Annotated in this window: 51 protein-coding genes and 2 tRNA genes (1 of these 53 only partly in view); 18 read left to right on the forward strand and 35 right to left on the reverse strand. The window is 59.0% G+C overall.

The genetic code is table 11. The features are described from left to right. The 6 genes from C6366_RS02770 to C6366_RS02795 all read right to left on the reverse strand — a co-directional run. A protein-coding gene (locus tag C6366_RS02770; protein ID WP_107735818.1) for an ABC transporter permease crosses the window boundary here: on the reverse strand, nucleotides 1-921 show its 5' portion. Its footprint begins 270 nt before the window's first position; 921 of the gene's 1,191 nt are visible here — the first part of the coding sequence; it begins with the start codon at nucleotides 919-921; its stop codon lies off the left edge, out of view. Continuing rightward, nucleotides 918-1,613: an ABC transporter ATP-binding protein gene (locus C6366_RS02775; RefSeq protein ID WP_107735819.1), complete on the reverse strand. Its 696-nt coding sequence runs from the start codon at nucleotides 1,611-1,613 to the stop codon at nucleotides 918-920. Before C6366_RS02775 ends, C6366_RS02770 begins: the two co-directional genes overlap by 4 nt. Before the next feature lie 2 nt (nucleotides 1,614-1,615). Then, the gene (locus tag C6366_RS02780) at nucleotides 1,616-3,361 is read right to left on the reverse strand and encodes a PAS domain-containing protein (RefSeq protein WP_107735820.1); all 1,746 of its coding nucleotides are present in this window, start codon (nucleotides 3,359-3,361) and stop codon (nucleotides 1,616-1,618) included. Between the two features lie 17 nt (nucleotides 3,362-3,378). Then, nucleotides 3,379-5,100: a TolC family protein gene (locus C6366_RS02785; RefSeq protein ID WP_107735821.1), complete on the reverse strand. Its 1,722-nt coding sequence runs from the start codon at nucleotides 5,098-5,100 to the stop codon at nucleotides 3,379-3,381. A 63-nt stretch (nucleotides 5,101-5,163) separates the two neighbouring features. Next, nucleotides 5,164-5,847, reverse strand: a complete 684-nt coding sequence (locus C6366_RS02790; protein ID WP_158269613.1) for a pentapeptide repeat-containing protein — start codon at nucleotides 5,845-5,847, stop codon at nucleotides 5,164-5,166. 21 nt (nucleotides 5,848-5,868) lie between these two features. Continuing rightward, nucleotides 5,869-7,119, reverse strand: a complete 1,251-nt coding sequence (locus C6366_RS02795) for a NupC/NupG family nucleoside CNT transporter (protein ID WP_107735823.1) — start codon at nucleotides 7,117-7,119, stop codon at nucleotides 5,869-5,871. A 410-nt stretch (nucleotides 7,120-7,529) separates the two neighbouring features. Between C6366_RS02795 and C6366_RS02800 the strand changes: the two genes are divergently transcribed. Further along, the gene (locus tag C6366_RS02800) at nucleotides 7,530-7,835 is read left to right on the forward strand and encodes a hypothetical protein (RefSeq protein WP_233248367.1); all 306 of its coding nucleotides are present in this window, start codon (nucleotides 7,530-7,532) and stop codon (nucleotides 7,833-7,835) included. A 182-nt stretch (nucleotides 7,836-8,017) separates the two neighbouring features. Further along, nucleotides 8,018-8,233 carry a hypothetical protein gene (locus C6366_RS19180; protein ID WP_146164748.1) on the forward strand — a complete coding sequence of 72 codons (216 nt, stop codon included), beginning with the start codon at nucleotides 8,018-8,020 and terminating at the stop codon, nucleotides 8,231-8,233. 53 nt (nucleotides 8,234-8,286) lie between these two features. Here the strand turns inward: C6366_RS19180 and C6366_RS02810 are convergent, their stop codons facing one another. Next, nucleotides 8,287-9,048: an HAD family phosphatase gene (locus C6366_RS02810; RefSeq protein WP_107735825.1), complete on the reverse strand. Its 762-nt coding sequence runs from the start codon at nucleotides 9,046-9,048 to the stop codon at nucleotides 8,287-8,289. Between the two features lie 154 nt (nucleotides 9,049-9,202). Here C6366_RS02810 and C6366_RS02815 point away from each other — a divergent pair, with 154 nt between their 5' ends. Then, nucleotides 9,203-10,129, forward strand: coding sequence for a DMT family transporter (locus tag C6366_RS02815; protein WP_107735826.1), 927 nt, complete (start codon nucleotides 9,203-9,205; stop codon nucleotides 10,127-10,129). A 64-nt stretch (nucleotides 10,130-10,193) separates the two neighbouring features. On the opposite strand, the gene C6366_RS02820 is transcribed toward C6366_RS02815, so the two are convergent. From C6366_RS02820 to C6366_RS02900, 17 genes are all read right to left on the reverse strand, one after another. Beyond that, nucleotides 10,194-11,744, reverse strand: a complete 1,551-nt coding sequence (locus tag C6366_RS02820; RefSeq protein WP_107735827.1) for an AarF/ABC1/UbiB kinase family protein — start codon at nucleotides 11,742-11,744, stop codon at nucleotides 10,194-10,196. Next, the gene (locus C6366_RS02825) at nucleotides 11,737-12,015 is read right to left on the reverse strand and encodes a hypothetical protein (protein ID WP_107735828.1); all 279 of its coding nucleotides are present in this window, start codon (nucleotides 12,013-12,015) and stop codon (nucleotides 11,737-11,739) included. The genes C6366_RS02820 and C6366_RS02825 overlap by 8 nt, the downstream gene beginning before the upstream one ends. A 205-nt stretch (nucleotides 12,016-12,220) precedes the next feature. Then, nucleotides 12,221-12,296: transfer RNA gene (locus C6366_RS02830), tRNA-Glu, on the reverse strand. Between the two features lie 5 nt (nucleotides 12,297-12,301). After that, nucleotides 12,302-12,377 (reverse strand) — tRNA-Lys (locus tag C6366_RS02835). Between the two features lie 46 nt (nucleotides 12,378-12,423). Continuing rightward, complete coding sequence (locus tag C6366_RS02840; RefSeq protein ID WP_107735829.1) at nucleotides 12,424-13,125, reverse strand: hypothetical protein; 702 nt, start codon at nucleotides 13,123-13,125, stop codon at nucleotides 12,424-12,426. A gap of 62 nt (nucleotides 13,126-13,187) precedes the next feature. After that, nucleotides 13,188-13,790 (reverse strand): hypothetical protein, encoded by a 603-nt coding sequence (locus C6366_RS02845; protein ID WP_107735830.1) that lies wholly within the window; start codon nucleotides 13,788-13,790, stop codon nucleotides 13,188-13,190. Then, on the reverse strand, nucleotides 13,774-14,334 hold the full coding sequence (pyrE, locus tag C6366_RS02850; RefSeq protein ID WP_107735831.1) for an orotate phosphoribosyltransferase: 561 nt from the start codon (nucleotides 14,332-14,334) through the stop codon (nucleotides 13,774-13,776). The genes C6366_RS02845 and pyrE overlap by 17 nt, the downstream gene beginning before the upstream one ends. A 9-nt stretch (nucleotides 14,335-14,343) precedes the next feature. Beyond that, on the reverse strand, nucleotides 14,344-15,636 hold the full coding sequence (gene purB, locus C6366_RS02855; protein WP_107735832.1) for an adenylosuccinate lyase: 1,293 nt from the start codon (nucleotides 15,634-15,636) through the stop codon (nucleotides 14,344-14,346). Nucleotides 15,637-15,693: 57 nt separating this feature from the next. Continuing rightward, nucleotides 15,694-16,011, reverse strand: coding sequence for an FmdB family zinc ribbon protein (locus C6366_RS02860; protein ID WP_107735833.1), 318 nt, complete (start codon nucleotides 16,009-16,011; stop codon nucleotides 15,694-15,696). 470 nt (nucleotides 16,012-16,481) lie between these two features. Further along, complete coding sequence (locus C6366_RS02865) at nucleotides 16,482-17,618, reverse strand: DUF362 domain-containing protein (protein ID WP_107735834.1); 1,137 nt, start codon at nucleotides 17,616-17,618, stop codon at nucleotides 16,482-16,484. A 42-nt stretch (nucleotides 17,619-17,660) separates the two neighbouring features. Next, nucleotides 17,661-18,482, reverse strand: coding sequence for a hypothetical protein (locus C6366_RS02870; protein WP_107735835.1), 822 nt, complete (start codon nucleotides 18,480-18,482; stop codon nucleotides 17,661-17,663). After that, nucleotides 18,479-19,654, reverse strand: a complete 1,176-nt coding sequence (locus C6366_RS02875; RefSeq protein ID WP_107735836.1) for a homocysteine biosynthesis protein — start codon at nucleotides 19,652-19,654, stop codon at nucleotides 18,479-18,481. Before C6366_RS02875 ends, C6366_RS02870 begins: the two co-directional genes overlap by 4 nt. Before the next feature lie 63 nt (nucleotides 19,655-19,717). After that, nucleotides 19,718-20,488 (reverse strand): 5'/3'-nucleotidase SurE, encoded by a 771-nt coding sequence (surE, locus tag C6366_RS02880; protein ID WP_107735837.1) that lies wholly within the window; start codon nucleotides 20,486-20,488, stop codon nucleotides 19,718-19,720. Beyond that, entirely contained in the window at nucleotides 20,473-21,057 is a 585-nt protein-coding gene (locus C6366_RS02885) for a 2-oxoacid:acceptor oxidoreductase family protein (protein WP_107735838.1), read from the reverse strand. Before C6366_RS02885 ends, surE begins: the two co-directional genes overlap by 16 nt. After that, nucleotides 21,054-21,890 carry a 2-oxoacid:ferredoxin oxidoreductase subunit beta gene (locus tag C6366_RS02890; protein ID WP_107735839.1) on the reverse strand — a complete coding sequence of 279 codons (837 nt, stop codon included), beginning with the start codon at nucleotides 21,888-21,890 and terminating at the stop codon, nucleotides 21,054-21,056. Before C6366_RS02890 ends, C6366_RS02885 begins: the two co-directional genes overlap by 4 nt. Nucleotides 21,891-21,908: 18 nt before the next feature. Continuing rightward, nucleotides 21,909-23,072, reverse strand: a complete 1,164-nt coding sequence (locus C6366_RS02895) for a 2-oxoacid:acceptor oxidoreductase subunit alpha (RefSeq protein WP_107735840.1) — start codon at nucleotides 23,070-23,072, stop codon at nucleotides 21,909-21,911. Beyond that, on the reverse strand, nucleotides 23,056-23,385 hold the full coding sequence (locus tag C6366_RS02900) for a ferredoxin family protein (protein ID WP_306460418.1): 330 nt from the start codon (nucleotides 23,383-23,385) through the stop codon (nucleotides 23,056-23,058). The genes C6366_RS02895 and C6366_RS02900 overlap by 17 nt, the downstream gene beginning before the upstream one ends. A 68-nt stretch (nucleotides 23,386-23,453) precedes the next feature. Between C6366_RS02900 and C6366_RS02905 the strand changes: the two genes are divergently transcribed. Then, nucleotides 23,454-24,536 carry a 3'-5' exoribonuclease YhaM family protein gene (locus tag C6366_RS02905; RefSeq protein ID WP_107735841.1) on the forward strand — a complete coding sequence of 361 codons (1,083 nt, stop codon included), beginning with the start codon at nucleotides 23,454-23,456 and terminating at the stop codon, nucleotides 24,534-24,536. A 55-nt stretch (nucleotides 24,537-24,591) separates the two neighbouring features. Here the strand turns inward: C6366_RS02905 and C6366_RS02910 are convergent, their stop codons facing one another. From C6366_RS02910 to C6366_RS02945, 8 genes are all read right to left on the reverse strand, one after another. Continuing rightward, nucleotides 24,592-24,948, reverse strand: a complete 357-nt coding sequence (locus C6366_RS02910) for a M48 family metallopeptidase (RefSeq protein ID WP_199221406.1) — start codon at nucleotides 24,946-24,948, stop codon at nucleotides 24,592-24,594. Nucleotide 24,949: 1 nt separating this feature from the next. Further along, the gene (locus C6366_RS02915; protein WP_107735842.1) at nucleotides 24,950-27,889 is read right to left on the reverse strand and encodes a type I restriction endonuclease subunit R; all 2,940 of its coding nucleotides are present in this window, start codon (nucleotides 27,887-27,889) and stop codon (nucleotides 24,950-24,952) included. A gap of 8 nt (nucleotides 27,890-27,897) precedes the next feature. Beyond that, the gene (locus C6366_RS02920; protein ID WP_233248368.1) at nucleotides 27,898-28,962 is read right to left on the reverse strand and encodes a virulence RhuM family protein; all 1,065 of its coding nucleotides are present in this window, start codon (nucleotides 28,960-28,962) and stop codon (nucleotides 27,898-27,900) included. A 294-nt stretch (nucleotides 28,963-29,256) separates the two neighbouring features. Continuing rightward, the gene (locus C6366_RS02925; protein WP_107735844.1) at nucleotides 29,257-30,531 is read right to left on the reverse strand and encodes a restriction endonuclease subunit S; all 1,275 of its coding nucleotides are present in this window, start codon (nucleotides 30,529-30,531) and stop codon (nucleotides 29,257-29,259) included. Continuing rightward, complete coding sequence (locus C6366_RS02930; protein WP_107735845.1) at nucleotides 30,531-30,959, reverse strand: DUF1016 N-terminal domain-containing protein; 429 nt, start codon at nucleotides 30,957-30,959, stop codon at nucleotides 30,531-30,533. Before C6366_RS02930 ends, C6366_RS02925 begins: the two co-directional genes overlap by 1 nt. Next, entirely contained in the window at nucleotides 30,956-31,609 is a 654-nt protein-coding gene (locus C6366_RS20205) for a Fic family protein (RefSeq protein ID WP_107735846.1), read from the reverse strand. The genes C6366_RS02930 and C6366_RS20205 overlap by 4 nt, the downstream gene beginning before the upstream one ends. A gap of 36 nt (nucleotides 31,610-31,645) precedes the next feature. Continuing rightward, nucleotides 31,646-31,963, reverse strand: a complete 318-nt coding sequence (locus tag C6366_RS02940; RefSeq protein WP_107735847.1) for a hypothetical protein — start codon at nucleotides 31,961-31,963, stop codon at nucleotides 31,646-31,648. Continuing rightward, nucleotides 31,964-33,616 (reverse strand): class I SAM-dependent DNA methyltransferase, encoded by a 1,653-nt coding sequence (locus C6366_RS02945; protein ID WP_199221407.1) that lies wholly within the window; start codon nucleotides 33,614-33,616, stop codon nucleotides 31,964-31,966. A 144-nt stretch (nucleotides 33,617-33,760) separates the two neighbouring features. Between C6366_RS02945 and C6366_RS02950 the strand changes: the two genes are divergently transcribed. Then, nucleotides 33,761-34,666, forward strand: a complete 906-nt coding sequence (locus C6366_RS02950) for a 50S ribosomal protein L11 methyltransferase (RefSeq protein ID WP_158269614.1) — start codon at nucleotides 33,761-33,763, stop codon at nucleotides 34,664-34,666. 88 nt (nucleotides 34,667-34,754) lie between these two features. On the opposite strand, the gene C6366_RS02955 is transcribed toward C6366_RS02950, so the two are convergent. Beyond that, complete coding sequence (locus C6366_RS02955) at nucleotides 34,755-36,911, reverse strand: methyl-accepting chemotaxis protein (RefSeq protein WP_107735850.1); 2,157 nt, start codon at nucleotides 36,909-36,911, stop codon at nucleotides 34,755-34,757. A 439-nt stretch (nucleotides 36,912-37,350) separates the two neighbouring features. On the opposite strand from C6366_RS02955, the gene C6366_RS02960 reads away from it, so the two are divergent. The 7 genes from C6366_RS02960 to C6366_RS02990 all read left to right on the forward strand — a co-directional run bounded on the left by C6366_RS02960 (nucleotide 37,351) and on the right by C6366_RS02990 (nucleotide 43,802). Then, on the forward strand, nucleotides 37,351-38,508 hold the full coding sequence (locus C6366_RS02960) for an ABC transporter substrate-binding protein (RefSeq protein ID WP_107735874.1): 1,158 nt from the start codon (nucleotides 37,351-37,353) through the stop codon (nucleotides 38,506-38,508). Nucleotides 38,509-38,594: 86 nt separating this feature from the next. Beyond that, a complete protein-coding gene (locus C6366_RS02965) occupies nucleotides 38,595-39,518 on the forward strand; it encodes a branched-chain amino acid ABC transporter permease (protein ID WP_233248369.1) in 924 nt (307 codons plus the stop codon). Between the two features lie 137 nt (nucleotides 39,519-39,655). Then, nucleotides 39,656-40,669, forward strand: coding sequence for a branched-chain amino acid ABC transporter permease (locus C6366_RS02970; RefSeq protein ID WP_107735851.1), 1,014 nt, complete (start codon nucleotides 39,656-39,658; stop codon nucleotides 40,667-40,669). Nucleotides 40,670-40,688: 19 nt separating this feature from the next. Further along, complete coding sequence (locus C6366_RS02975) at nucleotides 40,689-41,456, forward strand: ABC transporter ATP-binding protein (protein WP_107735852.1); 768 nt, start codon at nucleotides 40,689-40,691, stop codon at nucleotides 41,454-41,456. After that, nucleotides 41,453-42,178 (forward strand): ABC transporter ATP-binding protein, encoded by a 726-nt coding sequence (locus C6366_RS02980; RefSeq protein WP_107735853.1) that lies wholly within the window; start codon nucleotides 41,453-41,455, stop codon nucleotides 42,176-42,178. The genes C6366_RS02975 and C6366_RS02980 overlap by 4 nt, the downstream gene beginning before the upstream one ends. Before the next feature lie 56 nt (nucleotides 42,179-42,234). Beyond that, entirely contained in the window at nucleotides 42,235-42,816 is a 582-nt protein-coding gene (gene thrB, locus C6366_RS02985; RefSeq protein WP_107735854.1) for a homoserine kinase, read from the forward strand. Beyond that, complete coding sequence (locus C6366_RS02990) at nucleotides 42,813-43,802, forward strand: hypothetical protein (RefSeq protein ID WP_146164749.1); 990 nt, start codon at nucleotides 42,813-42,815, stop codon at nucleotides 43,800-43,802. The genes thrB and C6366_RS02990 overlap by 4 nt, the downstream gene beginning before the upstream one ends. Nucleotides 43,803-44,108: 306 nt before the next feature. Here the strand turns inward: C6366_RS02990 and C6366_RS02995 are convergent, their stop codons facing one another. After that, complete coding sequence (locus C6366_RS02995) at nucleotides 44,109-44,540, reverse strand: DUF1566 domain-containing protein (protein ID WP_107735856.1); 432 nt, start codon at nucleotides 44,538-44,540, stop codon at nucleotides 44,109-44,111. Nucleotides 44,541-44,857: 317 nt separating this feature from the next. Between C6366_RS02995 and C6366_RS03000 the strand changes: the two genes are divergently transcribed. From C6366_RS03000 to C6366_RS20215, 6 genes are all read left to right on the forward strand, one after another. Continuing rightward, nucleotides 44,858-45,277, forward strand: coding sequence for a putative toxin-antitoxin system toxin component, PIN family (locus C6366_RS03000; protein WP_107735857.1), 420 nt, complete (start codon nucleotides 44,858-44,860; stop codon nucleotides 45,275-45,277). Then, entirely contained in the window at nucleotides 45,274-45,507 is a 234-nt protein-coding gene (locus C6366_RS03005; RefSeq protein ID WP_199221408.1) for a ribbon-helix-helix protein, CopG family, read from the forward strand. Before C6366_RS03000 ends, C6366_RS03005 begins: the two co-directional genes overlap by 4 nt. Before the next feature lie 137 nt (nucleotides 45,508-45,644). Further along, nucleotides 45,645-46,262 carry a type I restriction-modification system subunit M N-terminal domain-containing protein gene (locus C6366_RS03010; protein ID WP_233248370.1) on the forward strand — a complete coding sequence of 206 codons (618 nt, stop codon included), beginning with the start codon at nucleotides 45,645-45,647 and terminating at the stop codon, nucleotides 46,260-46,262. Continuing rightward, on the forward strand, nucleotides 46,259-47,731 hold the full coding sequence (locus tag C6366_RS03015; protein WP_107735859.1) for an ATP-binding protein: 1,473 nt from the start codon (nucleotides 46,259-46,261) through the stop codon (nucleotides 47,729-47,731). The genes C6366_RS03010 and C6366_RS03015 overlap by 4 nt, the downstream gene beginning before the upstream one ends. Nucleotides 47,732-47,845: 114 nt before the next feature. Beyond that, the gene (locus C6366_RS20210) at nucleotides 47,846-49,471 is read left to right on the forward strand and encodes a type I restriction endonuclease (RefSeq protein WP_233248371.1); all 1,626 of its coding nucleotides are present in this window, start codon (nucleotides 47,846-47,848) and stop codon (nucleotides 49,469-49,471) included. 34 nt (nucleotides 49,472-49,505) lie between these two features. Continuing rightward, on the forward strand, nucleotides 49,506-50,864 hold the full coding sequence (locus C6366_RS20215; RefSeq protein WP_233248372.1) for a hypothetical protein: 1,359 nt from the start codon (nucleotides 49,506-49,508) through the stop codon (nucleotides 50,862-50,864). 126 nt (nucleotides 50,865-50,990) lie between these two features. Here the strand turns inward: C6366_RS20215 and C6366_RS03025 are convergent. Next, nucleotides 50,991-51,677: sodium:calcium antiporter (locus tag C6366_RS03025; protein WP_146164750.1), on the reverse strand; the 687-nt coding region annotated here is incomplete at its 5' end.

The raw sequence follows: 51,677 nt of genomic DNA on the forward strand, positions 1-51,677 counted from the left end.
GCGGATGCCGATCTCCCGGCGGCGTTCGCTGACCGAGACGAGCATGACGTTCATCACGCCCACTCCGCCCACGACCAGGGAGATGCTGCCAATGGCCCCCAAAAGCAGGGTGAACATCCGGGACTGGCGCTCCATGTGCTCGATGATCTGTTCCGGGCTGGTCACCCGAATCTGTTTGGGCCGGGGCTGTTCGGCAAAGTGGGCACGGGCTTCGGCCGTGGCTTGGCTGGCGGTAACCCCCGGCTCCAGCCTGGCCATGATCGTACGGATGGTGTTTTGCGGCGAGACGCGCAGGACCGTTGTGATGGGCAGCATCAACCCTTCGCTGGCCTCGTAGGGTCGCATGGCGCCCATGGCCGCGGGACGCAGAATTCCGGCCACGGTCAGTTTGCGGTTGTCGAAATAGACGTGCTCCCCGATACCCAGGATCATGCCCTGCCCCTGCAACCGGTTGGCCAGATTGCCGCCGAGCACGGCATGGGACATGAGCACGTCCAGGTCCGAGATGAACCGGCCTTGATCCTTCTCCAGCTTGTTCATGTCGAAAAAGGATTCGGTCACGCCCAGAAGCGGGATGGAAACCCGCTGGCCCTCGCGACGCAGCTCGCCAAAGGCCGAGACGTACGGGGCCACGGAGCGGATCGTGTCCAACCGCTCCGGCAAGGCCAGGGCTTCCTCCAGGCTGAATCCGGTCGGGGCGCTGCTCCGATCTCCCCGGCCCTGCTCAATCTGGATGGAGATGATGTCCGTGCCCATTTCCATGAACTGGCGCAGGGTTTCGCGCTGGGCCAGGGCTCCGGTGGAGACCAGGGCGATCACCGAGCCGATGCCGATGACGATGCCCAGCAGGGCCAGGATGGAGCGCTGCTTGGCGGCGATCAGGGATCGGGAGGCTTCCCGGAGGTTGGCCTTGAGCATCATGGCGTGGTCCTCGCCTGAGCCCCGTCCGCGATCACCCCGTCCTTCATCCGGACCACCCGTCGGCACTGGGCCGCGATGAGCGGGTCGTGGGTGATCAGGATGGTGGTAATTCTCTGGGTGGCGTTGAGTTCCAGAAACAGGTTCATGATGTCCTGGCCCACCTGGGTGTCCAGGGCCCCGGTGGGTTCGTCGGCCAGGATGATGGACGGCGAACCGGCCAGGGCACGGGCAATGGCTACCCGTTGCTGCTGCCCCCCGGACAGCTCAGTGGGCTTGTGACCGGCCCGCTCGGCCATGCCCACTCGCTCCAGCATTTCCCGGGCAATCCGTCGCTGTTCCCGCTCAGCCATGCCCCGGTAGATCAAGGGCAGGCAGACATTTTCCAAGGCCGTGAGTCGGCCCAGCAGATTGAACTGCTGAAAGACGAAGCCGATCTTCTGGTTGCGGATGGTCGACAGCTCTCGGTCTGACAGGGAAGAGGTTTCCCGGCCCTCCATCAGATAGCGGCCCGAAGTCGGCTGATCCAGAAAGCCGATCACGTTCATCAGGGTGGACTTGCCGCAACCGGACGTGCCCATGATGGACACCAGTTCCCCGGCCCCCACCTCCAGATCCACCCCCTTGAGCACCTCAACTTGCACCGGCCCCAGGGTAAAGGACTTGCGAATGTTTTCCAGCTTGAACAGGGACATGGTTACCAATCCACCAATCGATCTTCCACTTGCAGCCCGGAGAGAATTTCCACCGCGCTCAACGTGGTCATTCCGGTTTGGACTTCGCGTTCCTCGATCTGGTCGTTGTCCAGGAGCACCCGGACCAGGGTCTGACCGCGCTGGGTGCGGACGAGGCGCAGAGGGAGGAGCAGAGCGGCGGGGTTGTCGTGGACCAGGACCTCCAGGTCCGCGCTCATGCCCACGCGGATCACCTCTTCAGCCTCCGGATTCAGTTCCGGGATGGTGATCTGGACGTCGAAGGTCGGGGCTTGGTGTCCGCTGCCCCCGGTGGCCTGGGCTGAGATATGGGCCACCAGGCCGGACAGGGTCAGGCCGGGAAAGGCGTCGCCCCTGGCCGTGACCTTCTGGCCTACGGCGAGCTTGCCGATGTCCACCTCGTCCACCTTGGTCAGCACCCGCAGCCCGCTCAGGTCGCCCAGGGCCAGCAGGGCGGTTCCGGTCGTGACCCGCGCGCCCCGGTCCAGGGAGGTTTTCTTGTCCTCCTCCACCGTGGGCCGGACCACCACGCCGGACGCCGGAGCCAGTACCCGGGCCTGGGCCATCTGATTTTCCAGCTCCGTAAGCCGCAGCTCGGCGTTGTCCAATTCCATGCGGGCGATCATCACGTTGTCCGGGTTGCCCTTGTCCCGGGTGGAGGCCAGGTCTTCCCGGCTGGCGATCAGATCCGTGGTCGAGGACTGGACCTGCTGTTTGGCGGTGTCCAACTCATTGGCCGGGATAAGCCCGCGGGAATAGAGCAGCTCACTTTCCTCCAGCTTGCGGCGGTCGGTCTCCAGCTTGTTCTCGGCCCGCTCCACGCTGCGCCGGGCCCGGGCCATTTCCTGGCCGTTGTCCCAGTCCCGCAGCTCGGCAAACTTTTGCGCGGCCTTGATCCGGCCCCCCCGGGCCTCGCGCAGCTTGACCTCCAACTCGGATACGTCCAGCACCAGCAACAGGTCGCCCTGGCGCACCCGTTGGCCGAAAATAAAATGGTTTTCCAGAATCCGGGCGTCAAAGGGCGCGGAGACCACGATCTCCTCCACGGGCTGGAGCCGACCGGACAGGGAAATCGTGGCCGTCAGAGGTTGGGTGCGCACCGTATGGATCTGGGGGGGCGGAGCATCGGAGACCGGCGCCGGGGCGGTCAGTCCGGATAGGGACTTGAGCGGGGTGAAACCCTGAAAGTAAACGACTCCCAGGCTGACGAAAAAAAGGATCACGCCCAGAGTAGCCAGAATGCGCACTACTTGGGCCCGCTTCAGTGTCTGGGTCAGGCGGGCGTTGGACTCTTCCAGGTCGGTGTAGGCCCTGGCGAGCTTGCGACTGTTTTCCCGCTCCTGCTCCTGCAGGGTCTTCAGGGCCGTGATGTCCGAAAAAACCAGAATTACGCCGCGGGCTTGGTCGTCCTCTTCGCCGCGCAGATAGGAGGAGGTCAAGGAGAGAGTCGCCCGTGCTCCTCCGGGGCGGATGAAGTCCACGGTTTCCTGGCGGCCCACGGCCTTTTCGAAAACCGCGTCCAGCACCACCTGGTTGAACTCGTCGTTGGCCTCGTCCATGCTCAGAAAGACCTCGGCAAAGGTCCTTCCGCGCACCCGGCTTCGATCCAGGTTCAGGATATCCGCGGCAGCCGGGTTGAACAGGGTTATCCGGCCTTGTAAATCCAGGGCCATCACCCCGTCGCGCATGTTTTCCAGAATATTTTGATGCAAATGGTCCGCGGGGTTCATGACGGATCCTTTTCAGTTTAGCGGTCCAGCAACCAGACGTTGCGTCCGAGGTACTGTTCTTCAAGATCGGCGCGCTCCGGGACAAAGGCGATGTCCCAGGTGTCCAGGGTCGTGGCCAGGAGGGCGTCCAGTTCGGTCAGGGAATTCTGGTAGTTGATGATGGAGTCGTTGAAGCTGTTGCGGGCGTTGCGCAGCCGGTCCTGCTCGGTGATGAAGTTGGTGTTGGACATCTGGCCCAATTGGTATTTCAGTTCGCTGAAGTGATAGGTCTGTTCGGACAGATCATAGGTGCGCCTGGCCAACTCGACCTGCTTCAGGCTGGATATCACGGCCAGCACCCGCTGGCGCACGGATTTTTCCAGGTTCTCACGGGCCGTGATCAGGGCCATTTCCGCCCGGCGCAGGGCGATGCGCGCCGAAAGCAAGGGCTGCTCCCGGTCGTACTTGGGATCGCCGAATATGGGCAAGGGGATTTTCAGGGACACGCCGACCCGCCATTCATCCTCGCGGGAGCTCGGATCCGGGTGTCGATGGCGCCAGCCGTCGGAGTAGGCCCCTTCCAGATCCAGATCCCAGCGCCGCTGATTCAGGACGTCGTCCAGGTTCATCCGAGCCAGTTCCAGGGCGTTTTTGGCGGCCAGGTAGCTCTGGTTGCGTTCCAGGGCCAGCTCAAGACATTCCTCGTAAACCGGGGTTATGGTTCGCAGCTCGATGGGCTCGGTCAGGGCGATGGCCGAGCCGCTGTCCAGTTCCAGGCGGCGGACCAGATTCAACTGGGCATTGTCCAGCTCCTGCCGCGCGTTTTCCAGGTCCAGTTCCTTCTGGGCCAGGTCTGCCTCGGCCTGCAAGCTCTCGCTGGCCGCTCGCCGACCAGCGGCAATGAGGACTCTGGTATCCTCCAGATGCTTGCGGGCCTTGCCCAGAGAATCCTCGGCAAGTTCCAAGCGCTGCTTGGCTCGCATCATGGCCCGGTAATCCGAGATCACCCCGTTGATGGTGCCGATGAGCGTGTCCCGCAGGGCGCGGACGTTGTCTTCTTCCTGCATCGCGGCCCGGACCAGGGATGCGGTGTTGTACCGGGTTCCGCCGCCCTTGAGCAGGGGCTGTCGAAACCCCACGGCCCAGCCGGTCAAGCCGCTCTCCCGACTGCTGCGCCCATCGCTGTGAGTTCGGATTCCGGTGATGGTGTTGTCCCAGGCAAAAGACAGTTCCGCCCCGGTGGGTACCTTCTGGGTCACGCTGGTGATGATCCCGGCGTTCACGGTCTCGGTCCGCGACCGTTCCGCTTCCGGGCCGTCCGCGACGAATTTGGTGGAGGAGCCGGCGACCGAGGCATCGGTCCTGGGTGATATTTCCAGATTTGGCCAGAACTTGGACATGTCTTTTCCTAAGGAAAATTTTTGAAGCACCCGGCCCAGGTAGGCGCTCTCAATCTCCCGGTTCTGGCGCAGGGCCAGATGGATGGCCTCGGTCAGATTCAGTTCCAGAACTTCGGGCAAGCCGAGCTGAGCAGGCGACGGCAGGACGTATTGCGTGGCCCCGGAGAGATTGCCCGTCTCGTCTTGAATCTCGCCTTGCGAACCAGTTGCGGCCTGAAGCTGGGACCGCAACAAGTGCAAACCCGGATTCCGTTCCGCATCCCGTGTCAAATCCCGGGCCTTGGCCGACGAGGGCCAGAGTGCAAGGAACAGCAAGAGTGGCAGAAGCGCCCAATTCGCTCGACGAGAAAAATCTGGCATGCACGAACCTGTTTCAGTCCAACTTCCTTAGCGGAGCCGTTGATATGGGGTGAAGCGGTCTGCTTACCTGCACGCGCCGATGGAGTCCAGAGCACACACCCTGCCATCCGTCCAGATGGCCTGGGACAGGTTCGCGCCGCGTAGATTGACATTGCCTAGGTCCGCGTCACGGAGATCCGCGCGGCGAAGGTCGGCGTCTTCCAGGTCAGCGCCGTAAAAGTTGGCTCGGCGCAATATGGCCAAGCCCAGCCTGGCCCGACGTAGATCAGCATTCTCGAGAACGGCCGAGATCAGCCAGGCTTCGCCCAGATTGGCCTCGCGCAGGTTGGCCCCGACCAGCATGGCTCTGTTCAGGCTTGCCGTGCGCAAGTCGGCTAGCCGCAAGCCGGCGTCGTTCAAAATCGCATCATTCAGACTCGCCCCGCGCAGATCGGCCTGGTTCAGTTTCGCGCCTTCCAGGTTGGCCTCCATCAACCTGGCCCCGCGCATATCGGCCCCGTCAATGTTGGCCCCGCGCAAATCCGCCCGGATCAGGTTAATCTGAAGCAGCGAGGCGGAAAGCAGGACAACGTCGGGCAGCTCGTAACCCTCCAGCTCGGCATGGTCCAGGTTGCACTGCTCGCATTGTCCGGTCTCCATCAGCCTCTCGAGATGTCGTACATCAAAAGCCCATCCAAGCCCGACCGAATACAGACCCAGCAACAGCCCCAGGCTGGCGGCCAGCAAAATTGCCCGTGCTCTTCCCATGACATTTCTCCTTCTCATGGATCAATTCAGAATCCCGACCACTGCTCCGGTCATCAGGGTGGCCAGCACTCCGGTGAGGATCGAACGCGGCCCAAGGGCAGTGATTTCGCGGCTGCGTTCCGGAGCGATGCTGATCAGCCCGCCGATCAGGATGCCCAGGCTGCCGATGTTCGCGAAGCCGCACAGGGCGTAGGTCATGATCAGGGTGCTTCGTGGGGAGAGCGTTCCTTCGGGCAGCGCGGCCATCTCCAGGTAGGCCAGCAGTTCGTTGAGAACCACCTTCACGCCCATCAGGCCGCCGGCGGCGTGGGCCTCGCTCCAAGGGATTCCGGCCAGCCAGACCAGAGGCATCATCACGTACCCCAGAAGCCCTTGAAGGGTTATTGGCTCTCCTCCCAAATCGGGCAGCAGCCCCAACGCGGCGTTGACCATGCTGACCAGGGCCACCAGAACCACCAGCAGGGCCACGACGTTCAGGTATATGTGCAGGCCGAACCCCGTGCCCTTGACCACGGCGTCCATGGAAGAAACGGTTTCCACCGGGGGAACGACTTCCCCCATGGTCGGCGATTCGGTTTCCGGAATCAGAATTCCGGCCACCAGGATCGCGGCCGGGGCGCTGATCAGGGACGCCGTCATGATGTGCCCCAACGCGCCCGGCACAGCGCCTCCGATGATTCCGGCATAGAGCACCAGCACGGTCCCGGCGACGGTGGCCATGCCGCAGGTCATCAGGGCGAAGAGTTCGCTGCGTGTCAGGGAGGCGACATAGGGCCGGATGAACAACGGAGATTCCACCATGCCCGCGAAGACGTTGGCCGCCGCCCCCACTCCTAGTGCCCCGCCAATGCCCAGGATTCGCCGTAGCACGGCGGAAAAACCCTGGACCAGAACCGGGATGATCTTCCAGTGGTAGAGTAGGGCGGTCAGAGCCCCGGTGACGATGATTACGGGCAGAGCCCGGAAGGCGAAGATGTACGCCGCCCCGCTGTAAGGTTCCTCAAAAGGCAAGAGGCCGCCACCGAGATAGCCGAAGACAAAGGTGGTTCCGGCCCGGGTGCCGCTTTCCAGAGCTTCGGCGGCCTTGTTCAGGAGCAGGAAGAAATCGGTAAAAATGGGTAATTTAAGGAGAACCAGGGCCAGACCCAGTTGCAGGCCGATCCCGGCAAGGATCAAACGAGGCCGAACGGCCCTCCGGTTTTCCGACAAGGCCCAGGCAAGCAGGACGAAAGCCCAAAGGCCGAATGCGCTTTGCACGGAGAGCAGGGACATCGTTGGCTCCTGGTTTATCAAATTTTCATCCGGAAACGGCCCATTTCCCTTTTGGCTGCGTCAGTCTTCACAATTATTTCGTCAACGTATTGATATACGCCTCCTCATATTCGTTTGACTTCCTTGCAAAAAGAAAAAATGCTCGTTTCCGAATTGAAAGTCGGCAGTTTCAGCATCCGGAAAACAAAATAGTTTCCGGATGGAAACTAACTAGGGGGAGAGAAGCTCCTCATCAAGCCCTTATCACCAAAACGTGAGTGGCTTCAATACGTGATTTCGACGGTTCCCGACGACCCACACTATTAAAGAGTTTAATCGCGCCACTCGATTATTTAGAAAAGCATTGCCATCTGCTTCTCATCCGGTTATTGTTTGGGCACTCTAAAAAAAATGAGCAAGGAGGGACCGACATGAGCATCACTGGTATTGAAACGGCATGGCAATCCCCAGGCATGCAAAGCAGATCGAATTTCGGCGCGGCGGTGGTGGAAAAAACCATGGACACCCTGAACAACGCCTCCGGCTCTTCTTTTGCTCCGGTCGATAAACAGACCTTCGGAGCCGCCGTGGTGAACAAGACCTTTGAATACATGAACACTAACCCAACAAGCTCCAAGGGCGGATTTGGCGACATGAGCCAAACGTACGACTTCGCCAAGAATGTCCTTGGCGCATATGCCACCGGCAAGGGCGCAATTACCAACATTATCACCTAAGTCGCCTCCCAACCCCCTCCTGATGCCATGCGGACGGCCCCTCCCGCACCATGCCGTTCGCATGGCTTCATGTTTTCCTTCTCCTGGCAATTCCGCCCTCTCTCATTCCCTTTTTTCCGTACCCAAGGCCCGTGTACGCCGCCCTTGAACCGACGTTAGCCCTTGCCGGACTCCTGGGGGTCATGGTTTTCGCCATTGGCCAAACGGTCGCCCGACTACGGCCCGATCTCCACAGCATTCCCTCACTAACAACGCATGCCGCGTTGTTTCTCGGCTTGGCAATCTGGACCGTCCTGTTCCTGCTTCGGCATGACGTGGTGACCGTGGTCGGACTGATGCTGGCCATGGCCCTGCTCCATCGCCGCAACCGCGCCCTTGCCGGTCGGGAGACGGAGTAAGGCCGTGAGCAGGGCTTTTCGTCCAGTCACGAAAGCTGAACAGACGAGACGGCTCACTCTACGGACACTTCGTCCAAATCCGCGACCACCACGTCCGCGCCGTTGGCCAGCAGGGCTTCCCGATTGCCGCCCCGGTCCACCCCGATCACTAGGCCGAAATTGCCGGCTCTTCCGGCCTGGACCCCGGAAACGGCGTCTTCCACCACCACGGCCCGGCTCGGATCGACGCCCAGTTCCCGAGCCGCGCTCAGAAAAATGTCCGGCGCGGGCTTACCGTCGATGCCCAGCTCCAAGGAATCCACGCCGTCCACCTTTGCTTCGAACAGTTCGAGCGCTTCCGCGGAACGGAGAATCGTCTCCGCGTTCTTACTGGAGGAGATGATCGCGGTCTTGAGTCCGCCCTCGTGTAGCTTGTGAATCAACTCCACCGTGCCGGGATACGCAACGGCCCCTTCCTCTTCCAGCAGTTTGCCGAACAGCCTGTTTTTCCAGTTACCCAAGGCGTGAACGCTACCCGTGCCTGGTTCGTCCTCCAGAGAGCCTTCGGGCAGAGATATGTTTCTGGAAGCCAAAAAGCCGCGCACTCCGTCAAAGCGGGGCTTGCCGTCCACGTAATCCAGGTAGTCCCGGCCAAGATCAAACGGTTCCTGGGGGATCCCGCTCTTCCGGGCGTGTTCTTCCAGAAACCGGTCGAACATCTCCTTCCAGGCCTTGCCGTGCAGGCCGGCGGTGTCCGTGACCACGCCGTCCATGTCGAAAATCACGGCGTCAAATCGGTCTCTGGTCAAAGTCGGGAGATTGGTGGGGTTGGTCATGGAAACCTCCTGGGGACAAAGGGTAAAAAAAAACATCCGCGCCGGTTTGACAGCCAATTACGGAACTGGCACAGGGCATCACGGCACTCAGCGGACCATCAACACGACTGTCGAATCGTTGGACATATCAATCTGAAAGCGTAAGGGAAAAAACATGTTGCGCGGCGTGGACCGGCTGGCCACCGGGGCGTTGTTCGCGGCCACGGTGCTCTGGGCCGGATCTTTCATCGCCATGAAGCTGGCCATCGGGGTTTACGGGCCGATGTTCGTTGTTTTTGCCCGGATGGTTCTGGCCAGCGGCGGCCTGCTGCTTCTGGTGAGGCGCTTCAAATCCGAGCGGTACCAGCGCGGAGACTGGAAACTCCTGCTGTTCATGGCCCTGTGCGAACCCTGCCTCTATTTTGTCTGCGAAGGCATGGCCCTGACCTACACCAGCGCCTCCCAGGCCGGGATGGTCGTGGCCATGCTCCCGCTGATGGTGGCCATGGCGGCCTGGGTCGTGCTCAAAGAACGACTGCGGCCCCGGACATGGTTTGGCTTCCTTCTGGCCATCCTTGGGGTGATCTGGCTGACACTGCTCTCGGAGAGCACGGAGCACGCCCCCAATCCCTTGCTGGGCAATTTCCTGGAGTTTCTAGCCATGTGCTGCGCCACGGGGAGCATGATCGCCCTGAAAAAGCTCTGCGTCCGCTACAGCCCGCTTTTCTTGACCGCGGTCCAGGCCTTCGTGGGCTGCGTCTTTTTTCTGCCGATCATTTTTTTGCCCGGTACGCCCCTGCCGGACGCCTTCCACCTGGGAGCCGTGCTTTCCATCCTGTACCTGGGCATCGGCGTGACCATCGTGGCCTATTGGTTCTACAACTTCGGCATCAGTCGCCTTCCGGCGGGCCAGGCCGCGATATTCGTGAACCTGATCCCGGTGATCACTCTGTTTCTGGGCTGGTTGATCCTTGGTGAACGGCTCTTGCCCATGCAGTACGCGGCGGCGTTACTGGTTCTGGCCGGGGTCTTTCTCAGCCAGGGCAACCAAGTCCCGAGTCGCCCCGCGGAGTTGACCGTACGGCATACGCCGAAAAGCTGATCCTGCCTCGCAGAGTACTGAAAAAGGACCTTGCCCGGCAGTTCGCTCAAAATCACCGAACTGCTCAGCGCACTCCGAGCAGCATCCGCAACACTCCGAACCCGAACAGCGTCACCGCCACAGTCCTTCCGTAATCCACATCCAATTGCAACACGAAAAACGCGGCGATGATGCACAGGAAACCGCTTACCAGCGGACGCAGGAGTCCCCGCAACCGCTCGTTGATCTGGTCCACGGTATGCCGGGAGATCTTGACTTGCAGCTTCTGTTCGCTGAGGTCCGTGATGATCGTTTTGATCCGCTTGAAGGTCATGGGCAGGGTGCTGATCTCCCGGCGGACCTGGCTGACCAGCCCCTTGTCGAACCCCAGGGCCTTGGGCAGCTTCTCCCGGAGCACGGGCAGAATGTCCTTCACCCCGTTGAAGTTCTCCACGTAATTGGTGCCCAGCCCCTCGATCAGCGTACTGGCCCGGAGCACGTAGACCACCTCCTGGGGCATCTTGAAGGGCGTCTCCTTCATGGAAAAGAGCACGTCCAGGGCCAGGGTCTGCATGCTGGCCGCGTCCAGGTCGATGTTCCCGAAAATGTCGAACATTCGTTCCGCGAACTCCAGCATTTCCTCCGGCGGGGCCGATGGCGTGATCACGCCCAGGCGTTCGCAGGCCGCGATGAACATCTCGAAGTCCCGGGCCGAGGCCGCCTCCACCATTTCGATCATGGCCATCTTGGAGGAATTGGACAGGCGCTTGACCATCCCGAAGTCCAGCAGCACCAGGGTTCCGTCCTCGCGCACGAACAGGTTGCCCGGATGCGGGTCCGCGTGGAACAGGCCCTTGACCAGCATCTGCTCGGTGTAAAAGTCCACCAGGGTGTCCATGATCCGCTGAAACGGGATGCGCAGCCGCTCCAGGGCCGCGGCGTCGTCCACCCGCACCCCGTGCTCGAAGCTCATCACCAGGACGTCCTCATTGCTGTATTGGTTGTAATAACTGGGAAAATGGACGTCGTCACGGGTGTACATCTCCCGGAACTTGCGCAGATTGTCCCGCTCGATGTTCATGTCCACTTCCTTGAGGATCATGGCCGAGAATTCGGTCAGGACGGCTTCCAGGGAATTGCGGGTGTAGACGCTGAAAAAAGGCCGGAACAGGCCCAGGAAGAATTCCAGAATCCGGATGTCCACCCGGACCTTGCGCTCGATGTCCAGCCGCCGGATCTTCACCGCCACTTCGGTGCCGTCCGACAGTTGGGCCCAGTGGACCTGACCGATGGAGGCGCTGGCCATGGGCTCGGGTTCGAACCGGGCAAAAGGCGGGGAGTCGCCGAAGGCCCGGCGGTACATCACGTCCAGATCGGCCTGAGTCATGGGCGCGACCTCGTCGTGGATGGTGCGCAACTCCACCAGATACTCTTCGGCAAAAAAATCCGCCCGCGTGGCCAGGACCTGGGCCAGCTTGATGAAGCTGACGCCCAGATCCAGGACGGTCTTTTTCAAGGCCGCCGGCCCCAGGGGCGGAATGAAGAGAATGTGGGGACGCTTCAGGACCGTGGCGAAAATGGTCGCCAGAAACCGAAACGCGCTCCAGATTCGTCGCGGCGCGTAATAGCTACGCATTCCGTTTCATCAACAAGGCCTTGATCTCCGCAATATCCTCCTTGGTGGCCAGCCCCAGCTCCCGGGCCGCCTCGGCTACCTTTTCCTTGATCCTGGCATCCAGGGCGTCCGTTTCCAGCTTGGCCCGCTGCTGGGCCTCCTCCACAAAGCGGTTCAGTTCGTCCTTGCTGATGGTTCCCAACTGTTCCAAGTCCTTGAGTTGGGCCTCGATCTTTTCCTTGGCCATGAAGGCTGCTCCCAAACCGATATGCAGCAGGTCCGTGGGTTTCATGCGTTGGTCTCCTTTGGAATGATGGGTTCGAGGGTTCAAAGTTCAGGGGTAGTCAAGGCCCATGGGCAGGTCAAGCCAGGCGCCTGATCTCCGCGCTGGTTCTCCGCGCTCCTTTTTGTTTGTGTAGAGTAGAGCGGTTGAGAACACATATCTGAAAAAGAAAAAGGGTTGCAAACATTCATGCTTGCAACCCTTTGATTTTTATTGGCGTCCCCAGCGGGGTTTGAACCCGCGTTATCGGCGTGAGAGGCCGACGTCCTAGGCCACTAGACGATGGGGACGTGTTTGGTGGGTCGTGAAGGACTCGAACCTTCGACTCTCTGCTTAAAAGGCAGATACTCTACCGACTGAGTTAACGACCCCGAAAACGGTGATGTCTATGCACATTCGAGTGCCCTGTCAAGAAATTCAGCTCGTCAGGATATTGGTGACAGGGTATGTCTGAATGAAGATATTTTCATCGTCATTGCCGAGAATGGCTATCCGGATGGCAAAAATCGTGTCCAGGTCCAGGCCGGAAGGAACCTTCAATATAGAATTGACGCGTCGGAACCGTTGGATTTCAAAGCTTAATTCGCTTGCTTCTCCCTGAGCTTCAAAAACGGAGGCTTCCTGGGTGATGAAATAGACCTTGATTTCCCCGGACAAGGTTCCCTCGGCGAGGTTGTTCAGCTCGAAAGTGATGCGCAGATCCTCCCCGGCTGTTTTGAGCTGCAAATTGGCCACTCCGGCCATTTGCAGATCCATGGCCACGAAGAGGTCCTGGAGGTTGATGACCTGGGGCAGGCTTTGGCGTTCCTTGGTCACCGTGTTGAACAGGGAATGAATTTCCTCCGGATCACTGGTTTTAAGGATTTCCTGAATATTCTGAAGCCGTTCCAGCTGGATGGACTGGTCGGACAACTGGGCTCGCAGATCCTTGTTGGCGTTCACCAGTTCAAGGTGCTGCCCCCAGTAGACGACCCCGGCGTAAGAGCCGCCCACGGCCGCGAGAATCAGGACGATTTGCAGGTAGAGAAAAAACCTGAACCACGCCACGCGCAGCCGATACCGGCGAACCCGGGTGTCGTCGCGCATTATGATCAGATTGAGCTTGTCGTCCTTGCCCACGCGAAACCTCGTCGGTGTTGGGTGTCCTTGCCTCTACGTCGTCGGTGCAAAAGGATCGATCATCAGTCGCTTTCCACCCACATCATGGAGAAGCCACCGGCTGGACCGGTGAAAAGCAGCTCGATGGGGGCGTCCGTTTTTGGGAATCGGAGTTTGTAGTACCGTTGCCAGGGGTGATGGTACGGATAGAAAGCCTGAAGCTGGGACGGGTGGACGTCCAGGTGGCGGATTTCCAGGGGCTGGGTGGTTTGATCCGGAGATTGGCGCAATAGCACCCGCCACTGGGTCAGGCGATGGGTCAGGCGGGCGTCGTCCGAATAGGTGCTGGCCACGGCTACGATGAAGTCCGTGTATTCGTCCGCCGCTTGCAGCTGGTCGGCCAGCATTTTTCGGGTCTCATCCGCCGTCAGTTCGAAAACCTCCGAATACCGCCCAACATAGGCTTTCCGCCACGTCGCGGATTCGAGCAGGGCCACGACACGGGTTTCCGTCTCCAGACCGTCCCGGACCACGCCGGAACGGCTCCAGGATTTGGTCAACTGGAAATAGGCGTCATGCAGGTCGGGCCAGAGCAACTCCCCCACCGAACGCCCCTGGCATCCGGGCAGCGAAATGGCAACGCCAAGCAATAGAATCAGGATGAACCAATTATGCGTCGGCCTCATGCAGCAACTGGCTCCTTGTGTAAAGGGCGGTGAAAGGAATGTCGGCCTCGGCAAGGGCTTCGGCGGCGCCCTCTTCGCGGTCCAGAATGCAGCAGACTCGATGCACGATGAACCCGGCGTCGGTCAGCCGCCGACAGGCCTTGAGCGCACTGCCCCCGGTGGTGGCAACGTCCTCCAACACGGACACCCGGTCGCCGAGCTGAAAATTGGCCATGCCTTCCAGGTAGCTGGCCGTGCCGTGCCCCTTGGCTTCCTTGCGCACGATCATGGCCGGCCAAAAAAGCCCTTCGGCCCGGGCAACCAGGGAAGTGGCGGTGACCAGCGGATCCGCGCCCAGGGTCATCCCGGCGACCCCGTGAATGGATTCCGTTTGCAGCATCTGGACGAAAAGGCTGCCGATCAGGAAGGCCCCTTCCGGGTGCAAGGCCGTTTGCTTGCAGTCGAAGTAATAGTTGCTGCGCTTGCCGGACGTCAGGACGACGTCCTTTTCCAGATAGGATTTGGCCATCAGCAGCGCGGCCAGTTGTTTGCGCCAGTGATTCACGGTTTTCTCCTAATCAAAGACACGATCATAAATAATGTCTACATGCCGAAAAAAATAGTTCAGGTCAAAGAGGTCGTCCAATGTTTCCCGGGAAAGCCGGGCCGTGATTCCTTCGCTGGCCCGGACCAGGTCCTCGAAGGGCGTTTTTTCCTTCCAAGCCCGCATGGCCAGGCCCTGAACCAGTTCGTAAGCCTCCTGGCGCTGCAACCCTTTTTCCACCAACGCCAAAAGGATGCGCTGGGAAAAGAAAAGGCCTTGGGAAGCCCCCAGATTCCGGGCGACATTGTCTTCATGCACCTGGATTCCGGAGAGCAGCCCGGTGAGCCGGTGCAGCATGTAGTCCATGAGGATGGTGGAATCCGGCATGATCACCCGCTCCACCGAGGAATGGCTGATGTCCCGCTCGTGCCAGAGGGCCATGTTCTCCAGGGCTGCCTGGGCGTTACCCCTCAGCAGCCGGGCCAGACCAGTCAGGTTTTCCGCGGAAATGGGGTTCTTTTTGTGCGGCATGGCCGACGAGCCCTTCTGGCCCTTGCCAAAGCCTTCTTCCAGTTCCCGGACCTCGGTGCGCTGCAAGTGCCGCAGTTCCACGCATAACCGCTCTATGCCGCCGGCAATAATGGCCAGGGTGGTGAAATACTGGGCGTGGCGGTCGCGCTGGATGATCTGCGTGGAAATGGGGTCCACGTTCAGCCCCAGCCGTTGGCACGCCAGGGCTTCCAGGCGCGGCTCCAGATGGGCGTAGGTGCCCACGGCCCCGGAAATCTTGCCGAAGCGGATGTTTTCCACGGCGTCGTTCCACCGCCTGCGATGGCGGTCGAATTCGGCGTAAAATCCAGCGAACTTCAACCCCAGGGTGATGGGTTCGGCGTGAATGCCGTGGGTGCGGCCCATGGCCGGGAGCAGTTTGTACTGTTTTGCGGCCTCGCGCAGGACTTCCAGGAGCCGGTCCAGACCGGCGGTGATAATCCGCCCGGCCCGCACCAGAAGCAGGGCGTTGGCCGTGTCCACGATGTCCGACGAGGTGCATCCCAGATGGATATACCTGGCCGAAAGCCCGGTCTTCTCCTCCACCGCGGTGAGGAAAGCGATCACGTCGTGCCGGGTACGCTCCTCGATCTCCAGGATACGTTCCAGGTCGAAACCGGCGCGCTCCCGGATGTTGCGCATGTCCTCATCCGGAATGTGGCCGAGTTCATGCCAGCCTTCGCAAACGGCCAGTTCAACCTCCAGCCAGGCCTGGAAGCGTGCCTCCAGGGTCCAGAGCCGCCCCATTTCCGGGCGGGTGTAGCGCTCGATCATGTTCCGTCCTTTGTCGCAAAAAAAGGCAACCTCTTCAGGCTGCCTTTTCACTCAAATTTAGTCGGCGGCGGAAGTGGTGGAGCCGGACGTCGAGGGCGCGGGCTCCGCAGGTTTGGCCGCGGCTTCCTTGGCCGGGGCATCCTTCTTGGTTTCCGTGCTCTCCGTCTTGTTGCCGTTGCCTCCGGAAGACGCCGCGTTCTTACAGTAATCCGTGACATACCAGCCCGAGCCCTTCAGAACGAAGGATGTGTTGGAAATCAGGCGTTGGGATCGGCCGCCACAGACAGGGCAGGATTTGTCCTGATCGCTGTAATCCTTTTGCCACTGCTCGAAGATTTGCTGACACTCCTGGCAGCGATACTCATAAATGGGCATAACTTCCGCTCTCCTTAGATGAAATGAAAATGTTGACGGCCGGAGGCTATTTTGTCTCCTTGGCCTCACGGATGCGCTGCTTGAGGCGCTTTTCACGTCGCTGACGGCGACGATCCAGTTCTTTTTTCCGTTCGATTTTTTTATGGCGTCCCATGATTCCTCCCGGGGGGTTGAAATTTAGTTCGGGGCATCCCACTGTCAATGGTGGGAGACGACATCGTTTCGAAGTAACAACAGATTATTATATGCTCAATATTCGTCGTTGTCCATTTCCCGGAATGACCGAATCAGGGCAAACATATTCTCGATCCTCACGCGCTACCCGAATCGAAATCGAAATCGTGATCGAACGACATATCAAAAAAGATGACGTAATCACGAGGCGATGTACAGAATTTTCCGATTCCGATTTCGACCACGATTTCGATTTCAATTTCGATAACGATCTCGTGATGGGAAATCCCACCACGTCAAATCTCCCGTACGACATAGCTTCGCGTTCCGATGCCCAAGCTTTCAGCGTACGCCAATCCATAGTCCTCCGGAACATGGGGGTGCATGGCCCGGAACTTGTCCTCGCCGGGTTGGATGTCCGACGGAAGGTGGCTGGGGTGCAGAGGGGGTGCCGCGTTGACCATGTCCAGGCAGGCCTGGTCCAGGGCTACCGGGTCACGGGAAACCAGAACTCCGATGTCCGGGCACACGGGCTTGTCGCTGTATCCGGCGCAGTCGCACTGGGGCGTGACCTGGGTCACGAAGCTCACGTGGACGCAGGCCGGAGAGGGACGTTGGGGCTTCTCCATAGCCCGGAGCACCGCCGCTGCATACTCCATCATCCGTTCCACGAACGTCGTCACGTCGGTCTTCCAGTCCACGGCCAAACATTTTTCCCGGCAGACATGCAGGCAGGCTCCACAGCCGACGCACAGCTCCGGGTTCAGCTCGACCTTGCCTTCGTGCCATTTGGGACGAAGGCACAGCGCACCAGATGCGCAAACCTCCACGCACACTCCGCAGCCTTTGCATTTGTCCGTGTGGACCATGGGGGCCAGGCAGCCGTGCTGATACATTTTGCCCCGGCGGGTGGCGCAACCCATGGCCAGATTTTTCAGGCTGCCGCCGATACCGGCCAGTTCGTGGCCCTTGAAGTGGGACAGAGTCAGCAGGGAATCCGCGGCCAGGATGTCTCCAGCCAGATGGGCCTCCCGCACATGCTTACCCGGAAACGGCACGGAGATTTCGTTGCGACTGTTCAACCCGTCGGCAATGATTACCGGAGCCTGGAGCAGCAACGGATCAAAACCGTGCTCCGCGGCCAGCATGCCGTGGGAAACGGCTTCGCCGCGCTGTCCGACATACAGGGTGTTGGTGTCGGTCAAAAACGGCCTGGCCCCGAGCTTGCGCAGGAACGCGACGATGGGCCGCACCCAGGTCGGGGTGATGAACCCGGTCACGCCGGATTCGCCGAAGTGCATCTTCACCGCGGTCAGATCCCCGGATCGCACCACGTCGGAGACGCCGCCGGCCTTGAACAGCCGGCGCAGGCGGACATCGTACGCGGCTTTGCGGGTCGCGCGCAGGTTCCAGAAAAAAACATCGCTGGGCATGGGGGGATAATATGGTTGAAGGTGAAAGGTTGAAGGATGAAGTCAGAGAGGGGCTATAGATTCGGCGGGAGAGTCGAAATAGCCGGAAAGCCGTGATGTAATCGCAAGCTCGAAAGGGCCAAGCCCCGCCGCGCGGATCAGGTCTTGCAGATACTCCTCCTGGTCGTGCAACACACGGCTCTCGTCTGGATGAATCTGCAACAGGTTGCGCTCGCGTCCCGTGACCCGAAAACGAAATCGGCTCAAGCCCAGGGCGGAAAGACCGTCTTCCACCCGCCCCACAGCCTCCATCTCCGCGGCCGTAACCCGGCGATCATAGGGAAAGCGGGTCAGCAGGCAGGCACGGGAGGGCTGGTCCGGGGCTTCGAGGCCGAACAGTGCCGAGGCTCGGCGGATGTCGGCCTTGGTCAGTTCCGCCCGGGCCAGGGGACTTTGGACGTTCAGCTCTTGGAGCGCCTTGCGCCCGGGGCGGTGGACCGCCAAGTCTTCGAGATGGGTCCCATCCATGACGAACCGTGACGATTCAGCGGCCATCTTCTGAAATATTGAAAACAGCGCCTTCTTGCACCAGTAGCAACGCTGGTGGGAGTTGCTCCGGACTTCAGGCTGATTGAGCGGATCGAACCGGATGATGCGCGGAGCCACGTTTTGGGCCTGTAACAACGCCATGGTCTGGCGCTGCTCCAGGGCAGACTGATGCGGTCCCACGGCATGCACGGCTTGGAAGTCCAGGTTCCAGAGCCGGGAAACATGTACCAGAAACCGACTGTCCACGCCACCGGACACCGCGATCAGGCCCGGCTGCAAGGCCTCCAACCGGGTGCGCAGGGTTTGGAGCTTGGCCTCCAAGGAAGAGTCGGTCACTCGGAGAAAATCGGCTCCTGGGGTTCGCCCAGGGTGAACGTTCCCTTTTCGATCCACTGCTTGAGAGTCTGGGCGATTTCCAGGGACAGCGTGTAGCTGGTCAAGGGCACTGTGGCCGTATCCCGGTCGTTCACGCGAATGGTGCCGGAACGCAGCTCGGCGTAGCTCACATGGCCGTGGTTCCGGGCCACGCCGTTGGGGTAGTCGTGGCCGTAGTCCACCACGGGGACCATGATGTCCGCGTCGCTGACCCCGGTGAACCAGGCCATTTCCTCGTCCAGGATCGGGATGGGAATGCCCAGTCCGACGTTCAGGGAGCAGCCGTAGCCCAGAAAGCTGATCCCGCGCAGATAGCGGGCCTGCATGCCCTTGAGGTCGCCCTTGACCATCAGGGTCCCGGAAGGGGTCAGGGGCAGGCCGCGTTCGGTGCGTTGCGGCTTGGGGTTGTGCTGAGTCCCGGCTCCGATCACCCAGCCCGTTCCACCTCCGAGAAAAATTTTCGTACCCAGGCCGATGGTCCGGAAAAAAGGATCGTTGAACAGCGGGCTCAGCGCTCCGGAGGTGGCGTAGTTGGCGTTGGCGCAGCGCGGCTTGAGCGGCCCCATGTAGGTGTAGATGACTTTTTCGCCGAAGTTCACCGCGCAGTTGTAGTTCTGGTAGGCGTTGCGGGGGTTGAGCAGGTCCGCGCTCCGGAAATCCCCCAGGGTGTATTCCCGTTCCAGGGTCTTGCGGGGGTAGCAGTCCGTTCCGTAGCCCGTGGCGCGCAACCGGACCTTTTTGCCTCGAAGCAGATCCTCGATCACATGGCCGCCGCCGTACTTAAAGCGCCCCGGAAAGACCTTGTTCAACGGGTCGTCCTCGGCTGGCTCCGTTGCTCCAAGAAAGGCGTCGGCCGCAGCGAGTCCGCCGTAGGCCGGAACATCGTTCAGCCAGACCTTGGACGCCTTGATCAGCGGCGGCTCGGGCTGGCCAATGTTAAAAAGCAGACCGGAGGAACACATGGGGGAAAAGGTGCCAGTGGTGACCACGTCCACTTCCCGGGCCGCCTTGACCTTGCCCATGGATTTCACGGCGTCGATCATTTCCCTGGCCGTAAGCACCACGGCCTTGCCCTTGCTGATCCGGTCGTTGATCTCCCGGATGGTTTTCTTGACCTTCTTCGGTTCGCTCATGTGGTTATGTGGTAACGATTCAGTGGTGATGAGATGGAAAGGGAATAATGGGAAGACAGGGGGTCAGGCAGACACGGTTGGCGCTGTTAGGGTGCGCTGGAGCCGATCCATGGTTTCGTAGTCCGTGAAATCGAAACGCAGGGGGGTCAGGGTGATGTAGCCCTGGGTGAGCAGGCCGCGGTCCGTGTCCTGGCCGACTTCGCCGGCCGGGATCTCCCCGTGCAGCCAGTAATAGCCCACGCCTCGCGGGTCAACCCGATGGTCGTGCCTGTCGTGATACACGGCCTGGGTTTGGGGACAGCAGCGCAGCCCCAGGGTCTCGCGCAGGTCGCGGTCCGGAAAGTTCAGGTTCAGCAGGCAGCGGGAAGGCAGCGCGGCCCAGTCCATGTCCTGAACCAGACGCACCGTGTAGTCCGCCTGATCGTCCAGGTTCGCGGGGTGGAAGTTGTCCATGGACACGGCCAGGGACGGCAGACCGGCCAGGGCTCCTTCCGTGGCCGCGGAGACCGTGCCGGAATAGAGGATGTCCACGCCCACGTTGGCCCCGTTGTTGATGCCGGAAATCAGGACGTCCGGCGGTTCGTCCAGAAGCGAACTCAGGGCCAGCTTGGCGCAGTCCACGGGGGTTCCGGTTACCCCGACGCCCTGAAAGTCCGGCTCCCGGAGGTGCTTGATCTTCAACGGCAGGCTCAGGGTGATGGCGTGCCCCACCGCGGATTGCTCGGTCAGCGGAGCGACCACATGCACGGTATGTCCGGCCCGGAGCAGGGCCCGGTACATGGCCCGCAGCCCCAGGGCGTAAATCCCGTCGTCGTTGGTTAGAAGGATGTCCATTGGGACTGCACGTCGGGGTATTTTTTCTTGGCCTGGGTCAATCCCAGCTGAAACGCCTTCAGATTCGACTCCAGAAACCTGGGGTTCAAACTGGTTTCCAACCCTTTCTTCATGGCCCGGGGAAGCACGAAGGGCACCAGGTGGGCCAGGGCCCCCAGCAGGACCATATTCGCGGCCTGAACCATGCCCAGTTTGTCCTTGGCCAGGGTGGTGAAGGGCAGGCCCCAGTAGATGTTGGTCGGGGTCTGCTTGACCAGGGAGTCGTCAACCAGCAGATAACCGCCCGGTTTGAGGTGGCGGTAATACTGATTGCAGGCTTCCTGGCTGAGCGCCACCAGCAGGTCGAGCTGTTCCGGCTTGGGGTAGCTGATGGGCTGGGAGCTGATCACCAGGTCCGAGCGGCTGGCGCCACCCCGGGCCTCGGGGCCATAGCTCTGGGTCTGGGCCACGAAGTAACCTTCTTCCAGGGCCAATCCGGCACCCAACACCTTGCCTAGAGTCAGAATGCCCTGTCCACCCAGGCCGGAAAGCCGCAACTCAAAGCGTTGGATTTCTTGGGGGTTCTTCATGATGGTGCTCCGTCCGCCAGGCGGGCTTTGATCGCGGCGTGGCGTTCCTCCAGGGAAGGCCGGTTTTCTTCGACGAAAATCCCGATGGGGGTGCGCTTGGCCCGCTCCGCCTCGGAAAGCTTGTCCAGGGCTTCGATGGGCGTGGCGTTCTTCTTGTACCACTGGTACATTTCCACGTTGGTCTTGAACTTGTTCTTGCGCCCGAACTGGGTGTGGCAGGGGGTGAGCACCTCCACCAGGTTGAATCCGGGCCGCTCCAGGGCCGTGGCCAGTATCCGGTCCAGCAGCTTGACGTGCAGCACGGTGCTGCGGGCCACGTAGGGCGCACCGGCGGCCTTGGCCAGATTGACGATGTCGAAGGCCTGTTCCTGCTGCCCGTACGGGCTGGTGGTGGAATAGCAGTTCTCCGCCGTGGTGGAGGAACTCTGGCCCCCGGTCATCCCGTAGATGTTGTTGTTCAGGATCAGGGCGGTCACGCCGATGTTCCGCCGGGCCGCGTGCAGGAAGTGGTTGCCGCCGATGGACAGTGCGTCGCCGTCGCCCATGACCGCGATGACCTTCAGCTTCGGGTTGGCCATCTTGATTCCGGTGGCGAAGGTCAGGGCCCGGCCGTGGGTGGTGTGCACGGTGTTGAAGTCCACATAAACCGCGATCCGCCCGGAACAGCCGATCCCGGCCACCAGCACCACTTCGTCCTTGGTCAGGCCGAGCTGATGCACGCAGCGCACCAGGGAGCCGAGCACGATCCCGTGACCGCATCCAGGGCACAAAACATGCGGGAAGCGCTTGTTGTGCCGCAGATAGTGATGAATCAGTTGGGTAACTTCTGCCATGATTGTGTTTCCTGTCTGCTACGCTTTTACGAGCAGTTTGAGAATCTCCGCCGGAGTGATGATCTGCCCGTCGATTCGGTTCAATGTGCGGATCCGGCTGTGACCGTCGTTCACGCGCTTCACTTCACGGGACATCTGGCCCATGTTCAACTCCGGGACGATGACGGTCCGGCATTGCCGGATTATCCGGTCCACGGCCGGTCGCGGGAAGGGGAACAGGGTCTTCAGCTTGAGCAGACCGGCCTTGATGCCCTTTTCCCGGGCCTGCAGCACGGCCAGATGCGCGGAGCGGGCCACGCAGCCGTAGGCGATCACCGCCACCTCGGCGTCCTCGCAGGCCGTCTCCTCGACGATCTGGATGTCGTAGAAAAACTGATCGATTTTGCGGAACAACCGCTGCATCAGCTTTTCCACTTCATCGGGCCGGGAGGTGGGATAGCCGTTGACGTCGTGGGTCAGGCCGGTGACGTGGAACCGGTAGCCTTCTCCCAGAGCCGGCATGGGCGGAACCCCGCGCATTGATTCCTCGTAAGGCACGAACCATTCCGGGGGCATGGAGGGCTTGATCCGGGAAAAAATTTCGTAGGTGTCCCTGTTGGGGATATGAATTTTTTCACGGGTATGCGCCGTGATCTCGTCCAGCAGGAGAATGACCGGCGAACGGTACTTTTCGGACAAGTTGAAGGCCCGCACGGTCATGTCCAGACACTCCTGCACGTCACTGGCTGAAAGGACGATGATCGGGTGGTCGCCGTGGGTGCCCCAGCGGGCCTGCTGCACGTCGCCCTGGGCCGGGCTGGTGGGCATCCCGGTGCTGGGGCCGCCGCGCATCACGTTGACGATCACCAGCGGCGTCTCGGTCATGGAGGCGTAGCCGATGTGTTCCTGCATCAGGGAAAATCCCGGCCCCGAGGTGGCGGTCATGGATTTCCGACCGGCCAGGGACGCGCCGATCACCGCCCCCAGGCTGGCGATTTCATCCTCCATTTGAATGAACACGCCCTCTGGAATCCCGGGCAGACGTTCGGCCATGATTTCGGCGATTTCCGTGGACGGCGTGATGGGATACCCGGCAAAAAAGGAACACCCGGCCAGCAGGGCCCCCTCCACCACGGCCTCGTTGCCCAGAGCGAAAATAGCCCGCTCTTCCTTGCGTTGATTTTTTTTAACCTTCGTGGGCATGGTCGACTTCTTTGTTGGCTGTGCTGCGTTTCATCTTCACCACAATGGCGAAATCCGGACAGTGGTACTCGCAAAACCCGCAGTTCCGGCATGATGCGCCCTGGATGACCCTGGCTTTGCCGTCCGGTCCCAATTCCAAGACATGACCGGGACAGAAGGCCACGCAGACGCCGCACCCCTTGCACCAGTCAGGATAGATGGAAACCACCGCTTGTTCTTTCTTTTTGGCCATAATCACGCTACATGTGCTGGGAGGATCGTCGCCGTGCGCAACCGGAAAGGCGACATGAGTGCGGGCGAGCCGCACTTCCACGAACACGATCCGTCTTTTGCGCGAGAGACGGAACGTTGGGCTTAGCGCAACCCACAGAGGATTTCAACATGGCCGTGCAAAAAAAAATGTTCATTCCGGACATTCAGCCCGGAACCCGGATCGACGAGGTGTTCGTCCTGGTGGAGGCCCGGCAGGGCCAGGCCCGCAACGGCCCGTACTGGCAGGTGCGGTTGCAGGACGCCCGCGGGGCCGTGGATGGAAAGATCTGGAGCCCGGTCAGCCAGAATTATCCGGAACTGCCCGTGGGTGAAGTGGTCCGGGTCGCCGGAAGCGCGGACCTGTTCCGGGACCAGCTCCAACTCCGCATCGAACAACTGGAAGCCGTCACGGCCCCCCGGGACCAGATCGACTGGTCCCTGTTCCTGCCGCGCAGCGTCCGGGAGCCGGAGGAAATGCTCCTGGAGCTGGAGGAACTGTGCAAACGGGAGCTGCATCACGCCCCGTGGCGCAAATTCTGCCGCAAAATCCTCCAACACCCCGAAATCCGCTCCCGCCTCCTGCTCGCCCCGGGGGCCAAGTCCATGCACCACGCCTACATCGGCGGCCTGCTGGAGCATACCCTGTCGGTCTGCCGCCTGAGCCTGGCCATCAGTGACCAGTATCCCGAAGTGGACCGGGAAGTCCTGCTGGTGGGCGCGGTGTTCCACGACCTGGGCAAGGCCTGGGAACTGGATGCCGGAATCCAACGCGACTACACCGACCCCGGGCGGCTCCTGGGCCACATTCTGCTGGGCCTGGAAGTGCTCGAACCGTTCCTGGCAAAAAACGACGACCTCGCCCCGGGCCTGAAGCTGCACCTCAAACACCTGCTGGCCAGCCACCACGGAACCTACGAATACGGCTCCCCCAGCCTCCCCAAGACCTCCGAAGCCCTGATCCTGCACTACGCCGACAACCTGGACGCCAAGGTGAACATGACCTCCGTGCTGGTGCAGGCCCTGCCCGAGGAAACCACCTGGACCCCCTACCAACGCAGCATGGAACGCCAATTCTATCGCCCGGAACGCACCCCCAAACCGGAAACCAAACGCCCGGCAGCGGCAAACCGGACGGAACGCCCCGGCGTCCGCAGCTTTTTGCATGAATTGCAGCCAAAGTATGCGGATGTGAATGAAAATGGGGAGGGGTAATTTCTAGAGCTCCTTCGCTCGTAACCGCCCATAATATTTTGAGGCCATCTTCCTTTCAGCGCCGCGCCGCCGTTTGGCGCGACTGCTGGAGCGCACTATTATGCGCCATGTTCTTTAACTCGATTTCATGGGCCTCATACTCACCCAGATGGGCGCGCATCAGGCTTTTCCAGAGTTTTCCATGGTTTGGGATAGAGAAGTGGAGCAGCTCGTGGACGATGACGTAGTCCCACAACTCCTGCCTGAGTTCGAGCAGGTCCGTGCTGAAGTTGAGGTGTCCGTTGGTGGAGCAGGAGGCCCATTTATTCCGCATCGGGCGCATACCAAGCCATACCACGTCAACGTCCAGTTTTTTCGCCCAATGAAGGACTCGATCTTTAAACGCGCGTTTTTGATCCAGTGCCGCCGTCACTTTAAATCCTGTCCGCCTTTTCCAGCAGCCTGAAAAGCTGATTCACCAAGGCTGTCACCCGTTCCAGGTCGTCACTATTGGCCAGAACGGCGAAGGTCACTTTTTTGCGCAGCTCGCGCAGCGAGTTTTCGCTCTTCTTCCAGTTGGGAAATTCCACGAAGGCCTGCTTGATCGTGCGGCTCACGTCTTCAGCGTTGTTGATCTCCGCATCAAGCAGCGTTCGATAGACAAAGTAGGTCAAGCCATCAAAACCCTTCTTTGCCTGCTCCTTTTTTCGCGCCTCATTCGCTTCCACTTCCCGTAATAACGCGTCCAGCGCATCAGCCGTGCTGGTCTGACGATCCTCAAAACTCTCCTGTACCGCTTGCGCCCGCTGGGCCATGGCGATGAGATACGGGTCGTCGCTCTCCTCCTCGGCCTTTTTTTCAATGCTCTTGACCAGGTTGATGATCTTGTTCCCGTCTCCGCCCTTGTTCTCGGCGATATACCTGACCGTGTCTTCGTTCAGTTCCAGGATTTCGTTGACGGGCAGGATGTAACCGGTCCCGACATGCTTTTGGACCAGCTCACGGGTCTTTTTCTGGAAATCCCGATCAACCTGGATCCGCTTGGCGTAGGCCTTTCTCACGACGTCGTAGATCGCCGCGAGCGTGCCGTAATCATCGATGAAGGGCCGCAGGAAGGCATCCGGGGAGATGATCTCGTAGAGCATCTCGATCTCCTTGAATTCCTTGAAGAACGCCTTGCGCCGTTCCGGGTCGCGAAAATGCTCGATCAGGGCGTCGACATCCTTGTCGTCAAAATTCCGCTCGATCAGCGCCAGGTATCCCGGAGCCCGCTGGTCCATCTTGTTCTGGAAAAGCACCTTGAGGAGCTTCAGGTCCTTGACGATGGCGTTGATCTCTTCGCTGTCAAAGGCCAGGGCCTTCTCCAGCTTGTCGAAGATGCCGACGAAATCGAGCACAAAGCCGTGTGGCTTGACCATCTCGGCTAGCTCGTTTTCGTAGGGACGGTTCACCCGGGCGATGGCCTGCAGCAAGGTGTGGTCGCGCATCGGCTTGTCGAGATACATCGCGTAGAGCACCGGCGCGTCGAAGCCGGTGAGCAGCTTCTCGGTGACGATCAGGATCTTCGGCTGCTGCTCGAGCTTGCCGAAGCTCTTGCGGATCTGCCGCTCTTTTTTCGCTTCGAGGTGGAATTCCTTGAGCAGCGCGGAGTCGTTGTTGCTGCCGGTGTAGACCACCTCGGAATATTCGGCCGGCAAAAACCGGTCCAGGGCATGTTTATAAAGGGCGCAGGCCTCGCGATCGACGCCCACCAGAAAGGCCTTGTATCCCAGCGGCTCGACATTCTCGCGGTAGTGCTGCGCGACAAATTGCGCCACCTTTTGAATGCGGTCCGTGCCCTTGAGAAAATTCTTCAGGTTCACCGCCCGTTCGAGGATCTTGTTCAGCTCCGCGATATCCGCCACACCCTCGGCTTCGGCCAGGGAGAGGAACTCCTTGTCCAGGGTTTCGTGCGGCACCAGCATCTCGCTTTCGGCCAGGCTGTAGTAGAGCGGCAAGGTGGTGCCGTCGCCGATGCTGTCGGCAATGGAGTACTTGTGCAGATAGCCCTTGTCGTCCTCGCAGCCGAAGGTCTTGAAGGTGCCGCGTCCGTAGGCGGTCTTGTCCACCGGGGTGCCGGTAAAGCCGATATAGCCGGCATTCGGCAGCCCGGCCATCAGGAAGTTGCCCAGATCGCCGCCCGTGGTGCGGTGCGCCTCATCGATCAGCACGTAGATATTCGAGCGGGTATTGATATTCGCCGGCATGTCGCGGAACTTGTGGATCATCGTCACGATGATCCCCCGGTAGTCGTCGCAGAGCAGCTTGTTCAGCCGCGCGATGCTGCCGGCATGTTCCAGATTGCTTAAGCCCAGGGCGGCCAGGTTCTTGAGCATCTGATCTTCCAGCTCGTTGCGGTCGATCATCAGCAGAATCGTCGGCTTGTCCGCCTCGGGGGCGCGGAAGAGCCGCTCCGCCGCCTTGATCATGGTGAAGGTCTTGCCGCTGCCCTGGGTGTGCCAGATCAGGCCGCGGGTGCGAACGGGATCGAGAGCGCGGCTGACGGTGGCCTCCACCGCGCCGGTCTGGTGCTGGCGCAGGATGTATTTGTTCAGCTCCTCGTCCTTCTCGGCAAAGACGATGTAGTCCTTCAGGAAGGCGAGCACCTGCCCGATGGCGCAGAAGCTCTTCACCTTGGCCTCCAGCTTGCCGATCTCCTCATTCTTCCAGTTGAAGATATTCCGGCGCACCGTGTTCCAAGTGACCCCGTAGGAAAAGCCGATGGCGTCGGTGGCGGTAAAGACTTGCTGGGACACGAACAGCTCGGGCGTTTCGCGGTGGTAGCGGCGGATCTGGTCCACCCCCAGGGCAATCGCCTCGTCTTTATTGGCGTTCTTGCACTCGATCATCAGCACCGGTATGCCGTTGATCAGAAAGACCACATCCTCCCGCGTGCCGTAGTGGCCGTTGTGAAAGGCCCACTCCTCGGTGACTTCATAAACATTCCGGCGAGCCGCCGGTGGCCTCTCCGGATCATCATAATCGATCAGGACCAGATCGCGCTCGCGCTTCTCCTCGTGATCGAAAAATTTGCCCCGGTTGCGCAGATGCTCGACGAATTCCCGGTTGCCGAAAATGTCGGCGTGGAGATGGCGAAACCGACCGAGCAACGCGCCCTCGGCCTCGGCATAACGCGGGTTGAACTCCCGCACCTTGGCGTCGAGCAGGTCGTCGAAGAAGAGCGAGCGGTTCTTGGAGCGATCGGCTGGCGGCACGTCAGGGTCGAATCCGCGCCGCCGTTCGGCTTCCTCGTGGGACACGAATGTCCATCCGATGGCCTCGGCGTAGGTGAGGATGCGGGCTTGGACGGTTTTGTGTTCGGAGGGTGTGGGCATTTTAGTGGTCACTCATCCGGTTTTGTATTCCTTCCCAGCTGCTTCATAATCCGGTCGAAGTCGCTTTCAAACAGCCGGTCCTGCACGATGCGGTATCTTTCAAACTCGCACTCGGCGTGGGCCTTGGCGATCTCCGCCGTCACTTTTCCCGCGTCCTGCAAAATTTCACGGTCGGTCGCCTCAATGAAGCGGTTCAGTCGGGTTTCCCAATCCTGCATGGTCATGGGGATCTTACGCAGCGCCATAGCTTCCGCAACATCCAGATAGGCCGAAACCAGCCGTACCAGTTGCGCCATTTCATATTCGTTCAGGTAGTTCTTGGCCACGCCGACGTCGAATTTCTGGATTTTCCCTCGCGGGGCGTCCTTCCAAGTGGTCAGGCCCATGTTCTCTTTTTCGGCATTGGCCCGGTGGAAAATAACCTCAGCTGCCGTCTGGCCGTGGATTGCCCAGTGCAGCTTGTTCTGTACAGTCGAGAAAAATCGCTTGGTGGCCTGGGCCGTCACGTCATAGTCGATGGAGGTCGCGTAGATGTCGGTGATTTTCTGGTAAAACTTTCGTTCGGAGAGGCGAATCTCTCGAATGCGCTGTAACTGCTCTTCAAAGTATTGATTGGTGAGGATGGAGCCGCCACTTTTCAGGCGCTCGTCATCCATCGTGTAGCCCTTGATGGTGAACTCCTCGATAATGGTGGTCGCCCATTTGCGGAACTGCACGGCACGTTCGGAGTTGACCTTGTAGCCGACGGCGATGATGGCGGCGAGGTTGTAGTGCTTGGTGTTGTAACTTTTGCCGTCGGCGGCAGTTATTCGAAAATTTCGAATAACTGCATTTTCCTGCAACTCATTGTCGGCAAAGATTTTTTTCAGGTGGTAGTTGATGGTGTGGGTTTCCACATCATAGAGTACCCCCATCATCTTCTGGGTCAGCCAGATGTTCTCATCGGCGTAAACCACCTCCACACCGCCCGTACCGCTTGCCGCGACAAAGGTCAGATATTCCGCCGCCGAGGAACGGACGAGGGATTTCTCATTCTTTCCGGATACCTTCGGATACTTGCCCTTACTCATCATTGGACACCTTTTTTTTGCACGCGAAGGCGCGAAATATCAATAAATCAGGCACCAACCTGCCCCCCTCAGAGTTCTGGCTTTTATGACAAATCCATTTGTGACTCATTTTTCAAAAAAATGAGCCGCAAATTAAGCGGAACGATCCTCCATCATCTCAACATTCCGTAATGGAAAGCTGGGCATGAGCCAAATTATATGTCGCTAAAGCATGTTTAGCGACATATTGGAGTTTTATTTGTCGCCAATATCGGATAGGCGCAGATTTATTTTGTGTTCTCCGGGTTGTTGGCATGGCTACCTACTCGAAATCGGGATTTTAAGATCGATATCATGAACGCGGGTCTTCGCGGTCATCAGTTCGTGAAGGAGGGTGCGGAAGAGGTCTTGGAGTTGCGTGCGCTTCTCTTCGTGAAGCTCTTTCTTCCTCTCAAGACTCTGAATTGCCGACGCGATCTCATTCTGGGTCATTAAATCTGGCAGAGGAATTTTGAATGCCGCGACTTCATGGCCCATTAAGGTTGCAGTTCCGTGTCCGGAGCGCCCCACTTTCTTAAACAGGTTTTCTCGGAACGCTTCCAGTGCGTAGAGAAGGAAGTCGGAGCGAAGCTTCGTTCCGGGGACGATGGCCTTCATATCCTGATTAATTGCCATCGGGACTTCGGCGAGAGCGACGGGTACAGTCTTCGCCAAAATCATTCCGCGAACGACAACAAAGACTGAACCTGCTGGGGCGAGCTTGCTGCCTTTTTCAAGTGCTTCCTGGGAGATATGATCCGTAACGTCATTAAGTCGAGGGCGCTTCATGTCCTTCGGCGACACCCAAGGAATTGTTCCCTGCCAGAATTCTGCAATCTTCTTCGACGGAGTTCCTCCGCTCTGGAATCGACAGACTTCCGAGAGCGGCACCACCTCCCAACTCTCCGGCACCGGACCGATTTCGGTTTTTTTTTGGGGTTCGTTGCGGAGGCCTTCGGTGAAGAGTTTGTGCATGAGGGCCTTTTTCAGCTCGGTGGTGGCCTGAATGATCCGCTCCTGCGCTACGATCGCCCGCTGCACCGTCGAAAGGATGTGCGCGATCTTTTTTTGTTCGGGGAGTGGGGGGAGCGGGAACCAAGATGCTGTTACGTCTGAGTCACGGACTGCGGGATAACTCGCGCCACGTTCCAATCCCGCCATCCGCGCATTGAAGTGATCGGTGATCAGAAACGAATATAGGAAACCCGGTTCTGCCTTCGCTTTATCGCACCGCAAAACGCAATATCCGGTACTCGCAATCGCACCGTCGAGTTCCGGAGGCACCAACGCGATTCGCTTGAGAGTTGGGCGAACTGTCGCAAACAGAACATCGTCAGTTTCGATCGCTTTTCTCGCTCGGCTTGGTGCTTCCGATCCGAGTGTGGGAGCCGCACCGGTAATTTTGAAAGACGTGTTGGAGACAGCTGAAACATCGACGTATTGAAAAACTTTGTCGGGTTTCTTCCGCGGATCACGCTGCTTCGCTTTTACGACGACATTTCCAATGAACGATTCCGTCCATGTCGCAGGAAGTGGATATGGATTGCCGTCCATCACGCCCCCCCTCCCTTCCGTTTGGATTCTTTGGCTTCAGTTGTCAGAGATATCCAGACAACTGCAGTGTCATCATCCGCCTTTGGCTGGGCACTCAGTGCGTGCACAATCTGAGGATCGGGAAATACATCGGCAAAGCGGATCATGTTGAAGAGGTTCCGCCGCCCAAAACCTCGTCCAAACTCCCTCGTCAATTGTGCACTCAGTGCGTGCACAATCTCTTTTCCGTATTCAGCACGCTGACTTCCAAGAACTTCCGTCTGAATTCGCTTGCCGATACGCCAGTAAAGCAACGTCATTTCCGCATTGACCGTCCGTGCGATGCCCTCGCGGATTTGCTCGATCATAGAGCGCACGTCGGCCACGAGTCCGGCGTCGCTCTGGATGACTTGCCCGATTTTATGTCCGCTGCTCACGATGCCGCTCATTCGCGTCCCCCGTTCTTTGCCAAAAGCTCCAGCACGGCCCGTCCCTTTTCCATGAGTCGGTATTTCTGGAGGCGACTGGTGGGTTTGTCGGGGATGGTTCGTTCGATCCAGGCGACGGTAAGCAGAGGCTCGAGATAGGCCTTTCGGAAGTGCTCCCGGTCCTTGATGCCAACGGCTTCCTGAAGCTCCTCGCGAGAGCGTGGAACGTCGACGAGGGCACCGAGTAGCGCCCTGACTTGCGGAGTGACTTGCTGGGTATCTTGCTGGGTATCTTGCTGGGTATCTTGCTGGGTATCTTGCTGGGTATCTTGCGGGGTATCTTGCGGGGTGACTTGCGGGGTGACTTGGTCCCGACCTGGTGCCGACTGAGTCCCTGACTCAGACTTTTTCCTCCGGATCGTCAGCACAAAAAAACCGCCATCAATCCGGATTTCCGGTTCAGCAAGGCCGGCCTTTTTGCATCGCCGGATCATGTCACGGATACCGGTTCCCATCCTTTCGATGCCCTCGTCCGGGATGAAGTTGTTTCGGCTGGAATCGCCCTTGTCGAAGACCTGGCTAGCCGTTCGCGTTCGCGCTCTTATACTTTTGAATTCAAAGGGATTAGCGGCACTGCGGATCATGTCGATCTGACGATTCAAGATTTTCATCTGACGATTCCTGACGATTCGGACCGGCCATAAATGTTACGAGCAAGCCGAAATCGGGCGATTAGGGGCGAAAAATCGGGCGATTATCGGCCGATTATGGTTTGTCTGCTTGAGGGACATATCGGGTAGATCGGCCTTGGCCTTGTTTTTCGAGAAGATTGAGTTGAGATAGGGCTTCTTGTCGGGTCTGAGGCCTGCGGGATATTTCTCGAAAAGCTTGGGAACCGTGTAGCGGAGCAGGAATGGGTCAGAGGTCAGCAGTATTCGTAGTTGCATGCGTTCCTCTTCCAGCTCCTTTTGAGCGGAGCTGATGAAGACGCGAAGCTTTAGGTTGGCTGCTGGATCCGTGCTCATTTATTCAATCCCCAGTTTCTCCAGAATCTCCCGCAAAGCCTTGTCGGTCTCCTTTGCCTCGGCTTCGATGACCTTGAGTTCCGCGACGATCTCGGCGATGGGCCGGTAGGTTTCGGCATCCGAGGTGTGGATGTAGCGGCTGGGGGAGATGTTGTAGTCGTTCTTTTTCAACTCGGCGTGATCGACGATGCGGCTGAGTTTTTCCTCTTCCATCCACCCGATGAGGGTGTCGGCGATGCGCTGGATGCCCTCATCCGGGATGAAGTTCTTGGGGTCGCCTTTTTCGAAGACCTGGGATGCGTTGACCAGCAGGACCTTGCCCCGGCGCTCCTTGGGCTTGGCCTTGTTCAGGAACAGGATAATGCCCGGGGCGGTGGTGTTGTAGAAGAGGTTTTCCGGCAGGTAGAGGACGCTCTCGATGAGGTCGTGGTCGACGAACCATTGGCGGACGGTCTTTTCCTTGTTGGTGCCGGCATTGCCCGATCCGCGGGATGCCGCGCCGGTGTCCAGGACCACGGCGGCGCGGCCTTTTTCATTCAGGCTGGCGTGCATGTGCTGGACCCAGCCCCAGTCGGCGGAGGATTTGCCGGGGAAGCCGGCCCCCGCCGGGAAGCGGTCGAGTTCGTCGTTGTCGTAGTCGGCCTCGGTGAACCAGTCCTGGTTCCACATGGGATTGGCCACGACGCGGTCGAAGGTGCGCAGTCTGCCCTGCTTGTTGCGGAATTTGGGGTTCTTGAAGGTGTCGCCGATCTCGATCTCGCCTTCCATGTCGTGGATGATCATGTTCATGTTGGCCATGGCCCAGGTGTCGGCGGTGTATTCCTGGCCGTAGAGCTTGAGCGGGGCAACGGTGCGCTTCCTGCCCTTGGCCGCCTCTTCCATGGCGATTTCGCACTTGATGAGCAGGCCGCCGGAACCGCAGGCGGGATCGTAGATCTCCATGCCGGGTTCCGGCTGAAGCACCTTGGACATGATGACGCCGACTTCCGGGGGGGTGTAGAACTCTCCGGCGCTCTGGCCGCCGCCCTCGGCGAACTTGCGGATCAGGTATTCGTAGCTCTTGCCGATGATGTCGGCCTCGACGTCCTCGAGTCCGAGGCGTTTGGTGCTGATCGCTTCGATCAGGTTGGAGAGCCGGTCGTCGTCGATATCCCGCTGGCCGTGGGTGGTGGCGTTGAAGTCGACGCGGTCGATGATGCCCTGCAAGCGAGGGTTTTCCTTGGCGATGGCCCGCATGTGGGTGGTGACGCCTTCGCCGATCCTGTCGGAGAGTTTGCGGATGATCGACCAGACCGGTTCTTCCGGGTCTTCCGGCAGCAGGGGGAGATAGAAGCGCACCAGCTTGTGATCGGCCTTGACCAGCTGGAAGGCCTTTTTGCGCGAACCGACCTCCGCCGCGATGCGATTGACCTCGTCATCGAAGACATCGCACAGCCGCTTGGTAAAGATCAACGGCAGAATGAAATCCTTATACTTCGGTGCATCCTTGGCGCCACGGATAGAGCAGGCCGCCTCCCAGATCCAGGATTCGAGGGATTTGCCTCTACTGTTATTGTTTGTCATTAGGCGGATAGCTAACCGATCCCGGATGATCAGTCCACATGCATCGTGATGGCCGAAGAATGGCCGCGACGGCAAGCAGTAGCCGGTCAAGACTGTTTCCGCTATTGCGGCTCTGGTGAGAGAGACCGAGAGCGGTCATGGGGCGTTCTGGCGGGCAGGAGGAATGAACGAAGCACGATTTCGAGTCCTGAAAGGACGACGTTTTTGTCAATTTCAACAGATTGCTGGAGAGTCATGGAACTGTCACGAATAGAATTGCTGGTGGCGGAGGAGAATGAGGATCGGTTCGCCGGTTTTTTGGCACAGCGGGTGTCCTGGGGGTGGGAGGTGGATCTATCCGAGCCGGGGTGGGTTCGGTTCGTGATCCATTTTGAAGCTAGGGACCGAGCTGAGTCTTTGCCACGGGATGCGGATCAGGCCCAGGACTTTCCGCGGAATTTGGCAGGTGAGCTGCTACGGGACGTCCGGCGGGAGTGGCCGGAGGTGGTCTGTTCCGAGTCCACGTATGAGGACAAGGATTGGGGTGAATCCTGGAAAGAATTCTTCAGCCCCGTGCGCGTTGACGACACCTTCCTGGTGCTGCCGCCCTGGCTGAAGTCCGAGGGCGAGGTCTCCGGACTGATTCCCCTGCTCATCGAGCCGAAAATGGCCTTTGGCACCGGGCATCACGCCACCACGGCCCTTTGCCTGAAGGCCGTGGCCATGTTGTGGAGGGAAGGGGCCGTTTCCGCGAATACCGGGTTTCTGGATCTGGGAACCGGCTCCGGCATTCTGGCCCTGGCCTGCGCCAAGCTCGGAATGACCGGTCTGGCCCTGGACATCGATCCCGTGGCCGTGGCCAACGCTCAGGAAAACATGGCCTTGAACGAGATTTACCAGGGGCTGGCCATCCAGAAAGGCGGGCTGGAGATACTCGATCCGGACCGGCGTTTCGGACTGATTCTGGCCAATATCCTGGCCGGTCCGTTGGTGCGTATGGCGCTGACCCTGGCTCGACGCCTGGAGTCCGGGGCATGCATGGTCCTGTCCGGAATTTTGGAGGAGCAGGCCGAGCGGGTGGAAAACGCCTATCGCGACCAGGGGCTGCCCGCTCCACGAAGGCTGACGGACGGTGAGTGGGTCGCGCTGATCTGGGCATGAACGGCAAGGGCCTCACGTCGTCTCCGAAGTGAGGCCCTTTTGGCGTGGGGGGCTTTGCGCACCCCATCACGATTTTTTCGTTGGTCCGCTATCCGACCCGCTTCAGTTCCTCCACGAGGCTGCCCAGTTCACCCAAGCCCGCGTTCAGGTCCTCGATGGCCCTGGATGTTGCCTGCATGGCTTCGGCGTTTTCCGTGGAAATGCGGTCGATTTCCTCCACTGACCGGGTGATCTCCTCGCTGGCCGCGGACTGCTGTTCCGCTGCGGTGGCGATGGAGCGGACCTGGTCCGAGGTGGCTTCGGCTAGGTTGACGATTTCACGCAGCTCCTTGCCGGATTTAGAGGCCAACTGAGTGGCACCTTTGACCGACTCCACGGTCTGGTCCACGCTGGCCGCATTGTCCCGGACCTCCACCTGGATGGCGGAGATGTAGTCGCCGACCTCCTTGGTGGCGGTCATGGTCTTCTCCGCCAGCTTGCGGACTTCGTCGGCCACCACTGCGAAGCCGCGTCCGGCGTCTCCGGCCCGGGCCGCCTCGATGGCCGCGTTTAGGGCCAACAAGTTGGTCTGGTCCGCGATGTCGTCGATGACGGTCATGATCCGACCGATGCCCTCGGCCTTTTCTCCCAGGCTGGCGATTTTCTTTTTCAGATCCAGGGCGTTGCGTTGCACGTCGGCAATGGCCTTGACCGCGTTTTGAACGATCTCCGCGCCGGACTGGGCCTTGATCTTGGCCTGGTCCGAACCTTCGGCCGCATGGGAGGCGTTTTTGGCCACTTCCAGAACCGTGGCGTTCATCTCTTCCGTGGACGTGGCTGTTTCCCCCGTGCGCATCTTCTGCTGCTCGGAGCCTTGCCTCGCGGCGTCCACCTGACTGGACATCTCCTGGGCCGAAGCGGCGATCCGGGCTACTACCTGGTCGATGCGCTCCGCGGCCTGAAGCATGCCGTCCCGGCGAGCCCGTTCGGCTTCCTTGCGGGCATCTTCGGCGTCCTGGGTGCAGATGTTGGCCCGTTCCACGGCTTCGGCCGCTTCCTTGGTCTTTTGCTCAGCCTCGAAAATTTTATTCCGCAGGTTGCCGACCATGGTATTCATGGCAATGCCCAGTTCTTCCATTTCGTCACGGGAGGCGAGGTTGACGCGGGTTTCCAGATCGCCGGCACCGACTTTTTGGGCAAAGCCGAGCAGTTGCTTCATGGGCTTGAGAATCGCGGCCCACACCGTGGCCTGGCCCACCACGGCGAAGACCAGAAGAATGACCCCGATCAAGCCGAGCAGCAACCAGGTGATGTGGCGGATCAGTTCCTGCTCTTTGGAGATGTCCAGAACGTAAACCATCACCCCGATTTGTCGTCCGCCGTAATCTTCCAGCGGGAAAGCCGTCAGGGAGAAGTTGTCATGGATGGCCACGGAGAGTTGTGATTTGGCATGGGCGAGCAGGGCAGGGGTGATCAGGCTGTTCACCGCTGGATCGTCGGCCCCGGAGACCTGAACGAACTGATTTCCGATTAAGGGATGCTTTTCCGCGTCTTGCAGGCGCTGGGCGATGCGCAACAAATCCGAATTCATGAACAGAAGCAGGTGTTGTCCTTCCCCAGCGGCCGCGGTCCGCAGGATTGGTTCGAACTCCACCAACATCTCCACGCTGCCCAGGTGTTCGCCCCGGGTGGAGGTCAGGGGCAGGACGCTGCGGATGTCGAAGCCCCCGACGCCGACCTCAAGTCCCTGCACCATGCGCCGTTCCCGGTTGGCTTCCATGACGGTTTGGCGAAAGCCGGAGATATCGTCGGAAATGTCGATTAACTGGCCGTCGCGACGAAAGTTCCTGTCCATCCAGAGCCGGACCAGGCTGCGTCCGTTGGGCAGGTGAAAGTGCAGTTTCAGCCGGTCATCCATCACAGCCTCGTAACCTTGCAGGGTGTGGAGCAACTCGGTGCGCAACATCTGGCGGGCCTCCTGGAGCATGGGGTCGGCCTCGTCATCAATATTTCCGGAAAGGGCGATCTGATAGGCCCGTTGGACCGCCTGCAACCGGGTGAAGAGCGCCGTTAATTCCTGCGCTTTCATGCTCGCCATATCCATGGCCGCCTCAATCTCAGCCACCTTGCCCAGGCCGATCTGGGTGACGAACTCGTTGCTCAGACGTTTCAGATTGGAGTCCGTCACGAAATACATCACCGCGCCCAGCATGAGCAGGGCGATGAACAAGGGGATGAAAACTTTTTCTCGAAGCTTGATGCGCACGGAAAAAACCTCCCATTTTGGCGGGGATTGTGGGAATGATTAAAGTTCCAACGGCGACGACCGCCGTCTGAGGATTCAGGTTCTCGTTAAAGCCAAAAACCGACTCAGCTGCAATGATTTGATTGAATTTGCTGAAATATTAAGTTTTGCGGCTCTTAAGCTCATTATTTTCATAAGACTATGTGAGGCTATGCCAAGAATACAAAATGAGGTCAAGCAATCGCCAGTCTTGTCCATATTTTCACGAAGATCACTGCGTTGCCGAAGATCACATGGAGGGATGGGAACTTGCTGAGTCGCTTAAAAATAGGAGCGACCTCTTTTGTTTTCTTGAAACTTCGTCTAAGTCCTCCTTCATCCCATGGTAGTGGGTCCGTTAACCATTTTATTCAGGAGGCGAGAGATGACTTTACGGCGAGTGAGTTTTCTTTTTTCGGTAATGATTTTTGGATGTTTGTTTGTTTTGGGAGGGCAGGGCGAGTACTCCCGGGCCGATGCGTCCAATACCATAACCCTTGGGTTCGTCATTCCCCTGACCGGAGACATCCCCAAGGTCGGTGAATCCTCCCGCTATGCCGCCGAAATGCTTCGCGAGGAGATCATGGCCCAGGGCGGTCTGGAGATCGGGGGCGTCAAGCATGAGTTGCGGTTCATTTACGAGGACAACGAGTCCAAGCCGGAATCCGCGGTCATGACCATGCTCAAGCTGATCGACCGGGACCGCGTTCTGGCCATTGTCGGCCCGCAGTCCAGCAAGCAGGCCGTGCCGGCAGGGCAGGTTGCCAACGACAACCGCACCCCGATGATTTCTCCCTGGTCCACAAACCCTGATGCGACATTGAACCGTCCCTGGGTCTTCCGGGCGGCATTCCTGGATCCGTTTCAGGCTCCCGTGGCCGTGGATTTTGCCATGAAGCAGTTCAATGCCGACAAGGCAGCCGTGCTTTTTGCTCTGGCGAATGATTACAGCAAAGGGCTGGCCGAATTCTTTCGGGATGATTTTGAATCGAAAAATGGCAAAGGCTCCGTTGTGGCCTTTGAATCCTACGGCGATCGGGACCAGGACTTCAGCGCCCAGTTGACCAAGATCCTCGCGGCCCAGCCGGATTTCATCTTCCTGCCCAACAACTACAACGAAGTGGCCCTGATTGTACGCCAGGCCAGCGACCTGGGCTGGACCGGCCCTTTCATGGGGGCTGATGCCTGGGGTTCCGCCGAACTGATGACCCTGTGCGGCGACCTGTGCAAGGGGCACTATTTCTCCACCCACTACGCCGCTGCCGGGGCCACCGGGGCCACCAAGGATTTCATCGAGAAGTACCAAGCCAAGTACGGCTACACTCCGGACGACGTGGCCGCCCTGACCTGGGATGCGACACGCCTGGTCCTCGAGGCAATCCAGTCCACCGGTGGTTTATCCGGGAATCTGCGCAACGACAGAGCCGCCATCCGCGACGCCATGGCCGCTATCGAAGAGTTCGACGGCATCACCGGTTCAATGCGCTTTGACGATGAAGGCGATCCGATCAAATGCGCCGTGGTCGTTAAAATTAACGACGCAGGTGAGTTTGAATTCACCGAGTCTGTTTGTCCGTAACCTGACCTGAAGAATTGCTGGCCCGGGACGGACGCTCAAGTTTCGACCCGGGCCAGCTTCAAACCTCTTCCTTCCGAGGCATTCCCGTGGAATCACTGTTTCAGAACATCATGAACGCCTTGCAGTGGGGTAGCTTTTACTCCCTGATCGCCCTGGGCTATTGCCTGGTCTACGGGGTGCTCCGGCTGATCAACTTCGCCCATGGCGACATCTTCATGGTCGGCGCGTTCATCGCCTACTTCACGGCCACTTTTTTGATGGGCATGTACACGGATTTTTCCTTCGGCCTTTCCAATCCCATGGTGCTGGTCCTGACCATCCCCATCACCATGATTCTCACGGCCGGGGTGGGCGTGACCATCGAGCGGGTGGCTTACCGTCCGCTGCGCAACAAGGGGGCTCACCGGCTTTACGTGGTGATCACTGCCCTGATGTGCGGCCTGATTCTCCAACACGCCAACCTGGCCGTGCTGGGCGCCAGCCGGCGCAGCTTTCCGGACCTGGTGGAGCGCAGCGTGTATACCATCGGCGGGGTCACTTTCACCAATCTGCGCGTGGCCACGATTCTTGCCGCGTTTTTGGTCTTCGCCATGCTCTACACCATCATTTCCAAAACGCGGATTGGAATGGCCATGCGGGCCATCTCCTACGACCGCTTCGCCATTCCGCTGATGGGCATTCCCGTGGCCACCATCGTGGTGATCACCTTTGTTCTCGGCTCATCCCTGGCCGGACTGGCCGGGCTGCTCTATTCCATGTCCTATCCGGTTCTGGAGCCGTACATGGGAGCGATGATCGGCTGGAAGGCCTTTATCGCCGCGGTTGTCGGCGGGATCGGGGACATCCGAGGCGCCTTCGTGGGAGGCTTTCTGCTCGGCTTTCTGGAAATCATGGTCGTGGCCTTTTTCCCGTCCACCTTCCGGGATCTCATCGCCTTCAGCATCCTGCTGCTGATCCTGTCCATCAAACCTACGGGCATCTTCGGCATGGCCCAGACGACGAAGATTTAGAGAGGTTCAACGGTTCAAGGGTTCAACTGTTCACGGTTGTTTCAATCTGAACTGAACTTGGCCTCTTGTGCTTTTTCTGATCAACCGCTGAACCGCGAACCCCTGAACCCTCAATTCTGCACAGGCGGACCGAATCCATGCAGCGTTTTACCGTCCCCATATTGCTGGCCGCGCTTTTCGCCGGACTGATCGGCATGAGCCAGGGCGGCATGATCGACCTTTACATCCAGTCCGTGATCATGTTCATGGGCATCAACATCATCCTTTCCTCCAGCCTGAACATCGTTAACGGGTACATGGGTGAATTCTCCTGCGGGCACGCCGGTTTCATGGCCGTGGGAGCCTACGTTTCCTCCCTGCTTTCGGTCTGGCTGCTGACCGACGACAGGGTTTTCGGGCCCGCGGTGCTGTCCCCGGAGTTTGCCCTGGTCATCTTTCCCCTGTGCCTGTTGGGCGGGGCCGTGGCCGCCGCCCTGGCCGGACTGCTGGTGGCCATCCCTTCGTTCAAGACACGGGACGACTACCTGGCCATTATCACCATCGCTTCCCTGTACATCATCAAGAGCACCATCGAGAACATCAGCGCCATCGGCGGCCCCAGGGGATTCATGGGCATGCGCTCCACGGTGGTGTTCATGGAGGACGTGATCGAGTTGCCCTGGATGATGATCTGGATTTTCATCTGCACCGTCTTCACCATCTGGATCATCCGGCGCTTCGTCTCCTCCACCTACGGCAAGGGAATCATCGCCATCCGCCAGGACGAGGTGGCCGCGGAGATCATGAGCGTGAACACCAACAAGATGAAAGTGGTGGCGTTCATGCTTTCCTCCGGTCTGGCCGGTCTGGCCGGGGGCTTGTTCGCCCATGTCCTGGGCTACGTGAACCCCGGGGCCTTCGGCATCCTGAAGACCACGGAAATCATGGTCATGGTCTACCTGGGCGGCATGGGCTCCCTGACCGGATCAGTGCTTTCCGCGGTGTTGTTCACCCTGCTGATGGAAGCCATGCGGCCCTTGCAGATCATCAAATGGGTGATCGTGCCCCTGATGCTGATCATTTTAATGCACTTCCGGCCCGAGGGGATCATGGGCAACCGGGAGCTGTCAGATATTTTTCCACGCCTGCGCCGCTGGATTCAGTTCAAGTAGGGTGGGAGGAGAGCGATACATGGCCTTGCTGGAAATACAATCAATGACCCAGATTTTTGGCGGCTTGTGCGCCTTGTCCGACTTCAACCTGCGTTTTGACGGCGGCGAGCTGAATGGCCTGATCGGCCCCAACGGCGCGGGGAAGACCACGGTCTTCAACCTGGTCAGCGGCTTCTACAAGCCCAGCCAGGGAAAAATCCTGTTCAAAGGCACGGACACCAGGCGTTTGAAGCCGCACAAGATCACGGCCCTGGGCGTGGCCCGGACCTTTCAGAACATTCGGCTCTGGCACGACATGACCGTGCTGGACAATATCCGATTGGCCCGGCACCAAACCTTGGGCTACAACCTGGTGGACGCCCTGGCCCGGACCCGTCGCTATCAACGAGCCGAGGCGGATATCGAGCACAGCGCCCATGAAATTCTTGAAGCTCTCAAACTGGACCGCTACGCCCTGGAGCGACCCAGAAACCTGCCTTATGGATTGCAGCGACGGGTGGAGATCGCTCGGGCTCTGGCGGTCAAGCCGTCCCTGCTGCTTTTGGATGAACCGGCGGCAGGGTTGAACTCCACGGACATCGAAGGCCTGATTGAACTGATCCGCTGGATTCACAAGGAGTTCAAGCTGACCATCTGGATGATCGAGCACCAGATGGACGTGGTCATGAGTCTGTGCACCTGGATCAAGGTGATCGACTTCGGCGCGACCATCGCCGAAGGCACGCCCGACCAGATCCAGAACAACCCTGACGTGATCAAAGCCTATCTGGGAGATGGAACGCTGTGATGCTTTCAGTGGAAAACCTCAAGGTCAAGTACGGCAACATTCAGGCCCTGCACGGGATCAGCTTTCATGTGGACCAGGGCGAGGTGGTCACCCTGATCGGGGCCAACGGCGCGGGCAAATCCACCACCCTGATGTCCATCGCCCGCCTCACCCCGCCGGAGGCCCCCCGAGTCACGGAAGGTGACATCAGTTTTCAAGGGCAAAGCCTCTTGAAGACCCAGGCCCACGACGTGGTGGCCAACCTGAAGATCGCCTTATGCCCGGAAGGGCGGCACATTTTCGGCAATCTGACGGTCATGGAAAACCTGCAACTGGCCACGTATTCCCGGAAGCCCGGCGAGAATCTGGAGCAGGAGTACCAACAGATTTTCAACCTGTTCCCCCGGTTGCATGAACGCCGCCACCAGCGCAGCGAATCCCTGAGCGGCGGCGAACAGCAGATGCTGGCCGTGAGTCGGGCCCTGATGACCGGCTGCAAGTTTTTGATGTTGGACGAGCCGTCCATGGGCTTGGCTCCACTGTTGATGTACGACATGTTCCGGGCCTTGAAGCGCTTGAACCAGAACGGCATGACCATCCTCCTGGTGGAGCAGAACGCCCGCCTGGCCCTCCAGTTCGCCCACCGGGCCTACGTTCTTGACACCGGCGAAATTCGCATCTCCGGTCCCTGCTCGGAACTCATGGACCACCCGGAGATCAAAAAGGCCTATCTCGGCGGATGACCTCTTATCCTTGACAAGCAGCCAATACTGAGTTCGCCTGACTTCTGACTCTCCCCATGCCTACCCCCTATCCCGACCTCCGCCAAACCTCCCCTGACCTCGCCCCCCGAACCGTGCCCTGCCTCAGCCTTATCGGAATGGCCGGGGCCGGGAAGAGCACCTTGGGCCGAGCCCTGGCCGAAGATATGGGTTGGGCCTTGGTGGACACGGATCGGTTGATGGAAGCGCACTGGGGCGCTCCCTTGCAGGCATTGCTGGACCGATTCGGTTTGGAAGGTTTCCTGCGGGCCGAGGAAGACGTGGTGGCGAAGCTCTGGCTGTGGCGGACCGTGGTGGCCACCGGGGGGAGCGTGGTTTATGGACCGAGGGCTGTAAGGCGCTTGCGGGAACTGGGGCCCGTGGTTTATCTGCGGGTCGGCGTGGACACGATCCGTGATCGGGTCCGGGACGCTCGAGGCCGGGGCTTGGCCAGGAAGCCGGACCAAACCCTGGAACAGCTCTATGACGAACGCGAACCACTGTACCGGGCAGCAGCGGACCTGACCCTGGACATGGACGACTGCTCCATTCACAATGCTTTGGAGCGGCTTCGTCCGTGGCTTGCGGACCAACTAAACAATCTTCAGAGACGAACATGAAGCAAAAACGAGGAACAATCATTTTGGGCGCACCGAGCCTTGGAAGCGTGATCATATCCTGGCTTCCGGTGGTGTTATCCGTGATCGCTGCCCTGGCCTTGAGCCTGGAATATTGGCTGATGGAGACCGGACGAGGTGGGCTGTGTCCCACTGCCGGATGCGCGGTGGTCGGGACTTTCGTCAAATTCGGCGAAAAGGTCTTTATTGGTCTGGGAGTGATCTTTTTCTGGCTTTTGGCCGGCGCGTTATTTCTGGCCCGGCAATGGGACAAGAGTTGGCTTTGGCTGCTCATCGCCATCATCTTGACCGCCGGCTTGGCGTTCGACGGTGGAATTCTTGGCTTCCAGCGTTTCGGGATACAGGAAGCATGCGTCCTCTGTTACGCTGTGGGCGTGGCCCTGCTGCTGATTCTGCTGGCCTTCGGCGCGGCCCGGAAGTCCCTGGCCGCGGTGGTCATGGGATTGGCCGTCTGGACCGCGGCCTTCGCTTCCCAGGCCATGTTCCTGTTCCCCGAGCGCACCCCGGACCTGCGGGAGACAGTCCTGGTCACCCACCGCGCGGACACCTCCACGTATCCCCAGCTCTACTATTTTTTCAGTCTGCACTGCCCCTTCTGCACCCATGTCCTGGCCAGCCTGGCCACGCATCCCCCGGTCAGCGGCGAATGGAACCTCGTGCCCCTGGACACACAGCCCGAGGACCAGCGCAAGCTCACCGCCCTTCTGGACCTGCCGGAAACCGCCGGCAATCCGTTTCAAGCCATTCTCCTGGTGGAGCAATCGGCCGCTCCGGACATCGCCATTCAGCCCCAGGTCACCGAGGCCGCGCGCAAGGGCGGGACGTTCCTGCGCAACAGCGGCTTCCGCGGCGTCCCCCTGCTGATCATCCAAGAAACTCCCACCAAACGCGTCGTCCTCCAGGGCCGCGATCCCATCCTGAACTACCTGCTCGAAAAACGGATTGTTCCGTTTCGGCTGTTTTTCTGACGGCCGCGCTGCAACACGGTTCGGCGCTTATGGGGCATGGCACATGAGAGCATGCTCGCGAGCCTGAAATAACTCTTTTATCACCTTGCCGTCACGATTAGACAACAAGGGGTTTGTGTCCGCCGACGCCAGTTCACGTGCTTTTTACGCAGCCCTTCCTGCGTTTGTTGGAATTTGGATGACAAAAAAGCCTGTCGGTTATTCGACAGGCTTTTTCAATTGAGAATTGTACTTTTTGGTTTCTACACGAGTATCAGTCGTCTTCGTGGCAATATACGCATGTTGAGCATGCTGGTATTCGACGAGTTAGCGTGCATTACGAACATATCGTATAAAATGATATTTATAAACCATTTCGTAGCGCATACTGCCATTGCTGAAATCCACGACCCATGCAGAAGCAGTTTTATATGGCGCAGATGACCAATAACCTTCATTTCTTACAACCATCATGGATTTACAAGATGAATTGTAAAGATTGATTAATTCTCCTTTGCTTGGTAGTCGCCAGTCAGAATGACCACCAATTTTAATATCATCAGTATGCATTGCACGAGTCCATTCACCAGCAGATAGACCTTGTTGCCACATAAGCCCTATATTGTTGTCCGTTACGGTCCCATCTCCGTTGTCCACGCACTGCTCGGCAAAAGATGTGGAAGAGATAAACAGCATTACCAGAAAGAAAGTAAGTGCCACTGTCACTGTTCCAAAAATCTTCCTGTACATTGTTTTCATAACAATTCCTTTTTATTGGTTAATGGATTTTTGTACACTATTTGAGTATTCCAAAATATCCGAAATAAAAAAATGTTCTCAACAACTCACTACCTTCGTTCTATATTTTTCTCAGATCTTCTCCCTCCTTATTCGTTTAATTGTGATTGCTTTAAAACATACATAGCACATTTAATGCCATGACAAAAACAATATAATTTCAATGTCTTGCCAAAACGCCAATTCGCTTCGACAACATTGGTTGCGCAAGATTTGTTGGCAGTGACAACTTCCTTGATCTCCTTGCAATACAAATTGATGGCATATATGCTGTCACCATGATTTCCATGGTGATCGACACGAATGTTTTCGTGGCGGGTCTGCGTTCGGCACGGGGCGCTTCGCGTGAGGTGTTGCGACGTGCGTTGACGGGGCGTTATGAGCCTTTGTTCGGCAACGCGCTGTGGCTTGAGTATCGCGTTTTGCTGGATCGCCCGGTGTGGGGCGACGCAACTTCGGCGACGGAGCGTCTTGAAGTTTTGGCGGCTCTGGCGCAACGCGGCCGTTGGGTCACAATTTATTACGGCTGGCGGCCAAGCTTGCCGGACGAGGCCGACAATCACCTGATCGAGTTGGCCTTGGCGGGTAATGCCGAGGCGATTGTTACGCATAATGTGCGGGATGTTGGCTGTGGCGAGTTGCACCTCGGCTCGCTGCGCATCCTGACGCCCGCGCAATGTTTGGAGGAATGGCCATGAGCAGTACATTGACGATCCGTTTGCCCGACGATACGGCGCAGCGCCTGAAGGCGCTTGCCAGGAGCCGTGGATTGAGCACGAACAAGCTGATTGAGGAGTTGAGCGCGCATGCGCTGGCGGCCTGGGATACGGAAAACCATTTTCGGGCCTTGGCGGCGACGGGTGATGTGAACCGGGCGCTGGAGATTCTGGAGCGGCTGGACGCCGAGGATAGTCAGGCGGGTGCATAGCGCGCCTGCCTCGCCGGCCCGCCGTGACTTGCCTGCCGACAAGCACCAACGCGCCTCGTGTTGTCAAATTTAAATTACAAGCCTGACCCCGAATCCACGCGGACGCCGACAAGAAACGCAAGGAGTAACGACGGACCATGAATCATGTGATCCATAACAGCATCGTGAATTTTATCTGGGGCATCGTCGACGACGTGTTGCGCGACGTCTATGTGCGCGGCAAGTACCGCGACGTGATCCTGCCCATGACGGTCATCCGCCGACTGGACGCGCTTTTGGAGCCGAGCAAGGAGAAAGTCCTCGGCATGAAAAAGCAGCTCGACGGGACCGGGATCGCCAATCAGCATGCCGCGCTCTGCCAGGCCTCCGGCGAGGCCTTTTACAACGTATCGCCCTTTACCCTGCGCGACCTGAAGAACCGCGCCAGGCAACAGCAGCTTAAGGCCGATTTCGAAGCCTACCTGGACGGCTTTTCGCCCAACGTTCAGGAAATCCTCGACAAGTTCAAGTTCCGCAACCAGATTCCCACGTTGATCGAGGCGGACATCCTCGGCCACCTGATCGAGAAGTTTCTCGACGGCCGCGTCAATCTCAGCCCCAAGCCGGTCCGGGACGTGGACGGCAACGAACTGTTCCCGGCGCTGGACAACCACTCCATGGGCACCATCTTCGAGGAGCTGCCGGCGTTGGATGAGTATACCGGTGAGTCCGATGATATCATCAATGATGAATTAGAGACGGAGGTTGAGGAATGACCGTCGATCGGCCAACCGAGTACCTCATCGGGCTTGTTCATGAGCTGCGTAAGTTGCCTGCCGAAACGGAGTGGGTGGAGTTCAAGCATAACCGGGCGGAGCCGGAGGAGATCGGCGAGTATCTATCGGCTCTGGCCAATTCGGCGGCGCTTCTGGGCAAGGTCAATGCCTACATGGTCTGGGGCGTGGACAACGAAACCCTCGATATCGTTGGCACGGCGTTCAATCCCGCGGCAGTGAAAGTTGGCAACGAGGAACTGGAAAGCTGGCTGCTTCGCTTGCTGGACCCCAAGATCAACTTTCGTTTCCATACGCTCATAATCGATGCTGAGGCGGTGGTCCTGCTGGAGATTGGCGCGGCCTTCCGGCATCCCGTACGCTTCAAGCACCAGGAATTCATTCGTGTTGGCTCATACAAGAAAAAGCTGAAGGACCATCCGGAGAAGGAACGCACGCTCTGGCGAGTGTTTGATCAGATTCCCTTTGAGCGAGGCATCGCTACTGAACATGTTTCCAGCGAGGATGTCCTGAAGCTTCTCGACTATCCCGCCTACTTTGATCTTCTCGAATTGCCTCTTCCAGATGGGCGCGCCGCGATTCTCGACGCCCTGGCCAAGGATGGACTGATTCATGCCTGCGATGCAGGCGGCTGGAACATCACGAATCTCGGCGCGATCCTCTTCGCGAAGAAGCTGGATGATTTCCCCGGACTCAGACGCAAAGCTATGAGAGTGGTTCATTACAAAGGGCGAGGCCGGATTGAAACCTTGCGAGAACAGGTTGGCGGGAAAGGCTATGCCAATGGTTTCGAAGGATTGATCCATTTCATTATGGCACTGGTACCTACCAACGAAGTGATCGAGCAGGCCTTGCGCCGAACGGTTCCCATGTTTCCCGAATTGGCGGTGCGGGAGTTGGTGGCCAATGCGCTCATCCACCAAGATTTGTTCGTGACCGGTGCTGGGCCGATGGTGGAAATATTCGAAGATCGAATGGAAATCACCAACCCTGGGGAGCCGCTGGTTAGCACCCAGCGTTTTGTTGACACTCCCCCAAAGTCCCGCAATGAGGTATTTGCCTCACTGATGCGGCGGTTTCGTATTTGCGAGGAGCGGGGTAGCGGAATCGACAAGGTGGTTTTCGAGGTGGAATATTTCCAGCTTCCCGCTCCACTTTTCGAAGTACTGGAAGGGTTTACCAGGGTCGTACTTTTTGCCCATCGTCCACTCAATGAGATGGACAAGGCGGATCGTGTTAGAGCCTGCTACCTCCATGCCTGTCTGAAGTGGGTCATGCGTGATTATTTGACAAACGCCTCGCTGAGGGCGCGATTCGGCGTTGAGGAAAAAAATATGGCGGCAGTTTCCAGATATATCCGAGAGGCTGTTGAAGATGGGGCGATCAAGCCGTTTGACAAGGAGGCGTCCAAAAAACACATGAAGTATGTGCCGTTTTGGGCAAAATCTTAATTGACGGGTAATTGATGGAACGCACCATTTCAAGAGCCTCGGTTTTCTTAAAGCATGGATTCATTGTATTTTATTTCGCGTAGGTACTTGATGGCTAATTGACAAGGGGAATGGATGAAGCCGACTGACACCAGCGAAAAGGGCCTGGAATCGATTATCGTCACCTCCCTCGTGGAGGAGGCCGGATACGTTCAGGGCGATCCGCGGGACTATGACCGGGAACACGCCGTCGATCCGCCCAAACTGCTCGAATTTCTTGCCGCCACCCAGCTCGCCACCTACGAGGCTCTCGGCATCAATGAGGAAGGCCCCAGGCGCACCCAGTTTTTGCACCGTCTGCAGGGCGAGATTGCCAAGCGCGGCGTGGTGGATGTGCTGCGCGGGGGCATCAAGCACGGTCCGGCTCATGTGGATCTGTTCTACGGCACGCCGACGCCGGGCAACGTGAAGGCGGCCGAGCGGTTCGCGGCCAATGTCTTCAGCGTCACGCGCCAGCTCCGCTACAGCCGCCTTGAGATCTCGCTCGCTCTTGATCTGGCCGTGTTCATCAACGGCCTGCCCGTCGCCACCTTTGAACTCAAGAACAAACTCACCAAACAGACCGTTCTCGATGCCGTGCAGCAGTACCAGCGCGACCGTGACCCGAAGGAGCTGCTGTTCCAGTTCGGTCGCTGCGTTGTCCACTTTGCCGTGGACGATCACGAAGTGCGTTTTTGTACCCACCTCAAGGGCAAGGGCTCGTGGTTTCTGCCCTTCAACAAGGGCGCGGGGGACGGCGCGGGCAATCCACCCAACCCGGCCGGGCTGGCCACCGACTACCTGTGGAAAGAGACTCTTTCCAAGGCGGGCCTGACCGACATCCTGGAGAACTACGCTCAGGTGGTGGAGGACAAAGACGAGAAAACGGGCAAAAAGACGTACAAGCAGATATTTCCCCGCTACCACCAGTTGAAGGTGGTGCGCATGCTGCTGGCCGATGCCGCCGAGAGCGGTATCGGCAGGCGCTATCTGATCCAGCATTCGGCGGGCAGCGGCAAGAGCAATTCCATCGCCTGGCTGGCGCACCAATTGGTAGGGGCACGGCGCGCCGTGCCCCTACGTGAGGCGGGTCGAAATTCACCCCTGTTTGATTCGATTATCGTAGTCACGGACCGGCGGGTGCTCGACAAGCAGATCCGCGACACCATCAAGCAGTTCGCCCAGGTTTCCGCCACCGTCGGCCATGCCGAGCATTCCGGGGACCTGCGGCGCTTCCTCAAGGCCGGAAAGAAAATCATCATTACCACGGTGCAGAAATTCCCGTTCATCCTCGACGAGATCGGCGACGAACATCGCGCGAGCAGGTTCGCCATCATCATTGACGAGGCCCATTCCAGCCAGGGCGGCAAAACCACCGCCGCCATGAATCGCGTGCTGGAGGAGACCGCGCCCTTCGGCGATTCTGATGACGAAGGGGGAGAGACGGTCGAGGACAGGATCAACAAGATCATGGAAGGTCGGAAGATGGTGATCAATGCCGGCTACTTCGCTTTCACCGCGACACCCAAGAACAAGACCCTGGAGATCTTCGGCGAGCCGGACCCGCGGCCCGACGGCGCCGTAAAGCACTATCCGTTCCACAGCTACACCATGAAGCAGGCCGTCCAGGAGGGGTTTATCCTCGATGTGCTGAAGAACTACACCCCGGTGGAGAGCTACTACCGCCTGACCAAGACGGTGGAGGACGATCCGCGTCTTTGACGCCAAGAAGGCTCAGAAAAAGCTGCGCAGCTATGTGGAGTCCCACGAGCACGCCATCCGCGAGAAGGCGGAGATCATGGTGGACCACTTCCACGCCCAGGTGATCAGCCTGCGCAAAATCGGCGGCCAGGCCCGGGCCATGGTCGTCACGGGCGGAATCGAGCGGGCCATCCAGTATTTCCACGCCTTCAAGGATTACCTCAAGGAGCGCAAGAGCCCTTACGCGCCTATCGTGGCCTTTTCCGGGGAGCACGAGTACGGCGGCAAGAAGGTCACCGATGCGACGCTGAACGGTTTCCCCGGCAGCCAGATTCCGGACAAGGTGCGGCAGGACCCGTACCGTTTCCTGATCGTCGCAGACAAATACCAGACCGGCTACGACGAGCCGTTGCTGCACACCATGTACGTGGACAAGGCGCTCTCCGGCATCAAGGCGGTGCAGACCCTCTCGCGCCTCAATCGCGCCCATCCGCAAAAGCACGACACCTTTATCCTCGATTTCCATAACGACTCGGAAACCATCCAAAAGTCGTTCGAGCCCTATTACCGCACCACCATCCTCAGCGACGAGACTGACCCCAACAAGCTGCACGACCTCAAGTCGGACCTGGACGGCTGTCAGGTCTATTCGCGGACGCAAATCGACAACCTGGTGGGGCTCTACCTGAACGGCGCGGACCGCGACAAACTCGACCCGATCCTGGACGCCTGCGTGGCCACCTACAACGCAGATCTCGATGAAGACGGGCAAGTGGACTTCAAGGGCAAGGCCAAGGCCTTTGTCCGCACCTACGGCTTCCTGGCCTCGATTCTGCCGTACTCGAATGCCGACTGGGAAAAGCTGTCGATATTCCTGAACTTCTTGATCCCGAAGCTTCCCGCTCCCAAGGAAGAAGATCTCTCCCGGGGCATCCTGGAAGCCATCGACATGGACAGCTACCGCGTCGAGGTGAAAACCAGCCTGAAGATCGGCCTTGCGGATCAGGATGCCGAAATCGGCCCCGTGCCCACCAGCGGCGGCGGTCGCAAGCCGGAACCGGAGCTGGACCAGTTGAGCAACATCATCAAGGCGTTCAACGACCAGTTCGGCAATATCGAATGGAAGGACGGCGACAAGATCAGCAAGGTCATCGCCGAGGAGATCCCGGCCAAGGTGGCGGCGGACGCGGCCTACCAGAACGCCATGAAGAACAACGACAAAAAGACCGCAAGAATCGAACACGACGCCGCGCTGCAACGGGTCATGGTCGACCTCTTGTCCGACCACACCGAGCTGTTCAAGCAGTTCAGCGACAACCCATCATTCAAGAAATGGGTGGGCGACACCATCTTCGGCGTGACTTATCAACAACAGGCCGAGCATTCCGCAACGGGGGCGGGCCAGGGACGGTAATCCAGGTTCATGAAAATGGCTCGAAAGCATGAATTTCAGGGCAATTGAAATCATCCCGGACTGCGAGGCGAAACAAAGAAATCTTCGTCGAGCTATGCTTTATCCGCATTGCGAGGGATATACTGCTCACGAGCCTGAAATATCCACGCCCCAGCGCATGAGCGCCATGCAGATCAACAGCGCGCCTTCGGTTCTGGAGATGCCCCAGTTGGTGCGGATGAAGAGCAGGACCAGGAGCATCATGGCGTTGAGCAGGATCATGGAAAGCAGGGCGCTTTCCGGGGCGTGGAGGGGGCGCAGGAGCATGGTCAGGCCCAGGACTCCGGCGAAGTTGAAAATGTCGCTGCCCAGCAGGTTGCCCAAGATCATGTCGTTGCGGCCCTTGAGCGAGGCGGCCAGGCAGGTGGCCAGTTCCGGCAGGGAGGTGCCTGCGGCGACGATGGTCACGCCGATGGCCCACTGACTCACCCCCAGGACCAGGGCCAGTTCCGTGGCCGCCTGGACCATGATCCTGCCGCCCAGGGCTACGCCGATGAAACCAAGCAAAAGCAACAGGTAGGTTCGCCAGACGATTTTTTCTTTCGCTTGACCGTCCTCTCCGCTCTTTTTGGGATCCCCGGGGTCCATGGTGATCCGGGCGATCTCCTTCGGTGCGCGGGTGAAGAGCAGCGCGGTGTAGCCGACAAGGCCGCCCAGCAGAATCATGCCCGACCATCTTCCCAGAAAATCCAGGTAAATCAGAGCCATGAACATCATGGTCAGACCCAGTAACAGACCTCCGTCTCTGTAGAGGAGAGTGGGGTGGGTGGGGAT

The organism is Desulfonatronum sp. SC1, assembly GCF_003046795.1.
Taxonomy (GTDB): domain Bacteria; phylum Desulfobacterota; class Desulfovibrionia; order Desulfovibrionales; family Desulfonatronaceae; genus Desulfonatronum.

Bases quoted from the DNA above. Each gene is read 5' to 3' on its own strand.
- C6366_RS02975 (WP_107735852.1), top strand. From the start codon at position 40,689: ATGGCCTTGCTGGAAATACAATCAATGACCCAGATTTTTGGCGGCTTG.
- C6366_RS02815 (WP_107735826.1), top strand. From the start codon at position 9,203: ATGTTGCGCGGCGTGGACCGGCTGGCCACCGGGGCGTTGTTCGCGGCC.
- C6366_RS02865 (WP_107735834.1), bottom strand. From the start codon at position 17,618: ATGCCCAGCGATGTTTTTTTCTGGAACCTGCGCGCGACCCGCAAAGCC.
- C6366_RS03000 (WP_107735857.1), top strand. From the start codon at position 44,858: ATGATTTCCATGGTGATCGACACGAATGTTTTCGTGGCGGGTCTGCGT.
- purB (WP_107735832.1), bottom strand. From the start codon at position 15,636: ATGATCGAGCGCTACACCCGCCCGGAAATGGGGCGGCTCTGGACCCTG.
- C6366_RS02930 (WP_107735845.1), bottom strand. From the start codon at position 30,959: ATGAGCGGCATCGTGAGCAGCGGACATAAAATCGGGCAAGTCATCCAG.
- C6366_RS02775 (WP_107735819.1), bottom strand. From the start codon at position 1,613: ATGTCCCTGTTCAAGCTGGAAAACATTCGCAAGTCCTTTACCCTGGGG.
- C6366_RS02785 (WP_107735821.1), bottom strand. From the start codon at position 5,100: ATGCCAGATTTTTCTCGTCGAGCGAATTGGGCGCTTCTGCCACTCTTG.
- C6366_RS02995 (WP_107735856.1), bottom strand. From the start codon at position 44,540: ATGAAAACAATGTACAGGAAGATTTTTGGAACAGTGACAGTGGCACTT.
- C6366_RS02920 (WP_233248368.1), bottom strand. From the start codon at position 28,962: ATGATGAGTAAGGGCAAGTATCCGAAGGTATCCGGAAAGAATGAGAAA.
- C6366_RS02890 (WP_107735839.1), bottom strand. From the start codon at position 21,890: ATGGCAGAAGTTACCCAACTGATTCATCACTATCTGCGGCACAACAAG.
- surE (WP_107735837.1), bottom strand. From the start codon at position 20,488: ATGGACATCCTTCTAACCAACGACGACGGGATTTACGCCCTGGGGCTG.
- C6366_RS20210 (WP_233248371.1), top strand. From the start codon at position 47,846: ATGAAGCCGACTGACACCAGCGAAAAGGGCCTGGAATCGATTATCGTC.
- C6366_RS03010 (WP_233248370.1), top strand. From the start codon at position 45,645: ATGAATCATGTGATCCATAACAGCATCGTGAATTTTATCTGGGGCATC.
- C6366_RS02950 (WP_158269614.1), top strand. From the start codon at position 33,761: ATGGAACTGTCACGAATAGAATTGCTGGTGGCGGAGGAGAATGAGGAT.
- C6366_RS02960 (WP_107735874.1), top strand. From the start codon at position 37,351: ATGATTTTTGGATGTTTGTTTGTTTTGGGAGGGCAGGGCGAGTACTCC.
- C6366_RS02845 (WP_107735830.1), bottom strand. From the start codon at position 13,790: ATGAGGCCGACGCATAATTGGTTCATCCTGATTCTATTGCTTGGCGTT.
- thrB (WP_107735854.1), top strand. From the start codon at position 42,235: ATGCCTACCCCCTATCCCGACCTCCGCCAAACCTCCCCTGACCTCGCC.
- C6366_RS20205 (WP_107735846.1), bottom strand. From the start codon at position 31,609: ATGAAAATCTTGAATCGTCAGATCGACATGATCCGCAGTGCCGCTAAT.
- C6366_RS02800 (WP_233248367.1), top strand. From the start codon at position 7,530: ATGAGCATCACTGGTATTGAAACGGCATGGCAATCCCCAGGCATGCAA.
- C6366_RS02875 (WP_107735836.1), bottom strand. From the start codon at position 19,654: ATGAGCGAACCGAAGAAGGTCAAGAAAACCATCCGGGAGATCAACGAC.
- C6366_RS02970 (WP_107735851.1), top strand. From the start codon at position 39,656: ATGCAGCGTTTTACCGTCCCCATATTGCTGGCCGCGCTTTTCGCCGGA.
- C6366_RS02780 (WP_107735820.1), bottom strand. From the start codon at position 3,361: ATGAACCCCGCGGACCATTTGCATCAAAATATTCTGGAAAACATGCGC.
- C6366_RS02825 (WP_107735828.1), bottom strand. From the start codon at position 12,015: ATGAAACCCACGGACCTGCTGCATATCGGTTTGGGAGCAGCCTTCATG.
- C6366_RS02915 (WP_107735842.1), bottom strand. From the start codon at position 27,889: ATGCCCACACCCTCCGAACACAAAACCGTCCAAGCCCGCATCCTCACC.
- C6366_RS02990 (WP_146164749.1), top strand. From the start codon at position 42,813: ATGAAGCAAAAACGAGGAACAATCATTTTGGGCGCACCGAGCCTTGGA.
- C6366_RS02820 (WP_107735827.1), bottom strand. From the start codon at position 11,744: ATGCGTAGCTATTACGCGCCGCGACGAATCTGGAGCGCGTTTCGGTTT.
- C6366_RS02940 (WP_107735847.1), bottom strand. From the start codon at position 31,963: ATGAGCACGGATCCAGCAGCCAACCTAAAGCTTCGCGTCTTCATCAGC.
- C6366_RS02790 (WP_158269613.1), bottom strand. From the start codon at position 5,847: ATGGGAAGAGCACGGGCAATTTTGCTGGCCGCCAGCCTGGGGCTGTTG.
- C6366_RS02905 (WP_107735841.1), top strand. From the start codon at position 23,454: ATGGCCGTGCAAAAAAAAATGTTCATTCCGGACATTCAGCCCGGAACC.
- C6366_RS02925 (WP_107735844.1), bottom strand. From the start codon at position 30,531: ATGGACGGCAATCCATATCCACTTCCTGCGACATGGACGGAATCGTTC.
- C6366_RS03015 (WP_107735859.1), top strand. From the start codon at position 46,259: ATGACCGTCGATCGGCCAACCGAGTACCTCATCGGGCTTGTTCATGAG.
- C6366_RS19180 (WP_146164748.1), top strand. From the start codon at position 8,018: ATGGTTTTCGCCATTGGCCAAACGGTCGCCCGACTACGGCCCGATCTC.
- C6366_RS02810 (WP_107735825.1), bottom strand. From the start codon at position 9,048: ATGACCAACCCCACCAATCTCCCGACTTTGACCAGAGACCGATTTGAC.
- C6366_RS02860 (WP_107735833.1), bottom strand. From the start codon at position 16,011: ATGCCCATTTATGAGTATCGCTGCCAGGAGTGTCAGCAAATCTTCGAG.
- C6366_RS02885 (WP_107735838.1), bottom strand. From the start codon at position 21,057: ATGAAGAACCCCCAAGAAATCCAACGCTTTGAGTTGCGGCTTTCCGGC.
- C6366_RS03005 (WP_199221408.1), top strand. From the start codon at position 45,274: ATGAGCAGTACATTGACGATCCGTTTGCCCGACGATACGGCGCAGCGC.
- C6366_RS02795 (WP_107735823.1), bottom strand. From the start codon at position 7,119: ATGTCCCTGCTCTCCGTGCAAAGCGCATTCGGCCTTTGGGCTTTCGTC.
- C6366_RS02895 (WP_107735840.1), bottom strand. From the start codon at position 23,072: ATGCCCACGAAGGTTAAAAAAAATCAACGCAAGGAAGAGCGGGCTATT.